Source organism: Rhodococcus sp. PvR099, from assembly GCF_017833315.1.
GTDB lineage: Bacteria > Actinomycetota > Actinomycetes > Mycobacteriales > Mycobacteriaceae > Rhodococcus_G > Rhodococcus_G oryzae.
In genome coordinates this window covers 1,872,049-1,929,230 of the sequence record NZ_JAFIBV010000001.1, presented here as the reverse complement: position 1 = coordinate 1,929,230, position 57,182 = coordinate 1,872,049, and the positions used below count along the sequence as shown (strand labels likewise).

The 57,182-nt window shown below is 69.7% G+C and carries 51 protein-coding genes and 3 tRNA genes (2 of these 54 only partly in view); 27 read left to right on the top strand and 27 right to left on the bottom strand.

Features of this window, described 5'->3' with window-relative positions; all coding sequences use genetic code 11:
• Positions 1-104 carry the 5' portion of a transcriptional regulator gene (locus JOE46_RS08835; protein WP_097211506.1) on the bottom strand. It extends 292 nt beyond the left edge of the window, so the window shows 104 of its 396 coding nt (coding positions 1-104); its start codon is at positions 102-104; the stop codon falls past the left edge of the window.
• Between the two features lie 88 nt (positions 105-192).
• Positions 193-1,449 (bottom strand): MFS transporter, encoded by a 1,257-nt coding sequence (locus JOE46_RS08830; protein WP_097211505.1) that lies wholly within the window; start codon positions 1,447-1,449, stop codon positions 193-195.
• A 160-nt stretch (positions 1,450-1,609) separates the two neighbouring features.
• Here JOE46_RS08830 and JOE46_RS08825 point away from each other — a divergent pair, with 160 nt between their 5' ends.
• The 4 genes from JOE46_RS08825 to JOE46_RS08810 are packed head-to-tail and all read left to right on the top strand — an operon-like array spanning position 1,610 to position 3,333.
• Positions 1,610-1,894: a helix-turn-helix transcriptional regulator gene (locus tag JOE46_RS08825; RefSeq protein WP_257017449.1), complete on the top strand. Its 285-nt coding sequence runs from the start codon at positions 1,610-1,612 to the stop codon at positions 1,892-1,894.
• Entirely contained in the window at positions 1,891-2,283 is a 393-nt protein-coding gene (locus tag JOE46_RS08820) for a VOC family protein (RefSeq protein ID WP_097211503.1), read from the top strand. Before JOE46_RS08825 ends, JOE46_RS08820 begins: the two co-directional genes overlap by 4 nt.
• 14 nt (positions 2,284-2,297) lie before the next feature.
• A complete protein-coding gene (locus JOE46_RS08815) occupies positions 2,298-2,942 on the top strand; it encodes a DNA alkylation repair protein (protein WP_097211560.1) in 645 nt (214 codons plus the stop codon).
• Positions 2,943-2,964: 22 nt separating this feature from the next.
• The gene (locus tag JOE46_RS08810) at positions 2,965-3,333 is read left to right on the top strand and encodes a hypothetical protein (protein ID WP_245220994.1); all 369 of its coding nucleotides are present in this window, start codon (positions 2,965-2,967) and stop codon (positions 3,331-3,333) included.
• A 160-nt stretch (positions 3,334-3,493) separates the two neighbouring features.
• Here JOE46_RS08810 and JOE46_RS08805 read toward each other — a convergent pair whose 3' ends face one another.
• The gene (locus JOE46_RS08805; RefSeq protein WP_209926934.1) at positions 3,494-4,483 is read right to left on the bottom strand and encodes a YafY family protein; all 990 of its coding nucleotides are present in this window, start codon (positions 4,481-4,483) and stop codon (positions 3,494-3,496) included.
• A gap of 63 nt (positions 4,484-4,546) precedes the next feature.
• On the opposite strand from JOE46_RS08805, the gene JOE46_RS08800 reads away from it, so the two are divergent.
• Positions 4,547-5,689: an epoxide hydrolase family protein gene (locus JOE46_RS08800; RefSeq protein WP_209926932.1), complete on the top strand. Its 1,143-nt coding sequence runs from the start codon at positions 4,547-4,549 to the stop codon at positions 5,687-5,689.
• A gap of 31 nt (positions 5,690-5,720) precedes the next feature.
• Here the strand turns inward: JOE46_RS08800 and JOE46_RS08795 are convergent, their stop codons facing one another.
• From JOE46_RS08795 to JOE46_RS08785, 3 genes are all read right to left on the bottom strand, one after another.
• Positions 5,721-6,068 carry a VOC family protein gene (locus JOE46_RS08795; protein WP_097211501.1) on the bottom strand — a complete coding sequence of 116 codons (348 nt, stop codon included), beginning with the start codon at positions 6,066-6,068 and terminating at the stop codon, positions 5,721-5,723.
• Positions 6,069-6,161: 93 nt separating this feature from the next.
• Positions 6,162-6,246: transfer RNA gene (locus tag JOE46_RS08790), tRNA-Leu, on the bottom strand.
• 13 nt (positions 6,247-6,259) lie between these two features.
• Positions 6,260-6,886, bottom strand: coding sequence for a TetR/AcrR family transcriptional regulator (locus JOE46_RS08785; protein ID WP_097211500.1), 627 nt, complete (start codon positions 6,884-6,886; stop codon positions 6,260-6,262).
• A 141-nt stretch (positions 6,887-7,027) separates the two neighbouring features.
• Between JOE46_RS08785 and JOE46_RS08780 the strand changes: the two genes are divergently transcribed.
• The 6 genes from JOE46_RS08780 to JOE46_RS08755 all read left to right on the top strand — a co-directional run bounded on the left by JOE46_RS08780 (position 7,028) and on the right by JOE46_RS08755 (position 20,382).
• Positions 7,028-8,527 carry an MFS transporter gene (locus tag JOE46_RS08780; protein ID WP_245220992.1) on the top strand — a complete coding sequence of 500 codons (1,500 nt, stop codon included), beginning with the start codon at positions 7,028-7,030 and terminating at the stop codon, positions 8,525-8,527.
• A 168-nt stretch (positions 8,528-8,695) separates the two neighbouring features.
• Positions 8,696-8,953: a hypothetical protein gene (locus JOE46_RS08775; protein ID WP_245220991.1), complete on the top strand. Its 258-nt coding sequence runs from the start codon at positions 8,696-8,698 to the stop codon at positions 8,951-8,953.
• 354 nt (positions 8,954-9,307) lie between these two features.
• A complete protein-coding gene (locus JOE46_RS08770; protein ID WP_307861261.1) occupies positions 9,308-18,610 on the top strand; it encodes a polyketide synthase in 9,303 nt (3,100 codons plus the stop codon).
• Positions 18,610-19,026 (top strand): holo-ACP synthase, encoded by a 417-nt coding sequence (locus JOE46_RS08765; RefSeq protein ID WP_077042191.1) that lies wholly within the window; start codon positions 18,610-18,612, stop codon positions 19,024-19,026. The genes JOE46_RS08770 and JOE46_RS08765 overlap by 1 nt, the downstream gene beginning before the upstream one ends.
• Before the next feature lie 110 nt (positions 19,027-19,136).
• On the top strand, positions 19,137-19,628 hold the full coding sequence (locus JOE46_RS08760) for a DUF6194 family protein (RefSeq protein WP_209926914.1): 492 nt from the start codon (positions 19,137-19,139) through the stop codon (positions 19,626-19,628).
• 7 nt (positions 19,629-19,635) lie between these two features.
• Positions 19,636-20,382, top strand: coding sequence for a MerR family transcriptional regulator (locus JOE46_RS08755; protein ID WP_209926911.1), 747 nt, complete (start codon positions 19,636-19,638; stop codon positions 20,380-20,382).
• 8 nt (positions 20,383-20,390) lie between these two features.
• Here the strand turns inward: JOE46_RS08755 and JOE46_RS08750 are convergent, their stop codons facing one another.
• From JOE46_RS08750 to JOE46_RS08740, 3 genes are all read right to left on the bottom strand, one after another.
• Positions 20,391-21,080 carry a TetR/AcrR family transcriptional regulator gene (locus JOE46_RS08750; RefSeq protein ID WP_245220990.1) on the bottom strand — a complete coding sequence of 230 codons (690 nt, stop codon included), beginning with the start codon at positions 21,078-21,080 and terminating at the stop codon, positions 20,391-20,393.
• 93 nt (positions 21,081-21,173) lie between these two features.
• A complete protein-coding gene (locus JOE46_RS08745) occupies positions 21,174-21,953 on the bottom strand; it encodes an ABC transporter permease (protein WP_209926909.1) in 780 nt (259 codons plus the stop codon).
• The gene (locus tag JOE46_RS08740; protein ID WP_209926906.1) at positions 21,950-22,921 is read right to left on the bottom strand and encodes an ATP-binding cassette domain-containing protein; all 972 of its coding nucleotides are present in this window, start codon (positions 22,919-22,921) and stop codon (positions 21,950-21,952) included. The genes JOE46_RS08745 and JOE46_RS08740 overlap by 4 nt, the downstream gene beginning before the upstream one ends.
• Before the next feature lie 66 nt (positions 22,922-22,987).
• On the opposite strand from JOE46_RS08740, the gene JOE46_RS08735 reads away from it, so the two are divergent.
• The 4 genes from JOE46_RS08735 to JOE46_RS08720 all read left to right on the top strand — a co-directional run bounded on the left by JOE46_RS08735 (position 22,988) and on the right by JOE46_RS08720 (position 27,312).
• On the top strand, positions 22,988-23,794 hold the full coding sequence (locus JOE46_RS08735; RefSeq protein WP_306455727.1) for a TetR/AcrR family transcriptional regulator: 807 nt from the start codon (positions 22,988-22,990) through the stop codon (positions 23,792-23,794).
• Between the two features lie 171 nt (positions 23,795-23,965).
• Positions 23,966-25,435, top strand: coding sequence for an APC family permease (locus tag JOE46_RS08730; protein ID WP_097211493.1), 1,470 nt, complete (start codon positions 23,966-23,968; stop codon positions 25,433-25,435).
• Positions 25,435-25,932: a hypothetical protein gene (locus JOE46_RS08725; RefSeq protein ID WP_097211492.1), complete on the top strand. Its 498-nt coding sequence runs from the start codon at positions 25,435-25,437 to the stop codon at positions 25,930-25,932. Before JOE46_RS08730 ends, JOE46_RS08725 begins: the two co-directional genes overlap by 1 nt.
• 33 nt (positions 25,933-25,965) lie before the next feature.
• The gene (locus JOE46_RS08720) at positions 25,966-27,312 is read left to right on the top strand and encodes a dipeptidase (protein ID WP_209926904.1); all 1,347 of its coding nucleotides are present in this window, start codon (positions 25,966-25,968) and stop codon (positions 27,310-27,312) included.
• Positions 27,313-27,327: 15 nt separating this feature from the next.
• Here JOE46_RS08720 and bcp read toward each other — a convergent pair whose 3' ends face one another.
• Positions 27,328-27,801, bottom strand: a complete 474-nt coding sequence (gene bcp, locus JOE46_RS08715) for a thioredoxin-dependent thiol peroxidase (RefSeq protein ID WP_097211554.1) — start codon at positions 27,799-27,801, stop codon at positions 27,328-27,330.
• 127 nt (positions 27,802-27,928) lie between these two features.
• On the opposite strand from bcp, the gene JOE46_RS08710 reads away from it, so the two are divergent.
• Together JOE46_RS08710 and JOE46_RS08705 are read left to right on the top strand one after the other, a co-directional pair.
• Positions 27,929-28,150, top strand: a complete 222-nt coding sequence (locus JOE46_RS08710; RefSeq protein ID WP_077042185.1) for a DUF3618 domain-containing protein — start codon at positions 27,929-27,931, stop codon at positions 28,148-28,150.
• Positions 28,151-28,158: 8 nt separating this feature from the next.
• Entirely contained in the window at positions 28,159-28,644 is a 486-nt protein-coding gene (locus tag JOE46_RS08705; protein ID WP_209926902.1) for a hypothetical protein, read from the top strand.
• 93 nt (positions 28,645-28,737) lie between these two features.
• Here JOE46_RS08705 and JOE46_RS08700 read toward each other — a convergent pair.
• Positions 28,738-28,810: transfer RNA gene (locus tag JOE46_RS08700), tRNA-Lys, on the bottom strand.
• A 366-nt stretch (positions 28,811-29,176) separates the two neighbouring features.
• Here JOE46_RS08700 and JOE46_RS08695 point away from each other — a divergent pair.
• A complete protein-coding gene (locus JOE46_RS08695) occupies positions 29,177-30,322 on the top strand; it encodes an Ig-like domain-containing protein (RefSeq protein WP_373560250.1) in 1,146 nt (381 codons plus the stop codon).
• A 146-nt stretch (positions 30,323-30,468) separates the two neighbouring features.
• Here JOE46_RS08695 and JOE46_RS08690 read toward each other — a convergent pair.
• Together JOE46_RS08690 and orn are read right to left on the bottom strand one after the other, a co-directional pair.
• Positions 30,469-30,541 (bottom strand) — tRNA-His (locus JOE46_RS08690).
• Positions 30,542-30,630: 89 nt separating this feature from the next.
• On the bottom strand, positions 30,631-31,230 hold the full coding sequence (gene orn / locus JOE46_RS08685; RefSeq protein WP_209926901.1) for an oligoribonuclease: 600 nt from the start codon (positions 31,228-31,230) through the stop codon (positions 30,631-30,633).
• 117 nt (positions 31,231-31,347) lie between these two features.
• Here orn and JOE46_RS08680 point away from each other — a divergent pair, with 117 nt between their 5' ends.
• Entirely contained in the window at positions 31,348-33,192 is a 1,845-nt protein-coding gene (locus JOE46_RS08680) for a helicase HerA-like domain-containing protein (RefSeq protein WP_209926898.1), read from the top strand.
• Positions 33,193-33,253: 61 nt separating this feature from the next.
• Here JOE46_RS08680 and JOE46_RS08675 read toward each other — a convergent pair whose 3' ends face one another.
• A complete protein-coding gene (locus JOE46_RS08675; RefSeq protein WP_209926896.1) occupies positions 33,254-34,888 on the bottom strand; it encodes an AMP-binding protein in 1,635 nt (544 codons plus the stop codon).
• 166 nt (positions 34,889-35,054) lie between these two features.
• On the opposite strand from JOE46_RS08675, the gene sigJ reads away from it, so the two are divergent.
• Both sigJ and JOE46_RS08665 read left to right on the top strand, forming a co-directional pair.
• Positions 35,055-35,996, top strand: coding sequence for an RNA polymerase sigma factor SigJ (gene sigJ, locus JOE46_RS08670; RefSeq protein ID WP_209926893.1), 942 nt, complete (start codon positions 35,055-35,057; stop codon positions 35,994-35,996).
• 80 nt (positions 35,997-36,076) lie between these two features.
• A complete protein-coding gene (locus JOE46_RS08665) occupies positions 36,077-37,267 on the top strand; it encodes an NAD(P)/FAD-dependent oxidoreductase (protein WP_209926886.1) in 1,191 nt (396 codons plus the stop codon).
• On the opposite strand, the gene lysA is transcribed toward JOE46_RS08665, so the two are convergent.
• From lysA to JOE46_RS08635, 6 genes are all read right to left on the bottom strand, one after another.
• Positions 37,264-38,607, bottom strand: a complete 1,344-nt coding sequence (gene lysA, locus JOE46_RS08660) for a diaminopimelate decarboxylase (RefSeq protein ID WP_209926884.1) — start codon at positions 38,605-38,607, stop codon at positions 37,264-37,266. The genes JOE46_RS08665 and lysA overlap by 4 nt on opposite strands.
• Before the next feature lie 104 nt (positions 38,608-38,711).
• The gene (locus tag JOE46_RS08655) at positions 38,712-39,734 is read right to left on the bottom strand and encodes a beta-ketoacyl-ACP synthase III (protein ID WP_097211485.1); all 1,023 of its coding nucleotides are present in this window, start codon (positions 39,732-39,734) and stop codon (positions 38,712-38,714) included.
• Between the two features lie 166 nt (positions 39,735-39,900).
• Positions 39,901-40,764 carry a hypothetical protein gene (locus JOE46_RS08650; RefSeq protein WP_097211484.1) on the bottom strand — a complete coding sequence of 288 codons (864 nt, stop codon included), beginning with the start codon at positions 40,762-40,764 and terminating at the stop codon, positions 39,901-39,903.
• Entirely contained in the window at positions 40,757-41,764 is a 1,008-nt protein-coding gene (locus JOE46_RS08645; protein WP_146179115.1) for a hypothetical protein, read from the bottom strand. The genes JOE46_RS08650 and JOE46_RS08645 overlap by 8 nt, the downstream gene beginning before the upstream one ends.
• Positions 41,764-42,333, bottom strand: a complete 570-nt coding sequence (locus tag JOE46_RS08640; protein ID WP_097211482.1) for a DUF4274 domain-containing protein — start codon at positions 42,331-42,333, stop codon at positions 41,764-41,766. Before JOE46_RS08640 ends, JOE46_RS08645 begins: the two co-directional genes overlap by 1 nt.
• Positions 42,323-43,501, bottom strand: a complete 1,179-nt coding sequence (locus JOE46_RS08635) for an ankyrin repeat domain-containing protein (protein WP_245220987.1) — start codon at positions 43,499-43,501, stop codon at positions 42,323-42,325. Before JOE46_RS08635 ends, JOE46_RS08640 begins: the two co-directional genes overlap by 11 nt.
• 62 nt (positions 43,502-43,563) lie before the next feature.
• Between JOE46_RS08635 and JOE46_RS08630 the strand changes: the two genes are divergently transcribed.
• Positions 43,564-43,791, top strand: coding sequence for an RGCVC family protein (locus tag JOE46_RS08630; protein ID WP_245220986.1), 228 nt, complete (start codon positions 43,564-43,566; stop codon positions 43,789-43,791).
• Between the two features lie 263 nt (positions 43,792-44,054).
• Here the strand turns inward: JOE46_RS08630 and cmrA are convergent, their stop codons facing one another.
• From cmrA to JOE46_RS08610, 4 genes are all read right to left on the bottom strand, one after another.
• A complete protein-coding gene (gene cmrA, locus JOE46_RS08625; RefSeq protein WP_097211480.1) occupies positions 44,055-44,858 on the bottom strand; it encodes a mycolate reductase in 804 nt (267 codons plus the stop codon).
• Positions 44,859-44,875: 17 nt separating this feature from the next.
• Entirely contained in the window at positions 44,876-46,906 is a 2,031-nt protein-coding gene (locus JOE46_RS08620) for an NADPH-dependent 2,4-dienoyl-CoA reductase (RefSeq protein ID WP_209926880.1), read from the bottom strand.
• Between the two features lie 120 nt (positions 46,907-47,026).
• On the bottom strand, positions 47,027-47,554 hold the full coding sequence (locus JOE46_RS08615; RefSeq protein WP_077042177.1) for a PadR family transcriptional regulator: 528 nt from the start codon (positions 47,552-47,554) through the stop codon (positions 47,027-47,029).
• Positions 47,555-47,644: 90 nt separating this feature from the next.
• A complete protein-coding gene (locus tag JOE46_RS08610) occupies positions 47,645-49,018 on the bottom strand; it encodes a glutamine synthetase family protein (RefSeq protein ID WP_097211478.1) in 1,374 nt (457 codons plus the stop codon).
• 62 nt (positions 49,019-49,080) lie between these two features.
• Here JOE46_RS08610 and JOE46_RS08605 point away from each other — a divergent pair, with 62 nt between their 5' ends.
• A complete protein-coding gene (locus tag JOE46_RS08605; RefSeq protein WP_209926879.1) occupies positions 49,081-50,289 on the top strand; it encodes an amidohydrolase family protein in 1,209 nt (402 codons plus the stop codon).
• A 10-nt stretch (positions 50,290-50,299) separates the two neighbouring features.
• Positions 50,300-51,634 (top strand): MFS transporter, encoded by a 1,335-nt coding sequence (locus tag JOE46_RS08600; RefSeq protein WP_209926878.1) that lies wholly within the window; start codon positions 50,300-50,302, stop codon positions 51,632-51,634.
• Here the strand turns inward: JOE46_RS08600 and JOE46_RS08595 are convergent.
• Positions 51,607-52,188, bottom strand: coding sequence for a DUF4203 domain-containing protein (locus tag JOE46_RS08595; protein WP_097211476.1), 582 nt, complete (start codon positions 52,186-52,188; stop codon positions 51,607-51,609). The genes JOE46_RS08600 and JOE46_RS08595 overlap by 28 nt on opposite strands.
• Complete coding sequence (locus JOE46_RS08590; protein WP_374102886.1) at positions 52,185-53,030, bottom strand: alpha/beta fold hydrolase; 846 nt, start codon at positions 53,028-53,030, stop codon at positions 52,185-52,187. Before JOE46_RS08590 ends, JOE46_RS08595 begins: the two co-directional genes overlap by 4 nt.
• A gap of 248 nt (positions 53,031-53,278) precedes the next feature.
• Between JOE46_RS08590 and JOE46_RS26930 the strand changes: the two genes are divergently transcribed.
• Both JOE46_RS26930 and JOE46_RS08580 read left to right on the top strand, forming a co-directional pair.
• The gene (locus JOE46_RS26930) at positions 53,279-54,520 is read left to right on the top strand and encodes a CdaR family transcriptional regulator (protein WP_209926876.1); all 1,242 of its coding nucleotides are present in this window, start codon (positions 53,279-53,281) and stop codon (positions 54,518-54,520) included.
• A gap of 490 nt (positions 54,521-55,010) precedes the next feature.
• Positions 55,011-55,583, top strand: a complete 573-nt coding sequence (locus JOE46_RS08580; RefSeq protein WP_209926874.1) for an endonuclease/exonuclease/phosphatase family protein — start codon at positions 55,011-55,013, stop codon at positions 55,581-55,583.
• On the opposite strand, the gene JOE46_RS08575 is transcribed toward JOE46_RS08580, so the two are convergent.
• Positions 55,565-56,359 (bottom strand): TetR/AcrR family transcriptional regulator, encoded by a 795-nt coding sequence (locus tag JOE46_RS08575; protein WP_097211473.1) that lies wholly within the window; start codon positions 56,357-56,359, stop codon positions 55,565-55,567. The genes JOE46_RS08580 and JOE46_RS08575 overlap by 19 nt on opposite strands.
• 194 nt (positions 56,360-56,553) lie before the next feature.
• On the opposite strand from JOE46_RS08575, the gene JOE46_RS08570 reads away from it, so the two are divergent.
• Positions 56,554-57,182, top strand: partial view of a Na+/H+ antiporter gene (locus tag JOE46_RS08570; protein WP_209926870.1) — the 5' portion only. It continues 916 nt past the right edge of the window; only the first 629 of its 1,545 coding nucleotides appear in the window; it begins with the start codon at positions 56,554-56,556; the stop codon falls past the right edge of the window.

The window sequence follows — 57,182 nt, the reverse complement described above, 5'->3', positions numbered from 1 at the left end:
TCGAAGCGAGTCCACTGCCACCAGCCGAGCGCGAGACACCCGGCCGCAGCGATGACGACGAAGAGAATCAGCGCTGGTCTGCGACGGGAGGGTGAACTGGCCACACAACGACGGTACCCGAGCCGTCGGAGCCGCAGGTACGGAGCCGGGGAGGCGTGGATCACCCTCCCACGGGCCCCGCGATGACCGTGGTCAGGACACTGCCTTGATCCGGGTGACCAGCAGGGCCCCGATCAGCGCGCTGATCGCGGCGAAGGTGAAGAGCAGCGGATAGTTCTTGTCGGGCCCCACGGCCAGGATCAGCGGCGCGATGGCGGGCGCCAGCGACTGCGGCAGCGTGTTCGCGATGTTGATGACACCGAGGTCCTTCGCCGCGGTCTTCGGATCGGGCAGCACCTCGGTGACCAGCGCCATGTCCACCGCGAAGAACAACCCGGTGCCGATCCCCAGCAGGAGCTCGGCGACCATCACCATCGCGAAGCTGTCCGCGATGGCCAGGACCGCCAGTCCCGCCGACAGCATGAGCGCCGACCCGATCACGAAGGCCTTGCGGCGTGCCGCCCGGTCCGAGATGTAGCCGCCGACGGCAGCGGCGATCGCCGTGCAGGTGTAGCTGACGCCGACCAGGGTCGCGAGTGCGGTGGCGGCCTCATCGGTGGAGAGGTCGAGCCGATCCTGCAGGAAGAACAACAGGAACGTCATCGGCATCGAGACGCCGAGCATGACCAGGAACCTGGTGAGCCAGGCGTATCCGAAGTCCGGGTGGAGCCGCGGATTGACCCAGAAGCTGCCCGCGAACATCCGCAGGGAGAACCGATCGCGGGGGGCGGGCACCTGCGGATCGGGGAGGGTGACCGCGAAGGCGGTGATCAGGATCAGGCCGACCACGGCGGGCACCAGGATCTTCGCGGTGCCCGGCACCACGGTGACCAGCGCGACGCCGACGATGAGCGCCAGCATCTGACTGAATCCCATTGCGCCCGAGGCCAATCCTCGTTGGGCGGGGGGAACGTGATCGGGGATGGTCGCCGTCAGTGCGGCCATCACCCCGTTGAAGGCCAGCTGCGCCAGGCACCATCCGACCAGCAGCACCGGGATCGACGGTGCGAACGCCACGATCGTCAGGCCCGCCGTGCCCACCACGGCGCCGCCGATCAGCCACGGCCTGCGCCGACCGAAACGTGAGGACGTCCGATCGGAGAGGCGACCGGCGAGCGGGTTCCCGATCAGGGCGAGAAAGGCGCCGACCCCGAGTACCAGGCCGAGGGTGTTCTCCTTCTGTGCCGGATCGAGGTGCTCGACGCGAAGCTGGAGCGTGACGACCACCGGCGTGAGCACGGAGAGGAAGAGTCCCAGGTTCGCCATCGCCAGCCTGGCGGGAAACGCCCGCGGTGACCCATCCAGATCCGATTGACTGTCTTCGAGCCCTTCGGCACCAACGGCTGTCATTCGGCATCTCCCGCTTTGATTCGGCGGTGTCGCGCTCGACACCGCAACGGAGTATGGCGAATGAGCCGAGTGTGCGGTAGGTAACGTTATGGAACTGTTACTTATTGGGTCGAGCGCCGAACGATTGATATGCAAGCGGCAACTTGCCTATGGTGGGGTCGTGGTCAACGTCTATCGCGCTCTCGACGACGAGACGAGGCGTGTCATCCTCGACGAACTGGCGACGAGCGACGGCCAGACGCTGTTCGAGATCTGTTCCCTGCTCTTGGTGCGGCATGGTCTCGGCCTCACACGTCAGGCGATCTCCCAGCACCTCGGCGTGCTCGAGTCGGCGGGGCTGGTCGTGACGGAGCGGCGTGGACGATCCAAATTTCATTACTTCGATTCCGAGCCACTCGCCGAGATCAGCAGACGATGGCCTGTCCGAGAGAGTGACGATCAATGAGAATCAACCTGACGAGTTTGTTCGTCGACGACCAGCGAGCGGCACTCGCCTTCTACACCGATGTGCTCGGCTTCGCGAAGCACCACGACATTCCCCTCGGCGACGACTCGTGGCTCACGGTCGTGTCGCCCGAATCGCCCGACGGCCCGCAACTGCTGCTGGAGCCGGCGCGGCACCCGGCGGTGAAGCCGTACCGGGATGCACTCGCCGAGGACGGTATTCCGCTCGCGCAGTTCGCCGTCGACGACGTCGAGGCCGAACATGCCCGGCTGACCGGAAGGGGCGTGGTGTTCACGCAACCGCCGACCGACATCGGGACCGCGGTCGTGGCCGTCTTCGACGACACGTGCGGCAACCTCATCCAGATCATCACGGAGAAGTCGACGTGACCCTGGCAGAGGTGATGGCCGAACTCGCCGCGCTCGAGGACCCGAAGGCGCGCGCGGTCAACGAGAAGCACGGTGACGATCACGGTGTGAACCTCGGCAAACTGCGCGCGATCGCGAAGCGGCTGAAGACGCAGCAGGAACTCTCGGGCCAGCTCTGGGCGACGGGGGACACCGCGGCGAGACTGCTGGCGCTCCTGATCTGCCGCCCCAAGGCGTTCGACCGCGACGAGTTGGATGCCATGATGCGCGACGCGCGCACCCCCAAGGTGCACGACTGGCTCGTGAACTATGTGGTGAAGAAGAACCCGCACTCCGAGGAGCTGCGCCTCGCCTGGTTCGCCGATCCGGATCCCGTTGTCGCGAGTGCCGGCTGGGCCCTGACCACCGAACGCGTGGCGAAGAAGCCCGAGGGCCTCGACCTCGCGGGCCTGCTCGACGTCATCGAGGCGGAGATGGCAGACGCCCCGGACCGTCTGCAGTGGGCGATGAACCACTGCCTGGCTCAGATCGGGATCGAGCACCCCGAGCTCCGTTCCCGGGCAATCGATATCGGGGAGCGCCTGGAGGTGCTCAAGGACTACCCGACGCCGCCGAACTGCACGTCTCCGTTCGCGCCCACCTGGATCAACGAGATGGTGCGCCGGCAACAGGTCCGGTGATTTCCGTCAGTACGAAGGAAGGATGGCCCGGGTGCCTGAAGTAGCTCGCAAGCGCCGCACCCAGCCGCCACCGCCCCATGTCCTCTACGAAGCGCTGACCGATCCCGATCGCGACCCGACACGCCCGTGGCTACTTCTCCAGGAGGACGAACAACGCCCCACGATCGCCGAATCCGTCGAGCCGAACCTCGTCGTGTGGACCTCGCTGTGGCCACTTCGCCCAGACGCCAACATCCGATTCGACATCGAGGGGCCGTCACGCGGCAGTGCAACGTTGACCTGGACGTTGATCCTCGACGATCCGGTCCCCGACGCCGCGACGATCATTCGTATGCGCAAGCGGCTGAACGTACTCATCAACGCCAACTTGCGCTTCACCTTCGGTCAATAGGCGCGCGCCGGAGGTGTCAGTCCGAGTCAGCGCGAACGCGCCGGTAGTGCTCGTAGATCACGCGCGAGCCGAACGTCATGGTCTCGATCAGGTCGCGCGGGACGTCTTCGGTGACCGGCGGCAGGAACGGCGTGCCGCCCCCTATGGCGGTGGGGTCGGATCATGATGTGTGTTCAGCCGAACCGGGCGCATCGTCCGGGGGCGCGATGGCCGCGGTGACGCGGTGCGCCAGTGCGCGCAGGTGGTCGATGAGTTCGGGTGGTTCGTGCACTCGGAAGCCGAACCCGAAAAGTCCGGTGTAGACGGCTATTTCGTCGAGTGAGTTCGAGCCGGTGTGCAGCAGGCAGTGCCCCTCGTCGATCGCCTCGATGACGCCGACGGTCGGCGGGATGCGATCCACAGCCACGGCCGCCGATACCTCGAGGGTGATGCGCGCCTGATAGCGATAGGGGGCGGTGCTGACCCCGCGCGACACCCAGCCGGTCAGGTCCACCTCGGGGGCCTCGCGCGGGGTGAATCGCGGTCCGTTGGGGATGCGCGGACGCAGGCGGTCGACACGGTACGTGCGCCAATCGTTCTTCTCGACATCCCAGCCGACCAGGTACCAGTGCCGCCCGGTGTGCACGAGCCGATGCGGTTCGGCCGCCCGCCGGATCTCGGTGCCGTCGTGCGTGCGGTAGTCGAAGCGGAGATGTTCGTGGTCGCGGATCACGGCGGCGATCGTGGTGAGCACGTCCGGGTCCACAGCCGGGGTTCCGGCCGGCATGCTGACGGTCGCGGCCTGTAGCGCCGAGACGCGGTGGCGCAGTCGCGGCGGGAGGATCTGCTCCAACTTCGTCAGCGCCCGCAGCGAACTCTCCTCGATGCCGGTGATGGTTCCGCCCGCGGCGGTGCGCAGCCCGAGGACGACGGCGACCGCCTCGTCGTCGTTCAGCAGCAGCGGGGGCAACTTGGTTCCCGCGCCCAGTCGGTAGCCGGCCGCTCCGGCGACCGCATGCACGGGGTAGCCGAGGTTGCGCAGCTTGTCGATGTCGCGGCGGATGGTCCGCGCATCGACCCCCAGGCGCTCGGCCAGGTCGGCGCCGGTCCACACGCGGGGCGTCTGCAGGAGCGACAGGAGTTCGAGGAGTCGAGCCGAGGTTTCCAACACACCGCGCATTCTCCAGCAAACCTAGGGCGAAAGTTGTCCTAGCCGCTCCGTACGGTGATTCTCATGAGCGCAGAGATCACTCCCTTCCGTATCGATGTCCCCCAAGCCCAGCTCGACGACTTGCATCGGCGACTGGACGAGACCCGCTGGCCGGATGGCGTCACCGGAGTCGGCTGGGCGCAGGGCATTCCGCTCGACTACACCCAGGAGCTGGCGCGGTACTGGCGCACCACCTACGACTGGCGAGAGCAGGAGACGCGGCTCAACGCGTTCCCGCAGTTCCGCACCGAGATCGACGGCCACGACGTGCATTTCATCCATGTCCGGTCGGCCGAACCCGGTGCCATGCCTCTGATCCTCACCCACGGTTGGCCCGGATCGATCGTCGAGTTCCTCGACGTGATCGGTCCGCTGACCGACCCGGTCGCGCACGGCGGGCGGGCCGAGGACGCGTTCCATGTCGTCGTGCCGACGATCCCTGGATTCGGGTTGTCCGGGCCTGCTGTCGGCTGGTCGACCACCCGGGCCGCGCACGCCTGGGTGCAGCTGATGCACAGGCTCGGCTACGACCGCTACGCCGCGCATGGCGAAGACACCGGCGCGGCCATCTCCCGAGAGCTGGCGGTGATCGATCCCGAGCACGTCGTGGCACTGCACGTGACGATGATCGCCTCGGCCACCGTCACCCCCGAGACGGCCGACCTCGACAATCCCGCCGAGAAGCGCGCCCTGCAGCTGGCGCAACGCGCCCAGTACGAGCTCGGCGCCTACGCGATGCTGCAGGCCACCCGCCCGCAGACCCTGTCCTATGCGCTCGCCGACTCGCCGGTGGGTCAACTGGCATGGATCGTCGAACGCTTCAAGGACTGGACCGACTCGACAGACGTGCCAGAGGACGCCGTCGACCGCGACACGATGCTGACCAACGTCATGATCTATTGGCTCAACGGCACGGCGGGCTCGTCGGCGCGCTACTACTACGAAGGCGCCGCGACCTGGGGTGGACCCGAACCCGAGACCGATGTGCCGGTCGCGGTCGCCGTTTTGCCGCAAGACCTGGGAATCCCCGTCCGCCGCATCGCAGAGCAGAACCACAACATCGTGCGCTGGACCGAATTCGACCGGGGCGGCCACTTCGCGGCTATGGAAGAACCCGACCTGATCATCGACGACTTGCGCGCCGCGTTCCGCGACTACCGCCAATAGACACGAAATCGCGGTGGTCAAGCAGTGGTCTCTACGGGTTCAGCGGCGAGGGATGTGTGGGTTCATACACACCGAGTGCTCCGCCACCGGGCAGCGTGAGGTGGGTGATCAATCCCCACCGTTCGCGCCGCAGGTCCGAGCATGCAACACCATGTTCAGCCATCTGCTCAACGAACGCCTCGACGTCGTCACACATCAGAAACAGCTCGTGCACGCCATCGGCGTCGGCTGGATGTATGGCCAGCTCGGCCGGCGGAAGGGCGAAGATCAACCAGCCCTGCCCGGCATCGACGGACGGATAGTCGAGCACGTCGCGGAAGAACGCCCGGTCTGCCTCGGCGTCGGTGCTGTAGAGGACAACATGCGCTCCACGAATCATGTTCTGACCCTAGTTCGCGGCACAAGACGGAAACGAGGTCACGGACTCTTCCGAGTTCGTGACCTCGTCGTGTGCAGTTCGTGGAACTGCTGGTGGTGCGCGAGGGGGGACTTGAACCCCCACGTCCTGAGACACCAGGACCTAAACCTGGCGCGTCTGCCAATTCCGCCACTCGCGCGTGCCGAAACAGACTACTTCACGGCGTCCTCGGTCGGCGCGAGCAGCGTCATGAGCAGGTCCAGCTGCTGCTCGCGTGAGGCGACGCCGAGCGTGTGACCGACCATCCGCTCCTGTGAGGCGCGCATGAAACAGCCGCTGACAAGCGTGTAGGCGACCGTCTCCGGATCGACGTCGGCGCGCACGACGCCGAGGCGCTGCTGCTGCTCGAGGTAGGCGCCCAACATCGTGATCCCGCGATGCGGGCCGAGGTCGTTGTCCCGCATGTGTGTGCCGAGCGCCTCGCGCAGGTCGGCGTCCGACTGCGCCGCGGTGAGCACATCCACGGCCGGGTCCAGGAACGCCTCGACCGCAGCCATGAACCCGGCCAGGGTGCCGCGCAGGTCGGGCCCGGCGAACCCCCGCTGATTGAGGTCGGCCAGCGGGCGCAGGCCCCGCTCGAACACCGCCAGCAGCAGGCCGAAGCGGTCCGTGAAGTGGTAGTAGATGCTGCCCTCGGACACCCCGGCCCGTCTCGCGACCTCGCGGGTGGTCAGCTTCGCGACGCCGCGTTCGCGCAGTACAGCAAGGGTCGCGGACAGGATCTCCTCGCGGCCGCCGGAGGGTGGCCTGCCGCGGCGCGGGGCGGGTGCGGTGGTCATGGTGAGCCGAGCCTACCGGGCGCGAAAAGATTATTGAGCCAACACTCAGAAATGATGTTATTTTTGAGTGCACACTCAGGAAAGGGGTGGGTCATGGCTCGGAAATGGTGGACCCTGATTGCCGTATGCACAGGGGTGTTCATGCTCTTGCTCGACGTGACGATCGTGAACGTCGCGCTGCCCGACATTCAGCGCGAGTTCGGCGCCTCGCTCACCGATCTGCAGTGGGTGATCGACGCGTACGCGCTCACCCTCGCGGCCTTCCTGCTCACCGCGGGAACGATCGCGGACAAGTACGGCAGGCGGCTGGTCTTCGCCGTCGGCCTCGTCGTGTTCACCGTCGGTTCGCTGCTGTGCGGGGTGGCCAACTCGCTGGTGCTGCTGTCCGTCTCGCGGGCGGTTCAGGGCGTGGGCGGCGCGATCATGTTCGCGACGTCCCTCGCGTTGCTGGCGGGCGCGTTCGCGCCGCGCGAGCGGGGCGTCGCCTTCGGCGTGTTCGGCGCCGTCACCGGTGTGGCGGTGGCGGTGGGCCCGGTGCTCGGCGGAGCTCTCACGAGCGGGCTGTCGTGGCGGTGGATCTTCTTCGTCAACCTCCCGATCGGGATCGCCGCGCTGGCGGTGACGCTGCTGCGGGTCGACGAGTCGCGGGCGCCGACAGCGCACCGGGTGGACTGGGCGGGCTGCGTGACGTTCAGCGCCGCGCTGGGCGCGCTGGTGTTCGGGCTGATCCGCAGCCACGTCGACGGCTGGGGGTCGGTCACGGTGGCCGGTTCGCTGGTGGCGTCCGTGGTCCTCCTCGTGGCCTTCGTCGTCGTCGAAAAGACCTCGGCCGCTCCGATGTTGGACCTCAGCCTGCTGCGGGTGCCGACCTTCGGCGGCGGCTTGATCGCCGCGTGGGCCATCTCCGCCTCGTTGTTCTCGCTGCTGACCTACCTGGTCATCTTCCTGCAGGGCATCCAGGGCTACTCGGCCGTCGAGACCGGGCTGCGGTTCCTGCCGTTGACCCTTGCGATCTTCGTGACCGCGGGAGTGGCAGGCCGGCTCAGCGACGTGGTCCCGGTGCGCTGGTTGATCGGCCCCGGGTTCGTCTTGGTCGCGGCCGGGCTCTGGCTGATGCGCGATGTCGACCCGGCGGCCAGTTGGACCCAGTTCGTCCCGGGCTTCCTCGTCGCCGGGGCGGGCGCCGGGCTCATCAACCCGCCGCTCGCCTCGACCGCGGTCGGGGTCGTCGAGCAGGACCGCGCGGGCATGGCCTCGGGCATCAACTCGACCTTCCGGCAGGTCGGCATCGCGACCGGCGTCGCCGCCCTCGGCAGCCTGCTGGCCTCGCGGATGGACGACTCGGTACGAGCGGCCCTGTCGGAGGGTCCGCTCGCGGGCCGGGCAGGGGAGTTCGCGGACGCGGTCAGCAGCGGCAGTACCGCGTCGGCGATCGGTTCGCTGCCGCCCGAACTCCGTGGGCTCGCGGCGCAGGCCGCGGGTACCGGATATGCGGAGGCGCTCGACAGCATCCTGCTGATCGGTTCGGTTACCGCGGCGCTGGCGGCGATCGCGACGCTGCTGCTCATCCGGTCCCGCGACTTCGTCGAGGCGTCGGGGGAGCTGGAGTCGAGCGAGCAGGAGGCCGCAATTCCGGTCTGAGGGCTGCTGTCACGTGGTGTGGTTCCGGCGGTGTCGCGCGTCGGGGCCACGCCCCGTTTGGTAGAGCTGACGGCATGCGAACTCTCAAGGTCACCGACAACGCGCTTCACCTGACTCTTTCGACGCTGGAGAAGAATCGGTGCGCTCCACGGCGACGTCGAGGTCCCGTTGAGTTCGATCCTCGCCGTCGACGTGTGTCCGGACGGGCTGTCGGCACCGCGCGGGATGCGTGCGCCGGGGTTGGGGGTGCCAGGATGGCGCAAACTCGGCACCTGGCGATCGCGGGGGCGCCGCGAGTTCGTCGATGTGCGCAGGGGGCAGCCGGCGGTGCGGGTCGAACTCGCGGGTCAGTCGTTCGCCGCGCTCTTGGTCGGAGTCGACGATCCGCAGGCTCTCGCGCGGCGACTCGGCGGGCTGTCGGGGTAGTCGGAACCGTGCGCGCTTTTCACCCCCACCGGGGTGCAACTCGCGCACGGGCGGCGGAGCCGCTGATAACGAGTTGGTAACGATCAATATGAGGGGTTCCTCAGGTTTCGCGTCGGGTCGTTTTCGGTCCGGCCAGCGCGTTCTCTCCTTACCCGCGAGTCACTTGTGAAGCCGATTTGTGACCTGCGTCACGCCTACTACCTGGTAGAACGCTTGTCCAGGTCGCAAACGTGAGGAAATCCTCACCATTCTGTGCGAGCCTGATCGCGTCCCCGAAGATCCGTCCGTGGCCTGCCGATGGCCGCGTGTGGCCCGAGATCTCGGTGGGCATCGACCAGGAGAGGACAGTCAATCGTGACGATCGACGAGAGCACGCCGGTGGGTAAGGGAAGCGGCACCGGAGGGTCGCGGATTTCTGCGCGCGCCGGGTCTCCGAAGTCCGCGCTGCGCGATCGGCTCGTGGCCGGTGAGCCGTACGCGCTCGCGTTCGGCGGCCAGGGCGCGGCATGGCTGGCCCCGCTCGAGGAGTTGATCCGCGACAACGGCCTCGAACCCGACATGACCGACCTCGTCAACGAGGCGGCGGCCCTCCTCGCGCCCGTCGCGCAGGACCTGCTCGTGGTCCGGCCCGCTGGCTTCGACCCCATCGGCTGGATCCTCGAGCAGGACGTCGTGGATGAGGATGTCACCCCGGCCGGTCCCTCCGCCGCGGCGCTCACCTCCGCCTCGGTGTCTCTGCCCGGCGTCTTCCTCGCGCAGCTCGCCGCTCTGCGGTCGCTGCGCCTGCAGGGCCTCGACCCCGCCCAGCACGCGCCGGTCGCCGTGATCGGCCACTCGCAGGGCATGCTCGGCGTGCAGGCCGTTGCCGACGGCGGCGCCACCGACGGCTCCCTCCTGGCCATCGCGCAGCTGATCGGCGCGGCCGCGGTCCTGGTCGGCCGCCGTCGCGGCGTCATCGGCGGCGCCGAGCGCGCCCCCATGCTCGCCATCTCCGATGTGGACCCGGATCGCATCCAGGCCATCGTGGACGAGGTCGCCGCGGGCGTCGACGCCGAGCGCGCCGCAGTGATGGCCATCCGCAACGGCCGTCGCCGCGTCGTGGTCTCCGGCACCCCAGCGCAGCTGGCCCGCGTCCAGCGGCGAGCCGAGCAGATCGCCGAGGACGAGGCGCGCGAGCGCGACGCCAAGAAGCGCGGCGGCGCCGTGTTCTCGCCGGTCTTCGAGCCGCTCGCGGTGGAGATCGGCTTCCACCACCCGGCGCTCGCGGATGCCGTTGACACGGTCGGTGCCTGGGCCGTCCGTTGCGGACTCGACCCCGAGCTCGCCAGCAAGCTGGCCGGCCTCTGCCTCGTCGACCCCGTCGACTGGGTCGCGGCCGTGGACTCGGTGGTGGACGCGGGCGCGGCCTGGGTCCTCGACCTCGGCCCTGGCGACCTGCTCACCCGCATGACGGCCGGTTCGCTGCGCGGGCACGGCGTCGGCATCGTCGCGGCTTCCACGCGCGTGGGCCAGCGCCACCTCATCACCCCGGGCGCGGCGCCCGAGGTGGCGAAGGCCTGGAGCGAGTTCAAGCCGACCCTGGTGTCGCTGCCCGACGGCAAGGTCGGCGTCGAGACCGCGTTCACCCGGCTGACCGGGCGCTCACCGATCCTGCTCGCAGGCATGACCCCGACCACCGTCGACGCGAAGATCGTCGCCGCGGCGGCCAACGCCGGCCACTGGGCCGAGCTGGCCGGCGGCGGCCAGGTCACCGAGAAGATCTTCACCGACCGGGTCGCCGAGCTGCAGACCCTGCTCGAGCCGGGCCGCGCGGTCCAGTTCAACTCGCTGTTCCTGGACCCGTACCTGTGGAAGCTCCAGCTCGGCGGCAAGCGGCTGGTGCAGCGGGCGCGCTCCGCGGGCGCCCCGATCGACGGCGTCATCGTCACGGCAGGCATCCCCGAGCTGGACGAGGCCGTCGCACTGATCGAGGAGCTGTCCGAGGTCGGCATCGGCCACGTCGCGTTCAAGCCCGGCACGGTCGCCCAGATCCGCTCGGTCATCCGGATCGCCAACGAGGTCCCCGACTTCCCGGTGATCGTGCACATCGAGGGCGGCAAGGCAGGCGGACACCACTCCTGGGAGGACCTCGACGACCTGCTCGTCACCACCTACGCCGAGCTGCGTGCCCGGCCGAACCTGGTGATCTGCGTCGGCGGCGGCATCGGCACCCCGGAGCGGGCCGCCGACTACCTGACCGGACGCTGGTCCACCGAGGCCGGCTACCCGGCGATGCCGGTCGACGGCATCCTCGTGGGCACCGCCGCCATGGCGACGCTCGAGGCCACCACCGCCCCCGACGTGAAGCAGCTGCTGGTGGACACCCCCGGCACCCCCGACTGGGTCGGGGCGGGCACCGCGACCGGCGGCATGGCCTCCGGCCGCAGCCAGCTCGGCGCCGACATCCACGAGATCGACAACGCCGCCTCGCGCACCGGCCGCCTGCTCGACGAGGTCGCCGGTGACGCCGACGCCGTCGCCCAGCGCCGCGACGAGATCATCGCCGCGCTCGACATCACGGCCAAGCCGTACTTCGGCGACGTCGCCACCATGACCTACGAGCGCTGGCTGCGCCGCTACCTGGAGCTGGCCGTCGGGATCGACTCGGCCAAGACGTTCGACTGCGGCACCGACTGGGCGGAGGCGTACGCCGACGCGACCGAGTCGGTCTGGCTCGACGGCACCTGGCGCGACCGCTTCGCCGAGATGCTGCGCCGCGCCGAGGCCCGGCTGCACCGCAACGACCGCGGCCCGATCCGGACCCTGTTCAACGACGAGCTGGTCCTCGAGCGCCCCGAGGCCGCGCTGTGCGCCCTCAAGGCCGCCTACCCGGACGCGGGATCGGTCGTGCTGCACCCGGCCGACGTGCCGTTCTTCACCGCCCTGTGCAAGACCCCGGGCAAGCCGGTCAACTTCGTGCCGGTCATCGACAAGGACGTCCGCCGCTGGTGGCGTTCGGATTCCCTGTGGCAGGCACACGACCCGCGCTACACCGCCGACCAGGTGTGCATCATCCCGGGCACCGTTGCCGTCGCCGGTATCACCGAGGTGGACGAGCCCGTCGGCGACCTGCTCGACCGCTTCGAGCGGGCCACCACCGATGAGCTGCTGGCCGCGGGTGCCGCGCCGACCGCCGTCGCGAGCCGCAGGCACGCGGCCACGGCCCGCGGTCTGCTCGGTGTCGTGCTGTCCGCGCCCGACGTTCTGTGGGCCTCGCGCCTGACCCGCAACCCCGTGCACCGTCTCGGCGACCTCGCCGACTGGACGGTCGACGGCGACAGCGCCACCCACGCCCGGACCGGCGCCATCCTGAACGCGGTGGACGCCGAGCACGCCGAGCTGACCGTTCCGCTGCTCGCCGACCGCGCCGTGCGGATCCGGATCACCGTGCCCGCCTCGACCCGTGACGGCGGCGCCCCGGTGGTGACCGCGGCGGACGCCGAGGCCGCCATGTCGGCGCTGCTCGGGGTCGCGGCAGGCCAGGACCTGCCCGCCGTCAAGAACGGTGCGGCGCGCGTCAACCTCGCCTGGGTGCCCGACCGGGTCGCCGACCACGCGGGCGTCACCGGCGCCGGGTTGCCCGAGTCGCTCGCCATCGGCACCAGCGCGGTGCCGGACGTCGTCGTCGGTGCCTGCTGGCCCGCCGTGTTCGCGGTGCTCGGCGCCGCCACCACGGCAGAGGGCGCGCACGTCATCGAGGGCATGCTCGACCTGGTCCACCTCGACCACGCCGTTGACCTCGTCGGGGCGATCCCGACCGAGACCAGCGTGCTCACCGTGAAGGCCGAGTCCGTCGCCGTCGTCGACACCGACATGGGTCGCGTCGTCGAGGTGCACGTCGAGGTGGGGGCCATGCGCGAGCACGGCACCGCCGCGCCGACCTTCGCAAAGCTGGTGGAGCGCTTCGCGATCCGCGGCCGCACCGGTGCCGGCGAGCTGGCCGACCCGGCCAGGGCAGGCGGCTCGCTGACCGATGCGGTCACCGACACCCCGCGCCGTCGTCGCCGCCAGGCCACGATCGTCGCGCCGCGGCACATGGGCGCCTTCGCGGGCGTCTCGGGCGATCACAACCCGATCCACACCTCCGACGCGGCCGCGCTGCTCGCCGGGCTCGGCAGCCCGATCGTGCACGGCATGTGGCTCTCCGCCGCCGCCCAGCAGGTCGTCACCGCCATCGATCCGTCGGCGGTCGTGCCGCCGCGCAGGCTGACCGCGTGGACCGCCCGCTTCCTCGGCATGGTCCGACCCGGCGCCGAGATCGACGTCCGCGTCGACCGCATCGCCTACGACGGCGGCGCCGAGGTCATCGAGGTCGGCTGCCGGGTGGACGGCGACCTGGTGATGGTCGCCTCCGGCCGCACCGCCGCGCCGAAGACCGTGTACGCCTTCCCCGGCCAGGGCATCCAGCGCCCCGGCATGGGCCTCGACGCCCGCGCCCGGTCCAAGGCCGCGCGGGAGATCTGGGACCGCGCCGACAAGCACACCCGCGAGGCGCTCGGCTTCTCGATCCTGGCCGTGGTCCGCGACAACCCGACCGTCCTCAAGGCGCGCGGGGTCACCCACAAGCACCCCGACGGCGTGCTGCACCTGACCCAGTTCACCCAGGTCGCGATGGCCGTGCTGGGCGTCGCCCAGGTGGCGGAGCTGCGCGAGTCCGGCGCCTTCGTGGAGGACTCGCTGCTGGCCGGCCACTCCGTCGGCGAGTACAACGCGCTCGCGGCGGTCGCAGGCGTGCTGCCGCTCGAGGCAGTGCTCGAGGTCGTGTTCCAGCGCGGGTCCGCGATGCACGCCCTTGTGCCCCGCGACGAGGCGGGCCGCTCGAACTACCGCCTGGCCGCGATCCGGCCGTCGCAGATCGGCGTCGCCGACGAGGACCTCGCGGAGTTCGTGGCCGGCGTCGCCTCGGAGACCGGTGAGTTCCTCGAGATCGTGAACCTGAACCTGCGTGGCTCGCAGTACGCGATCGCGGGCACCGTTGCCGGTCTGGACGCGCTCGAGGTCGAGATCGACACCCGCCGTGAGGCTTTCGGTGGCAAGCGGGCCTACATCCAGATCCCCGGCATCGACGTGCCGTTCCACTCCACCGTGCTGCGCGGCGGCGTGGACGACTTCCGCGAACGGCTGCTCGCGCTGCTGCCGCAGGAGATCGATCCCGCGATCCTGATCGGGCGGTACATCCCGAACCTGGTGCCGAAGCCCTTCTCGCTCGAGCGTGAGTTCGTGCAGGAGATCGCCGACCTGGTGCCCTCGGAGCAGCTGGCCGCGGTGCTCGCCGACTTCGACGCGCACGCCGCCGACCCGTCCGCACTGACCCGCGTGGTGCTCGCCGAGCTGCTGGCCTGGCAGTTCGCCAGCCCGGTCCGGTGGATCGAGACGCAGGACCTGCTCTTCGGCGACGAGGCCGACGGCGGCCTCGGGGTCGAGCGCTTCGTCGAGATCGGTCTCGGCGCGGTGCCCACCGTGGCGAACCTGGCCTCGCAGACCCTCAAGCTGCCCGGTCGTTTCGGCAACCCGGTCGAGGTGCTCAACATCGAGCGCGAGGCGGGCATCGTCTTCTCGACCGACACCGACCCGGCGCCCGTCGAGGACGACGAGCCCGAGGCCCCCGTGGCCGAGACCGCAGCGCCCGCAGCCGCGGCCGCGCCCGCACCCGTCGCCGCCCCGGCGGCGGCCACCGGCGGCCCGCGCCCCGACGACATCGCGTTCTCGGCCTCGGACGCCACCGCCGTGCTCATCGGGCTGTGGACCAAGCTGCGTCCCGACCAGATCGGCCCCGTCGACACCATCGAGGCGCTCTGCGACGGTGTGTCCTCGCGCCGCAACCAGCTGCTCGTCGACCTCGGCGCGGAGCTGTCCCTCGGCGCCATCGACGGCGCGGCGGATGCCGACATGGGCTCGCTCGCGGTCACCGTCAACAAGCTGGCGCGCACCTACAAGCCGTTCGGCCCGGTGCTCACCGACTCGGTGAACGACCACCTGCGCAAGGTGTTCGGGCCCTCGGGCCGTCGCCCCGCCGCCATCGCGGAGCGGGTCGCGAAGGTGTGGGAGCTCGGATCCGGCTGGGCCAGCCACGTCACCGCCGAGGTGGCGCTCGGCACCCGTGACGGGTCGAGCGTTCGAGGCGGGGCGCTCGGCGGCCTGCACGAGGGCGCCCTCGCCGACGGCGCCGCGGTGGACGCGGTGATCGACGCCGCCGTCCAGTCCGTCGCCTCCCGTCGGGGCGTCGCCGTGTCGCTGCCCGCCACCGGTGGCGGGGCAGGCGGCACCGTGGACGCCGCCGCGCTCGGCGAGTTCACCGAGCACATCACCGGCCGCAACGGCGTGCTGGCCTCCGCGGCCCGGCTGGTGCTCGAGCAGCTCGGACTGTCCGACGAGGTCACCTCCGGCCCCGCCGACACCGACTCCGCGCTGGTGGACCTGGTGTCCACCGAGCTGGGCTCGGACTGGCCGCGTCTGGTCGCGCCGGCCTTCGACGCACGCAAGGCCGTCCTGATCGACGACCGGTGGGCGACCGCCCGCGAGGACCTGGCCCGGCTGTGGATCGGCGACCACGCGACCGTGGTCTCCGTGACCGAGGCGGACTTCACCGGCGCGGGCAGTGCCGTGGCCGCGCATGCGGACTGGTGGCGTCAGCGGGCCGAGGCCGAGGGCCGTGAGGAACTCGTCCAGGTCTACGCCGACATCGCCGCGGCGGCCGCCGTCACCGACGACGAGCCCGGCGTCTGGTCCGATCAGGTTGCCGTCGTGACAGGAGCAAGCAAGGGCTCCATCGCTGCCTCGGTCGCGGGTGGCCTGCTGCGCGGCGGCGCGACGGTCTTCGTGACCACCTCGCGCCTGGACTCCGAGCGGCTCGGCTTCTACCGGAAGCTGTACCGCGCCAACGCCCGTGCCGGCGCAGCCCTCTGGGTGGTGCCCGCCAACATGGCGTCCTACGCGGACGTCGACGCGCTGATCTCCTGGATCGGCGAGGAGCAGACGGAGACCGCAGGCGGAGCCAAGAAGCTGGTCAAGGAGGCCGTCACCCCGACGATGCTCTTCCCGTTCGCCGCGCCCCGGGTCGGCGGCGAGCTCTCCGACGCGGGGGCCCGCGCCGAGATGGAGATGCGGGTCCTGCTGTGGTCGGTCGAGCGGCTGATCGGCGGGCTGTCGAAGATCGGCTACGACCGCGACGTCGACACCCACCTGCACGTGGTGCTGCCGGGCTCCCCGAACCGGGGCCTGTTCGGTGGCGACGGTGCCTACGGCGAGTCGAAGGCCGCGCTCGACGCGGTGGTCATGCGGTGGAACGCGGAGCGGACCTGGGCCGAGCGGGTCACCCTCGTGCACGCGCTGATCGGCTGGGTGCGCGGCACCGGGCTGATGGGCGGCAACGACCCGATGGTCGAGGCCGTCGAGGCCAAGGGCGTGCGCACCTGGTCCACCGACGAGATGGCCGAGCAGTTGCTGGCGGCCTGCACGCAGGAGACCGTCACCGCGGCCGTCACCGCGCCGGTCCAGCTGGACCTGACCGGCGGCCTGGCGGAGGTCGACCTCGACCTGGTGGCCCTCGCCCGCGAGGCGGCCGACGCCGAGAAGGCGGCGGCCGACGAGCCCGAGGAGGACACGGCCGACACCGTCGACGCGCTGCCCGCGCCGCCGCGGATCGGGGACGCCCCGGCCGCGCCGTCGTGGCCCGAGTTGGACGTCGCCCCGTCCGACCTGGTGGTGATCGTCGGTGCCGGTGAGCTCGGACCCTACGGCTCGTCCCGCACCCGCTTCGAGATGGAGGTCGACGAGCAGCTCTCGGCGGCAGGCGTTCTCGAGCTGGCATGGAACACCGGTCTGGTCACCTGGGAGAGCGACCCGGTCGCGGGCTGGTACGACACCGAGACCGGTGAACTCGTGCCCGAGGCGGAGATCGCGGACCGTTACCACGACACCGTCGTCGAGCGGTGCGGCATCCGCACCTACGGGGACGAGGGCGCCATGGTCGACAACACGGCCCCGCTGCTCACCTCCGTGTTCCTCGACAAGGACCTCACGTTCGTGGTCGGCAGCGAGGCGGAGGCCAGGGCCTTCGTCGACTCCGATCCGGAGCACACGGTCGCGGCGGCCGTGCCGGACAGCGGCGACTGGCAGGTCACCCGCAGGGCCGGCACCGAGATCCGGGTGCCCCGCAAGGCGAAGTTGACCCGCACCGTCGGCGGCCAGATCCCCACCGGTTTCGACGTCACCAAGTGGGGCATCCCCGCGGACATGGCCGGATCGGTGGACCGGGTGGGCCTGTGGAACCTGGTCACCACGGTGGACGCGTTCCTCACCGGCGGCTTCACCCCCTCGGAGCTGCTGCGCTGGGTGCACCCCTCCGCGGTGGCGAACACCCAGGGCACCGGCATGGGCGGCATGACGTCCATGCGCTCGCTCTACATCGACACCCTGCTGGGCGAGTCCCGCGCGAACGACATCCTGCAGGAGGCCCTGCCGAACGTCATCGCGGCGCACGTGGTCCAGTCCTATGTCGGCGGCTACGGCGCGATGGTGCACCCGGTCGCGGCGTGCGCCACGGCGGCGGTCTCGGTCGAGGAGGGCGTCGACAAGATCCGCCTCGGCAAGGCGCAGCTGGTGGTCGCAGGCGGCTTCGACGACCTCGGCATCGAGGGCATCGTCGGCTTCGGCGACATGTCCGCGACGGCGAAGTCCGAGGACATGCTGGCCAAGGGGATCGACGAGCGTCGGTTCTCCCGCGCCAACGATCGTCGTCGCGGCGGCTTCGTCGAGTCCGCGGGCGGCGGCACCATCCTGCTGGCCAGGGGAGACCTGGCGCTGGAGATGGGACTGCCGGTGCTCGGTGTGGTGGCGTGGGCGGGCTCGTTCGCCGACGGCGTGCACACCTCGATCCCGGCCCCCGGAATCGGCGCGCTCGGTGCCGGACGCGGCGGCCAGGACTCGCAGCTGGCGCTCTCGCTCAACGCGCTCGGTGTCACCGCCGACGACATCTCCGTGGTGTCCAAGCACGACACCTCCACGGCCGCAAACGATCCGAATGAGGCCGAGCTGCACGAGCGGCTCGGGGCGGCGCTGGGTCGCAGCGCGGGGGCCCCGCTGTTCGTGGTCTCGCAGAAGAGCCTGACCGGGCACGCGAAGGGCGGCGCCGCGGCGTTCCAGCTGATCGGCCTGTGCCAGGTGCTCGCCAAGGGCGTCATCCCGCCGAACCGCAGCCTGGACTGCGTGGACGAGAAGATGACCGAGTTCTCGCACCTGGTCTGGCCGCGTGAACCGCTTCGCTTCGGCGAGCGGCTCCCGCTCCGGGCGGGCCTGCTGACCAGCCTCGGCTTCGGTCACGTGTCCGGCCTGATCGCGGTGGTGCACCCGCAGGCGTTCGTCGAGTCGATCCCGGCGGCCGCGCGTGCGGACTACCTGGCGAAGGCTCAGGAGCGCACGATCGCCGGGCAGCGTCGACTCGCGTCGGCGATGTGCGGGGGAGCGGACCTGTACGAGCGGCCCGCGGACCGTCGCTTCGGCGGGGATGCAGTGCCCGCGAAGGCGGCTCGTCAGCTCGAGGCGGACATGCTGCTGCACGAGCAGGCCCGGCTCGGCGCCGACGACGTCTACCGATCCGGATTGCCGGGGTGCCAGTGATGGCCATTCTGGGAATCGGATACGACCTGGTCACCGTCACCGAGTTCGCGGAGCAGATGAACCGTCCGGGAACGGCCATGCTGTCCAGCTTCCGGCCGGGGGAGCGCCGCTACGCGGAGTCCAAGAGCCCCGACCCGGCCCGCCACTACGCGGTGCGCTGGGCGGCGAAGGAGGCGGTGATCAAGGCATGGGCGTCGTCCCGGTTCGCCCGGCCGCCGTCAGTGGGTGACAACGCCTACGCGCAGATCGAGGTGGTCAACGACGCGTGGGGCAGGCCGAGCATCAAGCTGCACGACGAGGCCGCGGAGTTCCTGCCCGGCGCGATCATCCACCTGTCGCTGACCCACGACGGCGACATGGCGGGCGCCATGGTCGTCATCGAGGAGCCCGACCTGGTGGTGCCGGTCGCCGACTAGCGAACGGACGACGGATTGACGAGGCCGGCCCGCGGAGCGATCCGCGGGCCGGCCTCGTCCCCGTTCGGCGGCCTTGCACCTGACGCGACGTGAGGTCCTAGCGTGGCGGCATGACTGCAGACGAGAACGACGGGATGTTGACGGAGCAGGACGTGATCGACGCGGCGACGCGGTTGCCGGGGGTGGTCGTGGTGACCGCCGACGAGGCGAGCGGGGCGCCCGAAGCCTCCCGGGGTGACTCGTTCGTCCACCTCGACCCGGACCGGAAGTTCCCGTTCGCGACGATCGTGACCCAGGACGTGCCCGGTTGGGACACCTACTCGGCGCTGGATCGTGACGGTGCGTTCCGCGTGAACTTCGGCGTCGGTCGGGCCGGGTTCGAGGAGCTGTTCGGCTACCCGCCTGCCGCACACGCCGCGCACGCGGACTGGATCGACTTCACCGTCGGCGACCGGCTGCTGCCGCACCCGACGTACGCTGCGCAGTCCTGGGTGTCGATCGCGTGTCCCACGCGGGCGAGCCTCCCGCTGGTGCAGGACCTGTTCGACCGGGCCCGCGCGCACGCCGCGCGCCGTCGCCGGACGGGTGACGGTGGGCGATGATCGGAGTATGGACGACGGGTACACGGTCGGGGAGCTCGCGCGGCTGTCCGGCGTCTCGGTGCGGACCCTGCACCACTACGACGCCATCGGGCTGCTGACGCCGCACGCGCGCAGCACCGCCAACCACCGGCGGTACACGGGCGCCGATGTCGCGCGGCTGCGTCAGATCCTGTTCTACCGGGAGCTCGAGTTCGGCCTCGAGGAGATCGCGGAGATCCTGGCCGATCCCGCGGTGCACCCTGACGCGCATCTGCGCAGGCAGCACCGGCTGCTGCGCGAGCGCCGGGCCCGCATCGACGGCCTGCTCGACGCCGTCGAACACGAACTGCGGGCGAGCGGCTCGGGCATCGCGCTGACCGCCGCCGAGCAGCTCGAGATATTCGACACCGACCGCTTCGGTTCCGCGCTCGCGGAGGTCGAGGAGCAGTGGGGGGTCGACGCCCACACGGCGGCCTATACGAAGGAGGACTGGGCGGCGATCAAGGCGGAGGCCGATTCCGACATCGTGTCCTTCGCGGCCGCATTGGCCGCGGGCGAGCCCGCCGACGGCGAGGTCGCGATGCGGGCCGCCGAGGATCACCGGACGCACCTGGCGCGCTGGTTCTTCCCCTGCAGCCATCGGCAGCACCGAAAGGTGGCCGCGCACTACCTGTCCGACCCGGCGACCGTCGCGCAGTGGGACGAGATCGCACCGGGGTTCGCGTGGTACGTGCACGACGCGATCGTGGCGAACGCCGATCGCGCCGGTTCGTGACCGCCCGCTCAGGTGGAGCGCGATTCCTTCTCGGCGACGAGGAGGTACGCGGCCATCAGCCGCTTCAGCTCGTCGACGGCGTCCGCGTGGCTCTGCCCGTCCTGGACCGAGAAGTTGAGCATCGAGTACACGACGTGGACGAGGACCTCGGCCATCATCGTGCGGCGGTCGCGTTCGGTGCGCGGGGTCAGTGGCGCGAGCATCCGGGAGATCTGCTCGGCGAGCTGGCGCTCCTGGATCTTTCCGGTGGCCCGCGTCGACGGGGTGGACTGCATCGCCAGCCACACCTCGCGCCGCGACGGGTCCGAGGTCCACAGCTTCGCCAGGTGATCGACGAAGTTGTTCAGGAACCGCAGCCAGTCGAGTGAGGGCACCTCGCCGTTGAACTGCTCGAGTTCGTCGCGCACCGAGGTGAAGTCCTGCCGGTTCAGTTCGCACACGATCACGTACTTGTTGGCGAAGAACTGGTAGAGCGTGCCGATGGGGACATCGGCCCGAGACGCCACCTCCTCGCAGGTGAACGACTCGAACCCGACATCGGTGAGCAGGTCCCGCGACGAGGCGAGCAGGGCGTCGAACTTTCGTCGGCTGCGCTCCTGGGTCGGCCTCTTGCGGGGGAGCAGTTCCTCCAGCGCGGCTGGGTCGGCACCAGCCTCCAGGGCCGGGTCCGCGCGGCGCGAGGTTCGGCTGCTGGTCATGGACTCCACCTGTCCAGGTTATCCGTCTTTGTCGCCGGATCCGATGAACCCCGGGTTCTGGGTGTTTCCCGGGGTATCGGATACCCGGGGGAGCTACCGGGTGACGCGGTTGCGGTACAGGACGTTCGCCCAGACGAACCCGACCGCCGCGATCACCGCGCACCAGGCCACCGCGAGCCAGGCACTGTTGCCGATCGGGGTGCCCATCAGCAGGCCGCGGACCGTCTCGATGATCGGGGTGATCGGCTGGTTCTCTGCGAACCACCGCAGCCAGGTCGGCATCGTCTCGGCAGGCACGAAGGCGCTGCTGACGTACGGCAGGAACATGATGACGAAGGTGAACCCGCCCGCCGCCTCCGGGTTCTTCGCCAGCAGGCCGAGGGCCGTCGACAGGTACGACAGGGCGAAGACGAAGGCCGCGATCATCCCGATCACGCCGAGCCACTTCATCGGGTCGCTGGTCGGGCGGAAGCCCATCAGCAGGGCGACCGCGAAGACGATCGCAGTGGTGAGCAGGTTGCGGACCACGCTGGCGAGCACGTGCCCGGTCAGGAACGAGGACTGGGCGATGGGTAGCGTCCGGAACCGGTCGATGATGCCCTCGGTCATGTCGGACGAGACGCCGACCGCGGTCGTCGAGGCGCCGAAGGCGGCGCACAGCAGGATGATTCCGGGCACCACGTAGTTGATGTATGCGGTGCCGGTGTCGATCGCGCCACCGAAGACGTACACGAACAGCAGCATCAGCATGATCGGCAGCGCGACCGCCATGATCATCGAGTCCGGGCTGCGCAGCAGGTGTTTGAGGCTTCGGCGCAGCATTGCCAGCGAGTCGGCGGCGACGGCGGTGCGGGGCAGGGTCTGGGTGCTCATCGGGCTGCTGCTTTCGTGGTCGGGGCGTCGGCGTCGCGGGGCGAGCCGGTGAGGGCGAAGAAGACGTCGTCGAGGTCGGGCGTGTGCAGGGCGAACTTCTCGACCGAGATGTCGTCGTCGATGCGGTCGAGCAGGGCGCGCAGGGACGCGATGCTGCCGTCGGTTGGCACCTCGACGGTGAGGGTCTCGGGGCGCGTGACGGACCCGGGCAACGCGCCCGCGGCCCGGTCCAGCTGGGCGGGATCGGTGAGTTGCAGCTCCATGTGGCCGCCATGGACGAGCCGCTTGAGCTCGTCGGCGGTGCCCTCGGCCACGATCCGGCCCCCGTCGATGACGGCGATCCGGTCGGCGAGCTCGTCGGCCTCGTCGAGGTACTGGGTGGTGAGGAAGATGGTCACGCCGCTCGCGACCAGCTCACGGATGACGATCCACATGTCGCGGCGGCTGCGCGGGTCCAGACCGGTCGTCGGCTCGTCGAGGAACACCACCTTCGGGTTCGCCACCAGGCTCATCGCCAGGTCGAGGCGCCGCCGCATGCCGCCCGAGTAGGTCTCGGACCGCCGGTCCGCCGCGTCCGAGAGGGAGAAGCGGTCCAGGAGTTCGGCTGCGCGGCGCCGCGATTCGCGCCTGCCGAGGTGATGGAGCTCGCCCATGAGCGCGAGGTTCTCCCGGGCGGTGAGCAGCTTGTCGACCGCCGCGTACTGACCGGTGACGCTGATGCTGCGGCGCACCTCCTGGGCCGATCGGGGCAGGTCGTGCCCTGCCACGCTGACGGTGCCGGAGTCGAAGGGCATCAGGGTGGACAGGATCCGGACGGTGGTGGTCTTGCCCGCGCCGTTGGCGCCGAGCAGTGCGAACACCCCGCCCTCGGGCACGAACAGGTCGAGTCCGTCGAGCACGGTGTGGTTGCCGTAGGACTTGGTGAGCCCGGCGACGGAGATCGCGCCGGTGGATTCGGGTCTTGTCATGGGATAGTCCCTTTCACGAAACTGTGTATGTCATACACTTTGGTTTATAAGGTACACAGTTTTACGATGAGCGCAAGAGGTGACGACGGGAGCGGTACGGATATGGATACGAGTGGTGCGGACAACGCGGGGGCCGGGGATCTGCCACGGGCCGTCAAGCTCGCCTGGGGGCTGGCCGAACCGGGCAGTCGGGGTCCGCGCCGCGGACTGAGCATCGAGAAGATCCTCGACACCGCAATCGAAGTCGCGGATGCGGAGGGTGCCGCAGCGCTGTCGATGGCCCGCCTGGCCAAGGAACTGGGCTTCACGACCATGTCGCTCTATCGGTACGTCAAGAGCAAGGACGAGCTGATCGAGCTGATCACCGACCGGGTGGTGGGGCCCGCGCCGCACATCGAGCCGGGTACGCCGTGGCGGGAGGCGTTGGCGCAGTGGGCGACCTCCGAGTACGAGGCCTTGATGCGGCACCGGTGGTGGCTGCAGCTGTCCCTCGGGGGGGTGCCACCGACCGGACCCAACAACATGGCGTGGCTGGAGGTCGGACTCGGCTGCCTGGCCGACACGCCGCTGCCGAAGCCGCTGCGTTTCCAGATCGTCCTCAACACCTCGCTCTACGTGATCGGGCGCGCCCGTTTCGCAGCGGACTTCGCGGCTGCCTCCGCCACCGTGTCGCCCGAGTACGCCGCCGCACTGGACTATCCGGTGCTGCTGCCGCGCCTGCTCTCCCCGGCGGAGTTCCCCCACCTGACCGGGGCGCTCGCGGACGGCATTTTCGACGCCGACCCCGAGGTCGACTGGGAGGACGCGGACTTCGCCTTTGCGCTCGGCCTGATGCTCGACGGCATCGAGAAGTTGGTCGACGCGCACCGCTGACGGGCCGGTCCTCAGCCGTTGTTGCGGGCGCGCACCCCTCATCCGAACCGGGTGAATTCGCGCGCTGGACGTGCATGATCCGCTGCAAATCCGTTGCGCCGGGGGAATAGTGCAAGGGGGAAGCCCGCGGTCGCGTCGGTGACCCGGTACGACGTCGATTGGTGGGAACCGATGAGCGTTGACACAGAGGGTCCGGCGGACAGCGCCGCGACGCCGAGGCGACTCCCCGTCGCGCCCCGGCAGCAATACATCACCTGGATCGCGCTGGCGATGATGACCACGAGCTCGGTTGCCAGCCTGCGCTCCGCGCCGTCGATGGCGATATACGGCCTCGCGTGCGTGTTCCTCTACATCGTTCCGGCGATCGTGTTCCTGCTGCCGACCTCGCTGGTGGCGGCCGAGCTCGCCTCGGGCTGGTCCGGCGGGGTCTACCGCTGGGTGGGCGAGGGCATCTCCGACAAGGCGGGTTTCCTCGCCGTCTGGTGCCAGTTCGCGATGACGATCTTCTACTACCCGACGCTGCTGGCCTACGTGGCCAGCACCTTCGCCTACGTGATCAATCCGGCGTTGGCCTCGAACGGGCTCTACACCGCGATCATCATCGTCACCCTGTTCTGGACCGGGGTCTTCGTCTCCTCGCGAGGGATGAAGGCCGTGGCCGGACTCTCGAGCGCCGGACTCGTTCTCGGCACCCTGATCCCGGGCGTGCTGCTGATCGTCATGGGCGTGGTGTTCCTCGGGCAGGGCAACCCCTCCGCCGCGCCGATGGAGTTCAGCGCGCTGCTCCCCGCGTGGACCGGCATCGCGAGCCTGGTGCTCATCGTCAACAACTTCCTGTCGTACTCGGGAATGGAGATGAACGCCGTCCACGTCTCCAGCCTGCGCAAGCCGGCCAAGGAGTTCCCGCGCGCGATGTTCGTCGCGATGGGCCTGGTGCTCGCCATCTTCATCCTGCCCGCCATCGCGATCAGCTGGGTGGTGCCTGCCGAGAAGCTCTCGCTCACCGCGGGCGTGATGCAGGCGTTCGACATCTTCTTCGCGCACTTCGGATTCGGATGGGCGACACCGATTCTGGCGTTGATGCTGATCGCAGCATCGCTGGGCGGGATGCTGACCTGGTTGGCCGGGCCCTCCAAGGGGCTGCTCATGATCGGGAGGCAGGACGGGTTCCTGCCACCGATCCTGCAGCGGTTGAACAAGCACGGGGTCCAGCAGAACATCCTGGTCGCACAGGGTGCGGTGACCACCCTCATCGCGTTGCTGTACGCCTTCATCCCGGAGGTCTCCAGCGCCTACTGGATCCTGTCGGTGATCACCACCCAGGTCTACCTCGTGGTGTATCTGCTGATGTTCGTGGCCGCGATGCGGCTGCGCAAGAACCGGCCGGAGCAGCCGCGTGGCTACCGCGCGCCCGCGCTCTTCCTGCTCTGCTGGGTCGGCATCGTCTCGAGCCTCGCGGCATTCTGCATCGGGTTCGTGCCGCCCTCTCAGTTCGGCGGCGGCAGCGTCTTCGTCTACATCCTCATCGTCGGTGGCGGGTTCGGGATCGTCGGGATCGGGGTCCCGCTCCTGATCCTGGCCCTGCGCAAACCGTCATGGAAACAGGAAGTCTCGGCAGACCCGTTGGAGAAGGAGGCGTGATGACCACACCAGAGGACGGCGACACACGGCCAGAGGTCGGCGAGGTGAGCGTCGCCCCCGTCGACGATCTGCACAAGCGGCCGGAGAACAGACACTGGATCCTCTACCTGGCGGCCTTCGCGGTGTTCGTCGGGCTGGCGGCCTGGGGTCTGGTCACCTTCAACGAGAACAAGCGCACCGACGAGGCGGACGCCAAGGCCACCGAGCTCGCGGCGCAGTTCGAGGCGGCGGGCCTGGGCGCTCTCGACGTCGAGGCGACAGCGCGGGTGCTCGGATCGGACGGCGGTGCCGCGTGCACCGATCCCGGCAGCGCACTCAAGGCCGGTGTGCTCAATCAGCAACTGGTCAGCGGTGCCGCCGGACCCGGCCAGCGTCCCATTCTCGCGACCCACGACGCGGTGGCGGGGGCACGGTTGGTGATCGAGGTCTACTGCCCGGAGCAGTCGGCCGAGTTCGAGGAATCCCTGAACGATCTGAAACTTGTCGACGGCAATTAGCGGGAGCCGTCGGTGACAGCCCAGGAGGTGGCAATGCCGGACGAGATTCGCTCCAAGGTAAGGGACTTGATGCCCACGGCGCGCACGGAGCTCGCGACGCTGGTGGGCTTCAAGTCGGTGGCCGATCCCCGTCAGTTCCCGCCGCAGGGGTGCACGGACGCGGCGAACTGGGTGCGGGACGCGTTCGTCGCGGCCGGGATCGGGCAGGTCGAACTGATCGAGACCCCGGACGGCTCGAACGCTGTCGTCGGGCACCAGCCGGGGCCCGAGGGCGCTCCGACGGTTCTCCTCTACTGCCACTACGACGTTCAGCCACCGGGCAACGAGCAGCTGTGGCACACCCCGCCGTTCGAGCTCACCGAACGCGACGGCCGCTGGTACGGGCGTGGTGCGGCGGACTGCAAGGGCAACATCGTGATGCACCTGCTCGCATTGCGCGCGCTGGGCACGCCGTTCCCCGTCGGCATCCGGGTGGTGGCCGAGGGTTCCGAGGAGATGGGCACCGGTGGCCTCGAGGAGCTGGTGCAACAGCGCCCCGAACTGTTCGAGGCCGACATGATCCTGGTGGTGGACACCGGCAACGCCGAGGTCGGCGAGCCGACGGCGACGATCACCCTGCGGGGGATGGCGAATGTCGTCGTGCACGTCGAGACGATGGCGGGGGAGGTGCACTCCGGGATGTTCGGCGGGCCCGCGCCCGACGCCCTCGCCGCGCTGGTACAGATGCTGGCCACGCTCCGCGACGAGGACGGCAACACCGTGGTCGAGGGCCTGGACTCCGGGCAGCGGTGGGACGGCGCCGAATACGCCGAGGCGCAGTTCCGCACCGACGCCGGGGTGCTCGACGGGGTCGGCCTGCCCGGATCGGGTTCGGTCGCGGATTCGGTGTGGGCCAGGCCCGCGCTGACGATCCTCGGGATGGACTGCCCGCCGGTCGTGGGGTCTGCCGCCGCGATCCAGCCGAGGGCGTCGGCGCGACTGAATCTGCGGGTACCGCCCGGGATGGATCCGCAGAAGGCGCAGGACGCGCTGATCGCACACCTGGAGGCCGCCGCGCCGTGGGGTGCGCGGGTGACGGTCGAACCGGAGCAGATCGGATCGCCGTTCCGCGCCAGTACGGACGGGTCCGGCTACGCGGCCCTGGCCGACGCCATGGCCGAGGCTTTCGGGAAGCCGCTCGGCACGGTGGGGCAGGGCGGCTCGATCCCGCTCTGCAACGTCTTCGCGACCATGATCCCCGGTGCGGAGATCGTGATGCTCGGGGTCGAGGAGCCGCGCTGCCTCATCCATGCACCCAACGAGAGCGTCGACCCGTCCGAGATCGAGAACCTCGCGGTCGCGGAGGCGCTGTTCCTCGGACGGTTCGCCGCCACCCGTTGATCTACGCGGCCGGGCTCAGACGGACAGGTCGCGGCGCAGCTTGGCGACGTGACCGGTGGCCCGGACGTTGTACTGGGCCACCTCGATCTTGCCCTGCTCGTCGACCAGGAAGGTGGAGCGGATCACGCCCTGCACGGTCTTGCCGTACATGGTCTTCTCGCCGAACGCGCCCCAGGCCTTGAGCGTCTCGCGCTCCGGATCCGACAGCAACGGGAAGGTGAGCTCCTCGTTGTCGCGGAACTTGGCCAGCTTCGCCGGCTTGTCGGGGGAGATGCCGATGACGTCGAGGCCCGCGCCGTTCAGCTCGGCCAGGTTGTCGCGGAAGTCGCAGGCCTGCTTGGTGCAGCCGGGGGTGCTGGCCGCCGGGTAGAAGTACACGATCACCTTGCGTCCGCGGTAGTCGGCGAGCGAGACCTCCTTGCCGTCGGCGTCGGGCAGGGTGAATCCGGGCGCGGTGTCCCCGGCGGCGAGTCTGATGTTCTCGGTCACGCCGACCAGGTTACTGGCAGCCCCGGCCGTGACACCGGACGTCGGCGGTTCCTCCCTGCGCACACGCGCGCCGCACCGGTACGGTCATGACCAAGCAAGATCGACGATGAGAGAAAGTGGGATCCACGTGCCCAGGGACACCGAGAGCATCGAGCGCGACATCGAGCAGGCGCGCAACCAGCTCGCCAGCACGCTCGACGAACTGAGCGTCCGCACCAACCCGAAGCGACTGGTCGAGAACGCCAAGGCGGGCCTGGTCGCCAAGATCAACGAACCGCCGGTCAAGTTCGCCCTGATCGGCGCGGGCGCCTTGGTCGCGGTACTGGTGCTGCGCAAGATCTTCCGCTGATCGACGCGGTGTCCACCCGATTCCGCACCTTCGAGCGGACCTCGGTCGTCGAGGCGCCGTGCGAGGCCGTCTGGGCGCGGATCGTCACCCCGCAGGGCATCAACGACGAGATGATGCCGCTGCTGCGGATGGCGATGCCCAGGGGCGCTCGGGGGCTGACGGTGGACACCGTAGAGGTCGGCCGCAAGGTCGGACGATGCCGGCTGTACCTGTTCGGCATCGTCCCGTTCGACCATGACGACCTGATGCTCGCCGAATTGGAGCTGGGCCACCGGTTCCTCGAGCGCTCGACGATGGCCTCGATGCGGACATGGGAACATGAGCGGACCCTGACCGCCGAGGGCGCGCGAGCGACCCTCGTGCACGACCGCGTGCGTTTCGAGCCGCGCGGTCCGATCGCCGCGGTCCCCGGGCTGCCCGGGCTGCTGGAGCGGGTGATCGGCGGGTTCTTCGCGCACCGGCACCGAAAGCTGCGACGGCACTTCGCGAACTGAGCACCGAACCCCGGTCTGCCCTTCCCTCAACGATGCCGGCCCTCAACCGACAACAAAGAAGGCCCCGACCGTGATGGTCGGGGCCTTCTCGTGTGCGCCCACAGGGACTCGAACCCCGGACCCAGTGATTAAGAGTCACTTGCTCTACCAACTGAGCTATAGGCGCATTGTCACTCGCTCGGGACTCGCGCCCCGCTCTCTGCGACGTGGAGAACATTAGACGAGCGATCCGAGCGAATGCAAATCAGCCCCCCGTCGGCACTCGACGGGCTGGTCAGGGGCCTGTACGGGGTAACACTCGCGGCCCGGGCGGCGATTGGAATGTGAACGTTATTGGGTCGGCCGGGACGCTGTTGGCTGGCATGGCGCCGAGCCTGGCATCATGGCAGTTCACAGCTCTGCGCGTCCGGTGTGCGCCCTGTGGCGGCCGGTTGTGGATGGTGTGTTTAGTGGCTTCGAGTACATGAGGGTGGGGATCAGGGTGGCGACCATACGGGGAACGCTGAGTGCGGTGGCTCTCGCAGCGGCAGCGATGCTCGTGGCGACGGGGTGCACGGTGCAGTTCGGTGAGGATGCCGAGGCGGCGCCCGCGCAGGCGGCCATCGACCTGAACCCGGTGTTCGAGCTGATCAAGCCAAAGGTGACCTCCGCCGTCGCGGACGGCGCGGTCGGGTACTCGCCTGGCGACCCCGTCGCGGTCCGGGTGGCGGACGGCAAGCTGTCGAAGGTGACGCTCCTCGACGAGTCCGGCGACCCGGTGGCAGGCGCCATCGCCCCGGACGGTCAATCCTGGGTGAACACGCAGCCGCTCAAGTACAACGGCGAATACCGTCTTCAGGCCGACGCTTTCGGGCTGGGCGGCGCGAGCACAACGGTGTCGAGCTTCACCACGAGTTCGCCGGGCAACATCACCAAGCCGTACGTGATGCCGGGGGACGGGGACGTCGTCGGCATCGGTCAGCCCGTCGCGGTGCAGTTCGACGAGTCGATCCCCGACCGCAAGGCCGCGCAGGAAGCCATCACGGTCGTCACCAACCCGCCGGTGCCGGGCGCCTTCTACTGGGTCAACGACCGCGAGGTGCGCTGGCGCCCCGAGAACTACTGGGCCCCTGGCACCGCGGTGACCGTGGACGTCAACGTCTTCGGCCGTAACCTCGGCGGCACCCTGTTCGGTCAGGCGAACGAGCACCGCGAGTTCCGGATCGGCGACTCGATGATCGCGTACGCCGACGACAACACCAAGCAGGTCACCTTCGAGCGCAACGGCCAGGTGGTCATGACGATGCCGACGTCCATGGGCAAGGACAGCTCGCCGACCGACAACGGTGTGTACATCATCGGCGACCGTTTCGAGCACCTGATCATGGACTCGTCCACGTACGGCGTCCCGGTGAACTCCCCACAGGGATACAAGACTCCCGTCGACTACGCGACCCGAATGTCGTACAGCGGCATCTTCTTCCACTCCGCGCCGTGGTCGGTGGGGGAGCAGGGTTCCACCAACACGAGCCACGGTTGCCTGAACCTGAGTCCGGCCAACGCCCGATGGGTGTTCGAGAACACCAAGCGCGGCGACCTGGCGATCGTGAAGAACACCGTCGGCGGCACGCTGCCCGGCACCGACGGCCTCGGCGACTGGAACATCCCGTGGGCGACCTGGAAGGCCGGCAACGCCTGATCTCGCGGCCGTAGCGAGGGCCCCGCACCCACAACAGGGTGCGGGGCCCTTCGCGTTGTACGGACCGGTGCGCCGGGTCTCAGGGTCCGTGCATGCCCCGGAAACGGAGAACGCCCCCCGACCGGAGTCGGGGGGCGTTCTCTTCGGGTGACTGACGGGACTCGAACCCGCGACAGCCAGGATCACAACCTGGTGCTCTACCAACTGAACTACAGTCACCATTGCCGGCGCGGTTTCACCCTCGCGGGCTGCTCCGTATCGGCGTGCACGATATTAGCCTGACTCGTCGCCGGAATGCCAATCGATATCTATTCGGCGACCAGATCCTCGACGACCGCGGCGATGTCGTCGGTGGTGGGACCGGGCTCCGCGACGAACGCGGTCCGTCGGTAGTACTTGAGTTCGCGGATGGATTCCTGGATGTCCGCCAGCGCTCGGTGTGCGAGCCCCTTCTCCGGCTGACCGAAGTAGATCCGGGGATACCAGCGGCGGCACAGCTCCTTGATCGAGCTGACGTCGATCATCCGGTAGTGCAGGTACTCGTCCAGTGCGGGCATGTCCCTGGCGAGGAATCCGCGGTCGGTGGCGATCGAGTTGCCGGCCAGGGGAGCGGTGCCCGCGGCGGGGATGTGCTCGCGGATGTAGGCGAGCACCTGCTGTTCGGCCTCCTCGAGCGTCACCGTCGACCGGCGCACCTCCTCGGTCAGTCCGGAGCGCTCGTGCATCTCCTTGACGACGTCGGGCATGTCGGCCAGCGCGGCGTCGTCGGCGTGGATGACGATGTCCACACCTTCTCCGAGCACGTTCAGATCGCTGTCGGTGACCAGCGCGGCCACCTCGATCAGCTTGTCCGTGCCGAGCCGCAGTCCGGTCATTTCGCAATCGATCCACACAAGTTTGTCCTGCACCATGAACACAGTAGTCAGCCGATGGCCGGGTTAAGGTCAACTGGTCGCTTCGCGGGCCCGGTCGGCTGGGCGGCGGCGGACACATTCGACGACGTTGTCGCTCCGAGGAGGGCATGAATGACGGTGGATCCAACCTCATCCGGTGAATCCGCTCCACAGGTGGACTCGGTATCGCTCGAGGAGAAGGCCAAGGCCGCCAAGGCCGCTGCCGAGGAGGCCGCCCGCGTGGCGGCGGAGGCGCTGGCGGCGGCAGAGGCCGCGGAGCAGGCCGCCGCAGAAGCAGCGCGGGTCCAGGCGGCGAAGACCCCGGCCAAGCCGGCGCCGGTCGAAACCGCTCCCGCCGACGGTCCGGCGGTCGAAGCCACGCCCGCCGCAGCGGCCCCCGCCCCGGTCGAGACCGCCGCCGCCCCGAGCCCTGCCGCGCAGGAGATCGCCGCGGGCTACGCGTTCGAGGGCGCGGCGCTGGAGCTGGGCACGGTGATCGTCGACGGCGTCGTGGATCCCGCTGCGCGCGTCCGGATTCCGCTCGCCACGATCAACCGGCACGGACTGGTCGCGGGCGCGACCGGCACAGGCAAGACGAAGACCTTGCAGGGCATCTGCGAGCAGCTCTCGGCCGCGGGCGTGCCCGTGGTGATGGCCGACGTCAAGGGCGACGTGTCCGGGCTCTCCGCGCCAGGCGAGTCGAGCGAGAAGATGGTCGCGCGGGCCGTCTCGACCGGCATCACCGACTGGGTGCCGACCGGGTTCCCGGTCGAGTTCCTCTCGCTCGGCACCGAGGGCATCGGCATCCCGGTGCGTGCGAGCATCACCAGCTTCGGGCCGATCCTGCTGAGCAAGGTGTTGGGGCTCAACGAAACCCAGGAGTCCACGCTCGGGTTGATCTTCCACTGGGCGGACACCCAGGGCCTCGCGCTGCTCGACCTCAAGGACCTGCGCTCGGTCATCGCGCACCTGACCTCCGACGAGGGCAAGGCCGACCTCAAGGGCATCGGCGGTGTCTCCTCGGCCACCGCGGGCGTGATCCTGCGCGCGCTGGTCAACCTGGAGGCGGACGGCGGCGACACCTTCTTCGGCGAGCCGGAGCTGGAGACCGAGGATCTGCTGCGGGTCGGGCCGGACGGCAAGGGCATCATCACGCTCTTCGAGCTGGGCGCGCAGGCGGCCCGCCCGGTGATGTTCTCCACCTTCCTGATGTGGGTGCTCGCCGACCTGTTCCAGACGCTGCCCGAGGTCGGCGACGTGGACAAGCCCAAGCTGGTCTTCATCTTCGACGAGGCGCACCTGCTGTTCACGGACGCGTCGAAGGCGTTCCTGCAGCAGGTGGAGCAGACCGTCAAACTGATCCGCTCGAAGGGCGTCGGTGTGTTCTTCTGCACCCAGCTGCCCACGGACGTTCCCAACAACGTGCTCTCGCAGCTCGGCGCCCGGATCCAGCACGCCCTGCGCGCGTTCACCCCGGACGATCAGAAGGCGCTGAACAAGACGGTTCGCACCTACCCGAAGACGGAGCACTACGACCTGGAGAAGGCACTGACCTCGCTCGGCATCGGTGAGGCGGTGGTGACCGTGCTGTCCGAGAAGGGCGCGCCGACGCCGGTGGCGTGGGCGAAGATCCCGCCGCCGCGGTCGCTGATGGACACCATCGGTGAGCCGGCGATCAGGGCGGCGGCCGCGGCGAGCCCGCTGCACGCGAAGTACGGCCAGACCATCGACCGGGAATCGGCCTACGAGAAGCTGACGGCGAGTGTGTCCGGCGCGCCGAACGTAGACGGCCTCGACCTGCCGCCCGCCCTGCCGGATCTGCCGGACCTGCCGCCCCCGCCGCCGGACGAGCCGAGCGCGGTGGAGAAGATCATGGAGAACGCGGCGGTCAAGAGCTTCCTGCGGTCGGCGGCCACCGTCGCCGGACGCGAGATCTCGCGCTCGATCTTCGGCACCGGCCGCCGCCGCAAGCGCTGACGCACTGTGCGCGGTTGACGAGTCCATGGACTCGTCAACCGCGCACAGGCGGCGCAGCCGCCTAGCCCTTCGGGAGCAAGCGGGGAACTACCTTGCCCGCCGGATTGCGGGGGAGTTCGTCGAGGAACGCGACCTCGCGCGGGACGCAGTGCCGGGCGAGGTGCGCCTTCACGTGCGACTTGATCCCGTCTTCCGTCAGGCCCGCGCCGTCGGGGTCGTCGGTGCGCACCACGTAGGCGGCCAGCCGCGCGCCGAACTCCGGATCGTCGATGCCGACGACCGCGTTCTCCAGCACCCCGGGCAGCTCGCTGAGCAGGTTCTCGACCTCGCGCGGGTAGACGTTCTCGCCGCCCGAGACGATCATGTCGTCGCTGCGTCCGTCGAGGAACAGCAGACCGGTCGGGTCGAAGTGCCCCAGGTCGCCGGTGGACATCAGCCCGCCGCTGATCTCCTTCTCGCTCCCGCTGCGGGTGTAGCCCTCGAACAGCATTCCGTTGCCGACGAAGACACGGCCGACGGTGCCGTGCGGCACCTCGTGGCCGCGATCGTCGAGGATCCGCACCACGGTCCCGAGTGGGGGACGGCCGGCGGTGGTGGGGTGCTCACGCAGCTCGTGCGGCTGCGCGATCGACGCCCAGCTCACCTCCGTGGAGCCGTAGAAGTTGTACAGCACGGACCCGAACACCTCGAAGGTCTTGTGCACCACCCCGGTCGGGATCGCCGAGCCGCTGGCCGCGATCACCCGCAGCGTGGAGAGATCGACGTCCCGATCACCGGCAGGCAGGTCGGTGATCCGCTGCAACATCGTCGGAACCACCCACAGCGCGGTGGCCCGGTGTGCGGCGACCTGGGCCACGGTGCCTGCCGGGTCGAATCGGCGGGTGAGCACCATGGTCGAGCGCAGGGCAAGGCCGACCTGAGCGGCGGCCAGGCCCCAGGTGTGGAAGATCGGCGATGCGACGACCGTGGTCTCGGCGCTGCGCAGGGGCAGCCGCGAGAGCAGGGCGGACGCGGGCATCCAGCTGCGCGGTTCCGGCCGGTTTGCGCCCTTGGGCGTGCCCGTCGTGCCTGAGGTGAGGACGACGATCCGGCCGCGCCTCGGACGGCGGGCCAGCGGCGCGGTGCTCCGCCGCCCGTCCACGAGCAAATCCTCGAAGCCCACCAGGTCCGAGGCCTTCGCAGCCTCCACGGGCTCCGCGTCGGCGAACACCGCGACGCTGGGGGCCGTGTCCGTCAGCAGCGGGGTGAACTCGGAATCGACCAGCAGCCAGTCGATCTTCTGTTCCGCAAGCACCTCGGCGAGCTGGGTGGTCGAGGCCCCGGTGTTCAGCAGCACCAGGTCGGTGCCGAGCCGTGCGGACGCGCCCATCGCGATCAGGAAGCCGCGGTGGTTGCGGGCCAGGATGCCGATCCGCCCGCGTTCGCGCAGCCCACGCCCGTGCAGCGCGGCGGCGAGCGCGTGGGCGTCCTCATCGAGCTGCCGGTAGCTGATCGGCCCCCGGTCGTCGATGACGGCGATCCGGTCGCCGTCGCGGCGCGCGGCCACCGCGAGCAGGCCGCCCGCGGTGAAGTCCCACTGGTACCAGGCAGAGACGACGCCGGCGAGCCTGCTCGGGCCCATCGGGCCGACGATGCCCGCCTTGGTGACGGGGACGAGTCCCTTGAGTAGGTCGGTTGCTCCGGTAACGCTCGGCATCTCGGCGGTTCCTCCTCGATCTGGGGTCTTATGGCGACGGCCACAGCCCCCCGGTAACTTACTCGGCGGTAAGGATCGTGCCAATGGGCGTGTGCCCGACTGCTCGTGTGGGTGACCGATGGCCGGCGGGTGGACACCGTCCGCGCGCATGGCCGACCATGGGGCGATGACACTCAGTGCCGACGAGGCCGACCTGTTCGAAGCCTCCCGGGGTCGCCTGGAGGCGATCGCCTACCGGCTGCTCGGGTCGGCCGGTGACGCCGAGGACGCGGTGCAGGAGGCCTACCTGCGCTGGCACGCGGCGGACCGGGACCGGATCGAGACGCCCGAGGCGTGGCTGACGAAGGTGCTCACCAATCTCTGTCTCAATCAGCTCACCTCGGCCAGGGCCCGGCGGGAAACCTATGTGGGACAGTGGCTCCCCGAGCCGGTGCTCGCCGGAGACCGGATGCTCGGTCCGGCCGACACCGCCGAGCAGCGCGAGTCGGTCTCCCTCGCGATGCTCCTGCTCATGGAGCGCCTCTCGCCCAACGAGCGCGTTGTCTACGTGCTGCGCGAGGCGTTCGGCTACTCCCACCGCGAGATCGCCGAGATCCTCGGCCTCAGCGAGTCGAACTGTCAGCAGATCTACCGGCGGGCCAAGCAGCACGTCACCGGGCGTTCCCGCGCCACGGTCGACGAGGCCGCCACTCGGCGGATCGTCGAGGAATTCCTCGCCGCGGTCCTCAGCGGCGACACCGATCCGCTGATCCGGATGCTCGCCGACGACGCGGTCGGCGTGGCCGACGGCGGTGGCCGGATCCCGGCCCGCAAGACGCCGGTCCTCGGTGCGCTCGAGATCGCGCGCTACCTGAGCCACGTCTTCCGTCTGACCGACGCCAAGCGCCGCTATGTCGGTGGCGATCCGGTGTTCTATGCCTGCGTGGTCAACGGTGGTCCCGGTGTGTTGGCGCAGGTCGGTGAGCGGGTCTTCGCCGTCTTCGCCCTCGACGTCACTCCGGACGGCATCGCGGCGGTCCACATCCAGGTCAACCCCGAGAAGCTGGGCCGCATCACGCGCCAGTGGGAGGCGGAGGGTCCGCACAGCCCGCTCGCTGTGACGTGGTGACCCACATCACATAGCGTTCGTGTCAGGGATCGCGCGCCTATCCGGTTCATGAGGTGAGTCCACACCGATAGGAGCGAGCCATGAAGCACCGCATTGTCGTCCTCGGAGCCGGGTACGCCGGAGCCACCGCCGCCGGCCGTCTCGCCAAGCGACTGCACAGCGACGACGCCCTGATCACCCTCGTCAATGCCGACCCCGACTTCGTCGAACGGGTGCGCATGCACCAACTCGCGGCCGGTCAGGATCTGCGCCCCCGCCCGCTGCGCGAGTACTTCGCCGGCACCGGCGTGCAGGTCGTGACCGCGCTGGTCACCGCGGTCGACGTCGATCGCAAGACCGTCGATCTCGACGGCGGCGATTCCCTCGGCTACGACAGCCTCGTCTACGCCCTGGGGAGCGTCGGCGCCGACCACGGCGTCCCCGGTGTTTCGGAGCACGCCCACAGCGTCGCGGGCAAGCAGGCCGCGTTGCGGCTGCGCGCGCGGCTGAACGAATTGTCCCCGGGCGCAACGGTCGTGGTCGTCGGCGGCGGCCTGACCGGCATCGAGGCCGCCACCGAGATCGCCGAGACCCGCCCGGATCTCGCGATCTCGATCGCCGCTCGCGGAGGCGTCGGCGACTGGCTGAGTGAGAAGGCCCAGCGTCATCTGTGCGGCACGTTCGACCGGCTCGGCATCACGGTCCACGACCACATCGACATCACACGCGTCACCGCCGGCGCCGTGATCGACGGTGCCGCAAGGGAGATCCCGGCCGATATGACCGTGTGGACAACGGGTTTCGCCGCGCATCCGCTCGCGGCTGCCACCGCACTCCAGGTGTCCGGCAACGGACAGATCGTGGTCGACCGCAGCATGCGCTCGGTCTCGCACCCCGATGTCTACGCCGTCGGCGACGCTGTGCTCGCCGAGGGTGCGGGCGGTAAGCCACTGCGGATGTCCTGCGCCTCGGGCGGTCCGACGGCGTGGCAGGCCGCCGATGCCCTCGCCGCACGTTTGACCGGTCGCGAGGTCCCCGAGACCACGATCGGCTACAACTTCCAGTGCATCAGCCTGGGGCGCCGCGACGGAATCATCCAGCCCGTGACTCCCGATGACCAGGCCAAGCCCACCGCGATCACGGGCAGGGCCGCCGCATGCATCAAGGAGCTCGTCTGCTCGGGCGCGGCCTGGGGCATCGGTCATCCGACCCTGCTGATGCCGAGCCGCCGCCGGCACGTTGCGGCAACCGGCGTAGCGGAGTCCGGCCTCGTCACCCCGCGACGCGGCTAGAGCGAGGATTCCCTTCGGAGCAGGTCGTCGATCGTCTCGCGACGGATCAGTTCGCGCGCCGAGCCGTTGCACACCGCGATGATCGGCGGCCTGCCCACCGAGTTGTAGTTGGACGCGAGGCCGTGGTGGTAGGCGCCGGTGCCGGGGATCGCCAGCACATCGCCTGGGCGCACGTCCGCGGCCATGGCGACGTCGACGGCCAGCTCGTCACCGGATTCGCAGTGTCGACCCGCGACCGTGACCGGTATCTGGGCGCCCACCGGATGCCGGTTGGCGAGGGCGACGCTGTACCTGGCCGCATAGAGGCAGACGCGGGGGTTGTCGCTCATGCCGCCGTCGACGCAGACGAAGGTGCGCCCGCCCTCGATGTGCTTGACGGACACGACCCGGTACACCGTCACGCCCGACCTGCCGACGATGGCACGGCCCGGTTCGAGGGTGATCCGCGGCCGCGGGAACCGGTGCCGCGCGCAGGCCTCGTCGAGCGCGTCCTCGATGGTCGCGGCGAGCAGGGTGAGGTCAAGGGGCATGTCGTCGAATCCGTACGAGACCGCGTGGCCGCCACCGAGATTGAGCTCGGTCAGGATCAGTCCGTGATCGTGGTACACCTGAGCCATCTGGGCGATCATCCGGTGCACCGCGGCGCCGAAGTGCTCGGGATCGGTGATCTGCGACCCCAGGTGGCAGTGCAGGCCGATCAGGTTCAGGTGTTGCTGGTCGAGTACCCGCGCGATTGCGGCGTCCGCCTGGCCGTGATCGATGGGGAACCCGAACTTCTGGTCCGCCACACCGGTGCGGACCGCGCGGTGACCGTGCACGTCGATGTCCGGGGTGACCCGGACCAGCACGTCCTGCTTGTGGTCGAGCGCCGAGCCGAGGACCGCGATCTCGGTGTGCGAGTCGATGACGATGCGGCCGACGCCCGCGTCGAGGGCGGCGGTGAGTTCGGCGGGGGTCTTGGCGTTGCCGTGCATGATGATCCGGCGCGCGTCGACGCCCGCCGAGAGGGCGATGGCCAGTTCCCCGGCCGAGCACACGTCCAGGGCCAGCCCCTCCTGGCTCACCCAGGAGGCGAGCGCCCTGGTCATCAGCGCTTTTCCGGCGTACGCGATCTCGGCCTCAGGGAAGATCTCGCGGTAGGTGCGACAGCGGTGCCGGACGTCCAGCTCGTCGATCACGTAGCTCGGCGTTCCGTACTGGTCGGCGATATCCGACAACGCGACGCCGCCGACGGTGATCCGGCCCTGCTCGTCGTGGTGGGTGTTGATCGGCCACACCGCGGGATCGAGCCGCGGGGACATGGCGGAGCGGAGCGACGGGAAGATGTCGAGAAGGGTCACCGGGTTCTCCTAGGGGTGGTGGTTCACCCTCCGGAGTACTCGCGTTCGGGCGCGTGGACGCGGCCCCTGACGCGACCTTGACGCCGACCCGTCACGGCTTGACGTCATCCTGACGAATCGGCGTTCGCAGGCAACCTGACCACCTGCGCGGCGTAGGACAGCCCGGCCCCGAACGCGATCAGCAGGGCCGTGCCGCCCGCGGGGGCCTCGCCGGACCGGAGCAGCGTGTCCATCGCCAGCGGGACCGACGCCGCCGACGTGTTCCCGGATTCGACGATGTCGCGCGCGACCGCGGCATCGGGCGAGAGGCCCAGCCGCTTGGCGATGATGTCGGTGATCCGGAGGTTCGCCTGGTGGGGGACGAAGGCGTCCAGCTGCTCGGGCACGACGCCCGCCCGGTCCAGCGCGGCCCTGGCGACCTTCTCCATCTCGAATGCCGCCCAACGGAACACGGCCATCCCGTCCAGCTTGACGGTCGGCCGCGGGCCGGTGGGATTGTCGCGGTATACGTCCCAGGACGGGGCCTGGCAGATCACGTTCGCCTGCGACCCGTCCGAGCCCCACTCGACCGGTCCGATCCCTGGAGTCTGCGACGGTCCCACCACCACGGCCCCGGCGCCGTCGGAGAAGATGAACGCGGTGGTCCGATCGGTCAGGTCGAGGCACTCGCTCATCCGCTCGACGCCGATGACCAGGACGTGCTCCGCGCTGCCGCCGCGGACCATGTCGGAGGCGACCGCCAGCGAATGACAGAAGCCGGCGCACCCGGCCGAGACGTCGAAGGCGGCCCCGTAGACACCGAGCCGGTGCGCGATCTGCGGGGCGACGGCGGGCGATTGGTACAGGTAGGTCGACGTCGCGACGATCACGCAGCCGATCCGCTCGGGCGCAACCCTCGACGACGCCAGAGCCCGGTGTCCCGCCGCGACGGACATCTCGAGGATCGACTCCTCCGGCCCGGCGAACCGACGCGTCTTGATCCCGGAGCGGGTCTGGATCCACTCGTCGCTGGAATCGATGCTCTGACAGATCTCGGCGTTGTCGACGATGCGGGACGGCCGGTACACCCCGAGGCCGAGGATGGCGCTGTGTGGTGAGCCGGTGGTGGCGGTGATCGGGGCGGCCATCGTTCATCTCCTGATGCGGCGGATGTTGCCTTGCCGCTTCAGCATGGGTCCTGGCCGGGCCAGACGATAGGCACCCTAGGGGGCATCGATCGCACCCTAGAGGGTGTCTCCTAGATGGTGGCCCGTTCCGCGCCAACCGCGAGGTCGTCGAGGGCATCAACGGCCCTCATCGCTCCTCCAAGAGCCCGCGCAGGTACTCGGCGGTGTCCGGGCGCGCGGCATCGACGGCCATGACGATCCGTTCGCGGCGATCGTCAGCGAGCGCGGCGAGCGCACCGATGAACTTCGGGAGTTCGTTCCTCCGACGCATGAGCAGCGCGTTGAGGAAGTCGGGCACCTCCCGCCAGCGCGCGCCGTGGCCGAGCTCCATGATCGCGAACACGCGGTCGAAGTTGCTCGGGAAGTCCTTCTCGTTCGTCCAGGCGCGATCGACCCGACCGCTCTCGCGGAACGCCTCGGCCGCGGATCTCCAGTCCTCGGGCCAGTCGTCCGGGATCGGATCGAGCACCGGCTTCCTGTTCGTGCCGCCGAGTGCCTCGTGGATCGGTTCCCACTGTTCGTCGTCACGGACCCAGCGGCCGACCGTTCGGCGCACGAGCGCTCGCTGCGCATCGCCCCAGGTATCGGTCGCCGTGAGGAACGCGCCGCTCGCGTCCTCGGCACCCGTGACGAACATCGAGCCGGTGCGGATGCTGTGGTGATCCCCGCGCGACTCCAGCCAGTTCGGCAGCACCCGGGCGGTGGCGGCACCAGCCGTTGTCGGATCGGCTTGCGAGAGAACGCCGTAGGCGGCCTCGTAGATGCCGTAGTCGTCGAGCGGGTGCAACGACCACAGGATCGCCTCGATGGTTTCCGGATCGATCGCCCGCCCGTCGAGGGCGTCGAGCATCGCGAGGTACCGGTCGATGCCTGCCTGCTGGACGGCGTCCTCGTCATCGCTGAGCGGCTCCGCCTCGTCCTGATGGATGCTGCCGCCCAGGCGGATCAGCTCGTCCCGCCACGCCTGATCGCGGCCGCCCTCGTCACTCATCTCCGGTCCTTGTCCGATCCCGCTTGATGTACTTCTCGGCCAGTGCAAGTGCGGTGTCGTCGAGCGCGCGACCCGGCACGAAGAACGCCGCCTTCCCCGCCATGTTCCGAAACACGATGGTGCCCTTGATGCGCACCGCGCTGGAGAGCGAATTCCACGGGGCGCGCGATGATCCGAACCCGCCGTCCAACCCCAGCCCGTCCGCGTCGATCCGCACCGTGAGTCGCGATCCGACACCCATGCCGTCTTCGATTGCCTTCGTGGCAACGCGACGAAGGATGACCCCGAAGACGACAAGCAGCAGCATGAGGGCTGCGATCACCCCGAATGCGAACGCTCCGACCGGGCGACCCGACACCGCCGACACGATGCCGACGACCAGCGCGATCGGGAGCGCGATCGCGCCTGCGATCCGCAGGCGACGCGACACCGCCGCAGCGACGAAGGCCCGCCGGACAGCCGCCTTGTCCACAGCATCGATCGTGATGCTGTTCTCCCACACGGCCCGTGGCTCGCTTCCGTGCATCGCCGGCTCGGTGAGCGCCGCACGAATCCGCTCGTACGCCTGCCGAGTCTCGGGCGGCGCCAGGAAGTCATCCAACGGCGCCCCACTCGCCTCGAAGTCCGCCTGCTCGAGCAGCGCGATGCCCAGTGCGGCGATCCGCTCCGGCGATCGTTCCTCCAGATAAGCGGCCCACGCCTCCAGCGCGGTGATCGCGCGCAGGAGATCCGGATCCATGTCGCCATCCGACAGATCGCCCTCGTCGATCTCCCCGATCCATACCCGAAGCTGCTCGGCAGAGGCCGTACCCGCTCCGTCGGCCGCCGCGCTGACGGCGCGTGCCCCGGCCTCCGTCAGCTCGGCGGCCGCCGCCGCAGCCACGCCATCCGCTGTGAGGAGTTCCCGCGTGACCGCGAGCCCGAACTCGGCCTGCGCCTGGGCCGTAGCGTGGGTTGCACACTCACGAACGGCGTTCTCGACTTCCGCATAGCAGGTCATCATTCGTCGTCCTCACCTTCGGCCTGCCATGCAGCTTCAAGTTCTTCGAGCACAGTGGGCGGCATACCCTCGTCCCATCCGTTGGACTCCACGTATCCGCGGATGTCGACGGCGTCTCCGGTGACGGACTCGAACATCACATCCGGGATCAACCATCCCGGATCGTCGTGTGCGCCCAGCGCTTCCGCCGTCCAGTCCTGGCCGGGATGCCTCGGGTTCCCGGTCGGAGTCGAGAGGTCGTTCGCCGGGTCGAACGACGCACCGGCGCCCGCCACCGTGCCGGAGACGACACGGTCCTGCAGCACATGCACATTCGCCCATCCCGCGCGATTGACCGACGGCACATCGGCCTCGCTGCGGAACCTCTGGTAGTAACCCGGCTGGGAGTACCAGTACAAGGCCGCCGCGGTGGCACGATCGAGCTTCGGATGCGCGGCCATCCATGCGATCAGGTCGGACTTGCCGTCGTAGTTCATCGCGAGTGCCGTCACCAACCACTCGGTCGCGGACGCACTCTCCAGGAACTCGCGCATCAGGCGCAGCTCCAGCTCGTCGAAGTCAACGCCCATAGTTCACCTTCCCCAGCGGGACCGGTGTCGGATTCGATGCGACCCACGCGACCGCGAGTTCGCTCAGGCGATACACCTGCGCGTCATCCCCGTCGCCGGATTTCAAGGCCCGCGAGAGGCTTTGGGCCTCCTGCAGTTCGCCGGCCGGGAGCGGGGTGCCGCTCGCGTAGTGCTCGGGCAGCGCGGCGAGCATGTGCCTGAAGTCGCGGCCCCAGTTCGGGCTGCCGTCGTCGAGGATCTCCCGCGCGATCCGTCCGGTGAGGCGGACCACCTCGCCCTGCACGGTCGTCGCAGGGCCGTTCGACGGCACCAGCAACTCCCAGAGCGCCTGATGCTGGTCCTGCCACGCGCCCGTGGGAACCGCGATCGGCGAGACGCCGTCGTGCCGCCGACGCCCGGCAACGGGCGTGACGCCGAACAACCGGTAGAGCTCCGTGAGGCCGGCGTCGGTCTCGTCGAGGAAGTCGGGGTTGAAGCTGTCCCGGTGGAACTCGAACTCGGTGCCGATCCGGGTCGCCGCGGCCCGCATCTCCTCGGTGACGGGATCGCCGGCGTCGAGGAGCAGCTTCGCGACCCGGGCCATGCCAGGGATGACGAAGTTCCGCGTCCGACGAAGACCATGCAGCATCGGGGTCTCGCCCGCGCCGTTCAGAGCGCGGGCATCGGCGCCGTGTTCGAGCAGCACCCGCGTCGCGTCGGGGCGTTGGCCTCCCGCGGCGGCGTGCAGGGGCGACTCGCCATACCGGCTCGGTCGTTGGATGTCCGCCCCGAGCGACAGCAGGAGCGGGATCTGCTCCGCGCGACCCCTCGATGCTCTCGTCCAGAGTGGGGTGTCCTCATAGAGGTCCGCGGCGTCGACATCGAGTCCCTGCTCGACCAGCCAGATGATCAGCTCGTCCGGGCACCCGACGAATCCGATGGCGGTCTGCTTGCTGGATCCGCCGCGAGCATCGAGCATCGACTTGTCGAACACCGCCTTCAGATCGTCAAGCGATTCGGTCTTCAGCTTCTCGTCGAAATCCTTCGGCAGGGTCCTGCGCTTCGCCACGAGGGCCTCCTTGTATCGGGTCCATCTGCCCGGGTAGTTGATCATCGGGCGGAACCCGAGCGGCAGGCGGGGAAGAGTAGCGTCGTGGATGTCGAGGGCAATTCGTATATGCGCGGTCAAGCCATGTCGTCCTCGGCGCTCAACCGGTCCGCAGGCGAAGGGCCGAGAACTGGAGCGCCGCCATGGCGTCGAACCCGACCGATGTGTCGAATTCTCAAGCAGATTCTGCGTCTCCCGACCCTGCTCAGGCGCTGGAATCGTCGCCCTCCTGCCCGGCGTGCCCACACAGCCTGGAGTCCCACGATGCGCTCGGTATCCGGTTCTGCGCCGCGACCACGGACCGTCACCTCGAGCGGAAGTGCATCTGTGCCGGTGAACAGGTGATCGGGCAGCATTACACGCGGTACTGAACGAGAAATCGCCTTCGACCGGATTCGGCTCGCGGGCAGCGAGCCGAATCCGGTCGTGCGTTCACCAGCCGGACCCGGAACCGCCCGATCCGGTGTTGGCGAGGATGGTGCCGATGACCATTTGCGCAATACCGGCGACAGAGCCAACAAATTCCACGGTGTCCTCCGACTTTCCTCATCGCCGATTGTCCGGCGTAGCCAAGAACTTAGCCTAGCTATCTTGTGAAAGCGCTGTGTTTCCACAAGCTCCTGGCCGCAGGCCCCTAGCCGCCCAGCTTCTTGTAGAAAGTGCCGACGATCGGCGCGACCACCGCGCGCGGGCTGTACTGGCCCGCCACCGACATGCCCTTGCTCAGGATGCCCGGCACCACGCGCATCTTGTTCTTCGCGAGGGAGTCCAGCGACAACTTGGCGGTGTACTCGCTGGAGATCCAGAAGAAATCGGGGACCAGCTTGTCGACGATCGAGGCCTCCGCCGGGTCCGGGATCTCCGTACGCACCGGGCCCGGTGCGAGCAGGGTGACGTGCACGCCGGTGCCGGTGAGCTCACCGCGCAGCGACTCGGAGAAGGTGTTCACGAACGCCTTGGTGGCCGCGTAGGTGGCGTTGTTCGGGATCGGCATGTTGCCCGCCGCCGATCCGACCATCAGGATGCCGCCGGAGTCCCGCGCGAGCATTCCGGGCAGCACGGCAAGCGTGAGGTCGTGCACGGCAACGGCATTGAGCTCGACCTGGGCCCGCTCGTAGGCGGGGTCCAGCTCGGACACCGGGCCGAACGTGGCGATCCCGGCGTTGTTGCACAGGATGCTGATCGGGCGTTCGGCTAGCTCGTCGACGAGGCCCCCGCGCTGGTCCCGATCGGACAGGTCGACCGCGCGGACCTCGACCTCGACGCCGTGCGCCGCGGTCAGCTTCGCCGCCAGCGCGTCGAGCAGGTCGCCGCGACGGGCCACCAGGATCAGCGAGTATCCGCGCGCGGCCAGGTCGGTGGCCAGCGCCTCGCCGATGCCGGAGGAGGCGCCGGTCACGACCGCGCGGGAATCAGGGGTGGGGGTAGGCAGGCTCACGGGCTCAGGCTAGCGGGTCAGATCGCCGCCGCGAGGCGGGTGCCCTGCTCGATGGCCCGCTTGGCGTCCAGTTCGGCCGCGACGTCCGCCCCGCCGATCACGTGCGTGGTCACCCCGGCCGAGGCCAGGTCGCCTTCGAGCTCACGCACCGATTCCTGACCCGCGCAGATCACCACGTTGTCGACGGCGAGGACCTGCGCCCGTTCGCGCTTCTCGCCGAAGGTGATGTGCAGCCCCTCGTCGTCGATCCGCTCGTAGTTCACACCCGAGAGCTGGTGCACGCCCTTCTTCTTCATGGCGGCCCGGTGCACCCAGCCGGAGGTCTTGCCGAGTCGTGCGCCGATCTGGCCGGGCTTGCGCTGGAGCAGGTACACCTCCCGCGGCGACGGCTCGGTCGTGGGCGCGGTGAGCGAGCCTGGTGCGGTGTCGGACTCGGTGACGCCCCACTCCCGCTTCCACTCGTCCAGGTCGAGGGTGGGGGAGCTGGCGTGGGTGAGGTACTCGGAGACATCGACGCCGATGCCGCCCGCGCCGATCACCGCGACGCGGTCGCCCACCGGCCTGCCGTCACGGACCAGTTCGGCATACGAGAGCACGCTGGCGTGGTCGATGCCGGGGATGCTCGGAATCCGCGGGGTGACGCCGGTGGCGAGGACCACCTCGTCGTACCCGCCCTCCGCGAGGCGGCCTGCATCGACCCTGGTGCCCAGGTGCACCTTCACGCCGTTCAGTTCCAGCTGCCGGGTGTAGTAGCGGATCGTCTCGGCGAACTCCTCCTTGCCGGGGATCCGCCGGGCGATGCCGAACTGGCCGCCGATCTCGGCGCCGGCCTCGAAGAGTTCGACGGTGTGGCCGCGCTGGGCGAGTCCGACGGCCGCGGCCAGGCCCGCGGGTCCGGCGCCGACGACGGCCACGCTCTTCGCCCGCCTCGTCGGTGCAAGCACCAGCTCGGTCTCGCGGCCTGCGCGGGGGTTGAGCAGGCAGGACACGTTCTTGCGGACGAATGCGTGATCGAGACAGGCCTGGTTACACGCGATGCAGGTGTTGATCTCGTCGCTGCGATCGGTCTCGGCTTTGCGGACCCAGTCGGGATCGGCGAGCATCGGCCGGGCCATCGAGATCAGCTCGGCGTCGCCGCGGGTGAGGATCTCCTCGGCTACCTCCGGCATGTTGATCCGGTTCGACGCGCAGACCGGGATCGACACGGCCGCGGCGACCTTGGCGGTGAACTCGACGAATGCGGCCCGCGGTACGGAGGTGACGATGGTGGGCACCCGAGATTCGTGCCAGCCGATGTCGGTGTTGATGATCGTGGTGCCGGCATCCTCGAGTTCGTTTGCCAGGGCTGAGATCTCGTCCCAGGTCTGGCCCTTCTCCACGAGATCGGCCATGGACAGCCGGAAGACGATGATGAAGTTCGGCCCCACCGCCGCGCGGGTGCGCCGCACGATCTCGACCGCCAAGCGACGCCGGTTCTCGGCGCTGCCGCCCCACTTGTCCGTGCGCTTGTTGGTGCGGGCCGCGAGGAACTGGTTGATGAAGTACCCCTCGCCGCCCATGATCTCGACGCCGTCGTAGCCGGCGGACTGGGCGAGCTCCGCGCAGCGCACGTAGTCGTCGATGGTGCTCTCGACGCCGCGGCCGGTCAGCGCCCGGGGCCGGAAGGGGTTGATGGGGGCCTTGATCGAGGAGGCCGACACGCTCAGCGGCTGGTAGGAGTACCGGCCCGCGTGCAGGATCTGCAGGGCGATCTTGCCGCCCTCGGCGTGCACGGCGTCGGTGACCTCGCGGTGCAGCTTCGCGGCCTTGCGGGTGGTGAGTTTGGCCCCGAGGGGCAGCAGCCAGCCGGTGCGGTTCGGTGCGTAGCCGCCGGTGATGATGAGGCCGACGCCGCCGCGGGCCCGCTCGGCGAAATACGCGGCGAGCTTCGGGATGTCGCGAGTCCGGTCCTCGAGCCCGGTGTGCATCGAGCCCATCACCACGCGATTGCGGAGCGTGGTGAAGCCCAGGTCCAACGGGGACAACAGGTTCGGGTACGGGTTGCTCACGTGGGCGGCCTTTCGGGTCGGACTCGGGCTGGAGTGGTGGGGTCGGGGTCAGGGGCGCGGGAGCGGAGCCCGCGGAGCGACCAGGGGGCGCGGGAGCGGAGCCCGCGGAGCGACCAGGGGTCACAGCGCATCGAGCACCTCCTGGCACCAGGCGGTGAAGCCCTCCTCGACGCGGATGCCGCCACGCAGGACCAGGTACTGGTGCAGGTCGGTGCCGGACAGCCGGTCGGGTGCGGGGAAGTCGCGCTTCTCGATCAGTCGGTAGACCTCGAGCCGCCGGGCGTGGTCGTCGCGGTGCCTGCCGACCTCGGCGCGCACGTCGTCGAGGTCGCCGAAGGATGCGGCGCGGATCTTCACCGCCAGCTCGTTGCGCAGGTTCCCGGCCTCGGTCGGTTCCGCGATCCACCGCCGCAGCTCGGCGCGGCCGGCGTCGCTGACGCGGTAGACCCTCTTGTCCGGGCGGCCGTCCTGGCCGACGGTCTCGCCGTCCACCCAGCCGGCCTCGTCCATCCGCTTGAGCACGCGGTAGATCTGCTGGTGGCTGGCGTTCCAGAAGTAGCCGATGGACTTGTCGAATCGACGCGCGAGCTCGTATCCCGACCCGGAATGTTCGGAGAGCGAGACCAACAGCGCATGTTCGAGTGCCACGGGATCGAGTATCTATGCAACGAGGAGACTATGCAACTGAGTTCATATCCACGCAGTTGATTCCTGCCGGCGAACGCCGGCCCGAGACGGTCAGAAGACCCAGCGGAGCGCGGCCACGATCTCCCGGGGGCTCGAGTCGGCGAAGCGTGCCACCTCGGCGCGTCGGAGGTCGGCGACGGTGGCCGCGAGCTCCGGCCCGAGCGCCGCCCCCAGCACGGCGTCGGCCTCGAACGCGTCGGTGGCCTCGGTGAGCGTGCCCGGTAGCGCGCGGATTCCGAGCCGGGCCCGCTCGTCCTCGCTCAGCCCGGCCGGGTCGACGTCCACCAGCCCGGGCAGGTGTGAGCGCTCGGCGAGCCCGGCCAGGCCGGCGAAGATCAGCGCGGCGATGCACAGGTACGGGTTGGCCGACTGGTCGAGGACCTTGACCTCCAGGTTGGCCGCGCGGCTCTCCTCGCCGCGGCTGCCCGTGATCAGGCGCAGCGCGGTCTCGCGGTTCTCGTGGCCGCACGCCTGGAACGGGGCCGCCCAGTGGCCGGGAACGAGCCGCAGGTAGCTCGCGACCGAGGGTGCGCCGACGGCGAGCAGGGCGGGCAGCCGGTGCAGGATGCCCGCCGCGAAGGACTCCGCGGCGTCCGTCATGCCGCAGGGCCCGTCGCCGCCGTCGTGCAGGTTCACCCCGCCGCGCCAGATGGACAGGTGCACGTGGCCGCCGTTCCCGACGCCGTCGGCGACCACCTTCGGGGAGAAGGAGGCGCGCAGGCCCCGGTCGGCGCTCAGCGCCCGGATCGTCTCGCGTACCAGCACGAAGGTGTCGGCGGCGCCGAGCGGATCCTCGGCGGCCACGGACAGCTCGTACTGCCCGGCCGCGTACTCGGGGTGGATCTGCTCCACCGCGACGCCCTGTTCGCGCAGCGCGGTGAGCAGGTCGGCCAGGTAGTCCGAGTGTTCGACGAGACGGGTGAACCCGTAGGCGGGCCCACGGGTGGCGGGCACGAAGTCGTCCTGGTCGAGCCCGAGGGTCCATTCCACCTCGATCGCGGACTTCGCGGTCAGGCCGGCGTCGGCCAGTGCCGTGACCGCGCGACGGGTGACGTCCCTGGCATCCTGCGGGTGCGGAGTACCGTCCTGCGTGTAGCGGTCGGCGGGCGCCCACGCCCAGCCGGGCTGCGCGGCGAGTGCGACGGTCCGGTTCAGGTCCGGCAGCAGCCGCAGGTCGCCAACGGGCCCACCCGCGCAGCGGCCCGCGATGATCGAATCGTCGGTCGCGAACGCGTCGAACACCGGCGACGCGCCGACGCCCCAGGCCGCGGCGTTCGCCAGCCGATCGACCGGGACCGCCTTCGTCCGGGTGATCCCGCTGTTGTCGACCCACGTGAGCGCCACCCCGACCACGCCCTGATCGGCCAGCCGCGCCGCCACCGGGCCGGCCTCCGCGGCCCGCCGCTCACGCTCGTCCCGGTCCATTGCGGCTCCTTCGCGCGGTCTCTGATCAGCGGCGATTGCCGTTCAGCGGCAGAATGGCGGTCATGGCACGATCCTCAGACGATACGTCGGCGCGGCCATCGAGACCGGGCGAACGGCGCCTGGAGGAGCTCGTCGGACAGATCGCGCTCGTCGACCACCACTGCCACGGGATCGTGCGGGGCCCACTCGACCGGGCCGGGTTCGAATCGCTGCTCTGTGAGGCCGATGCGCCCGGTCGCTGGCACGGGACGCTGTTCGACACCCAGGTCGGGCTCGCGGTCCGGCGCCTGTGCGGCCCCGTGCTCGACCTGCCGCCGCACGCGCCCGCCGACGACTACCTCGCGCGCCGCGCCGAGCTCGGCCCCGTCGAGGTGGCCCGGCGGCTGTTTCGGGGCGCGGGGATCTCCGAGTTCTTCGTGGACACCGGCTTTCGGCCCGACGGACTGACCTCGCCGGACGAGCTGGCCGCCTGTGCCGGGGCCTCGGCGCGGGAGATCGTCCGGCTCGAATCGGTCGCGGAGCGGGTGATCGCCGTCCATGGCGCTGGCGATTTCGTCGAGGCCTGCCGGGACCGTCTGGCGGCCGCGGCGGCGACCTCGATCGGCTTCAAGTCGATCGCCGCGTATCGGGTCGGTCTGGATCTGGCCCCGGAGCGTCCGCCCACGAACCAGGTGGCCGCCGCGGCTGCACGGTGGGCTGCCGGGATCGAGCGGGGCGCGCCGATCCGGATGGCCGACGAGACCCTGATCAGGTTCCTGATCTGGACCGCCGTCGATCTCGGCCGGCCGATCCAGTTCCACACCGGATTCGGCGATGCCGATGCGGATCTCGGCCGCTGCGATCCGCTGCTGCTGGCGCCGCTGCTGCGGGCAACGGCCGGTCGCGGGGTACCGATCATGCTGCTGCACACCTACCCCTTTCATCGGAACGCGGGCTGCCTGGCGCAGGTGTTCGACCATGTCTTTGTCGATGTCGGCCTCGCGGTGCAGAACGTCGGGAGCCGGGCCGGACAGGTGGTGGCCGAACTGCTCGAACTCGCGCCCTTCGGTTCGGTGCTGTTCTCCTCCGACGGCTACGGGCTGCCGGAGCTGTTCCACGTCAGCGCCATGCTGTTCCGCCGCGCGCTGTCGGACTTCCTGGCGGCGGGAGTCGATGGCGATGCCTGGTCCGAGCGGGACGCCGAGCGGATCGCGTACCTGATCGCCGCGGAGAACGCCCGCCGCGCATACGGTCTCGACGACGGGGGAGCCGGACGCGGTTCGCTCGCCTAGGCTCGCGGTCATGGGCCCCGAGGCGATCGGTACCGGCGTCACCCGCAAGCAGGTCTTCGCGTGGGGGCTGTGGGACTGGGGCTCGGCCGCGTTCAACGCCGTGATCGTGACGTTCGTCTTCTCCGTCTACCTCACCGACGCGGTCGGCGACGACCTGCCGGGCTCGATCTCGGCGAGCACGTGGCTCGGCTGGTCGCTCGGCGCTTCCGGCCTGCTGATCGCGGTCCTGGCGCCGGTCGCCGGGCAGCGCTCGGACGCGACCGGGCACCGGCGACGCTCGCTCGCGTTCCTCACGGCGGCGGTGGTGGTCGTGATGGCGGCGATGTTCCTGATCGAGGACCGGTACCAGTACCTGTGGGCCGGGCTGGCCCTGCTCGGCATCGGGTCGGTCCTGTTCACGCTCGCCGAGGTGCCCTACAGTGCGATGCTGCGCCAGGTGTCCACCCCGGCGAATGTGGGCAGGGTGTCCGGGTTCGGCTGGGCGATGGGCTATTTCGGCGGCATCGTATTGCTGCTGGTCTGCTACTTCGGGTTCATCGTCGGCGACGGCGACACCCGCGGACTGCTGGGCCTGAGCACCGACGGGGGATTCAACATCCGGATGGTGGCTCTGGTGGCGGCACTGTGGTTCGCGGCGTTCGCGATTCCCGTATTGGTCGCGGTACCGGAGCTGCCCCGCACGGAGGCTGATCCAGGAGCGGCCCAGGCGGGGTTCTTCGCGTCCTACGGTGTGCTGTGGCAAGACCTCAAGGAGCTGTGGACGGCGGATCGCCGCACCGTCGGGTTCCTGTTTGCCAGCGCGCTCTTCCGTGACGGCCTGGCCGGGGTGTTCACCTTCGGGGCGGTCCTCGCGGTCAATGTCTACGGCATCGCGTCCTCCGACGTGCTTCTCTTCGGCGTGGCCGCGAACGTGGTCTCCGGGGTCGCGGCGCTGGCGGCCGGGCGGTTCGACGACACCCTCGGGCCGAAGACGGTCATCGTCGCCTCGCTCGTCGCGATGCTGGTGGCCGGCGGGATCCTGCTGGTGGTCTCGGGTCCGGTGGCGTTCTGGGTGTTCGGGCTGCTGCTGTGCGTGTTCGTCGGCCCCGCGCAGTCGGCGTCGCGGACCTTCCTCGTGCGGATCACCCCGACCGGGCGGGAGGGGCAGATGTTCGGCATGTACGCGACCACGGGCCGGGCGGTCTCGTTCCTGGCGCCGACCCTGTTCGGGGTGTTCGCGTGGCTCTTCGCCAGCGATCGGGCCGGCATCGTCGGTCTGCTCGTGGTGCTGGCGCTCGGGCTGGCGGCGGTGCTGCCGGTGCGGGCGCCCGAGCGCGACTACCGCCGCGAACCCTCGTCGGTCTGAACCTTGAGCTTGTCGGCGAACAGTCGTCGCTGCACGATCCAGCCGGCCGCGGCGAGCGCGATCCAGAGCAGGGTCGAGGTGACCTGCTCCCAACCGGCTTCCGGTTCGTGCAGGAAGGAGAGGGTGTCGCTGGTTCGTCCCAGACCGGCCAGGATCATGCTCGCGCCGCCGATCGAGGTGAGCCACAGCAGCGCCCTGGCCCGGTACTTGTCGGCGAGGAACGCGGACGCCACCGCGACCGCGAGGATCACGATCCCGCTGAGCGCCCAGTTGTTGTCCCCGGGCTGCAGGACGTCCGCGAGCTTCGCGCCCGCCATCGCGCCGGTCAGGCCGCCGATGAAGTAGGCGGAGAACTTGAAGATCAGCGTGGTGACCACCCACGAGGCGACGGCGCCGATGAGCGCGAACAGGATCAGCGTCGTCAGCGAGGCGTTGAACAGGTCCGCGATCAGCCAGCCGAGCCCGAAGCCGGCGGCGAGCACGGCGACGTGCAGCGAGCCGATGCCCCAGAAGCAGAGGACGACACCGACCAGGAGTACCGCGATCCCGCTCATTTTTCGTTCCCTTCGATTCGCGCGAGGACCGCTTCGGCCAGCGCGTCGGGTGCTTGTTCCGGTATCCAGTGGCTGACGCCGTCGAGCTCGACGAAACGGTAAGGGGCGTCGACGAATTCGCCGCAGCGCTCCGCGCCGGCGCGGCCGAGCGCCTCGTCGGCGGAGCCCCAGACGTAGGTGGTGGGCACCCGGACCGGGGGAATGCCGCCGAAGTCGGCGCGCATGGCGCGGTACCAGGACAGCGCGGCCGTCAGCGCGCCCGGCTCGGTGAGGGCCCGCACGTGCTCGGCGACCTGATCGGGATCGAGGTCGCCGTACGCCGCGCGCAGGCGCTTGGCGTCGTCGTCGAGCAGCAACTTCTCCGCCACCTGGCCATCCCGGAAGACGCTGATGTAGCGCGACCGCTTCTGCTGGTCCGCGTCCTCGCGCAGCGCCCAGCCGAACGCCGACGGGTGCGGAACGGACACCGCGGTCAGGCTCTCGACGCGTTCGGGGTGGTGTGCGGCGAGCCACCAGGCGACCACCGCACCCCAGTCGTGCCCGACCACGTGTGCCGACGCGATGCCGGTGGCGTCCATCAGGGCCACCACATCGGCGCCGAGCAGTTCGATCGAATAGTGCTCGACACCGACCGGTCGGGCGCCGGGGGAGTAGCCGCGCTGCGACGGCGCGATCACCCGGTGTCCGGCCGCGGTCAGCAGCGGGGTCAGCGGGCGCCAGCAGGCCGAGGTCTCCGGGAAGCCGTGCAGCAGCACGATCGGGGGGCCGTCGGCGGGACCGGAGTCCTCGACGTCGAAGGTGAGTCCGCCGGCGGTCACTGCGGTGTGAGTACGATCGTCCACGGAATCCATTTGTCCCTCAACGCTCGTCGTTGCATACCCGGTATGGGCTGAGATTACCGCTCGGGCCTCGAAAAGGGCGACATTCGTGGGCGGCCCCGATCGTGCCCACTTCGGCCGTGTGCCCGGGGTTTGTGACGATGAGGTGAGCGCATCGGCCGATCCGGTTCGTCCGGTTCCGGAAGCATGCTAAGTATCTCTTGGTACCAGGTGACCCGGCGTGGTACTTGAGGGGTTTTCGGGAGTGAACTGTGACGATTGCCAATGGTGGGGTCCGCGATGACGAGCCCCTGCGAATCGCCGGACGGTCGGTGGCGAACTGGCTGGACGCCGCAGCGACCGACCTGACCGCCGCGGTGATCGAGCGCCTCGTCGACGACCTGCCGATCTACAAGGAGCTGCCGCAGGAGGTGGTGCAGGGCGAGATCGCGGACATCGTGCACCACAACATGGAACTGTTCGCGACGCTCGTCCGTGAGCGTCGGCCCGGGCGCAAGGCAGAGTTCGTCGAACAGCGGAACTCCTCGGCCAGACGCGCGGAGGAGGGCGTCCCACTCGATGCCGTGCTGCACGCGTACCACGTCGGCATCGGGATGGCGGCCGAGGAACTCTTCGCCGACGCGGAACCCGGCGACATCGGCGACGTGCAGACGATCATGGTGATGGTGCTCGATTTCCTGCGCCAGTTGACCCTCGAGGTGAGTTCGTCGTACCTCGAGGAGCGTCAGATCATGGACAGTCAGGAGAACTCCGGCCGCCGCTCACTGATGGCCGCGCTGGTCGCCGGGGAGCCGCTGGATGCCATCGCGCAGCGAACCGGGCTCCGACTCGCCCCGCACTATCTCGCGATGAGTCTGTCGATCGGGGAGCACGTCGACGAGCGCGGCGACGGCGTCAGCGGGACGGTCGCGGGCAGGCGAAAACTGCGCAGGCTGCAGGCCGAGTTGGACCGGATCACCGGGGAGCCCGCGCTCACCGTCATCGACAGCAGTGGGGGGACGGCCCTGATCCCGTGTCCGGGGAACCCGCCGGAATGGGACGTGCTGAAACGGATGGTCGATCGCGCGCAGGCGGTGGTGGGCACCGAGATCCGGGCGGCGGCGCTGGTTGCTGCGCCCGCCGAGGTGCCCGCGGCGGTGGAGCAGACGGCCGAGATCATCGCGCTCATCTCGCGATCGGGCCGCCCACCGGGGCTGTACCGGCTGCGCGACGTGCTGCTCGAGTATCAGCTGAGCAGGCCTAGCCCCGCACACCCCGAACTGGCAGGCCTGCTCGAGCCACTGGTCGCGAGGCCGGAGCTGATGCAGACTCTCGAGGCCTATGTGGCGAGCGGACTGAACCGCCGCGCGACGGCGTCCGCGCTCCAGGTACACGCCAATACCGTCGACTACCGCATGCGGCGCGTCGCGGAGCTGACGGGGCTGAACCCGGCGGACCCCGCCGACCTCCCGCACGTGGGGGCGGCGCTGGCGGCCCGCAGGGCGCTCGCCTGAGCGGAGGGCCCCGCGGACCGTCTCGGGCATAGTGGAGGGCTCGCGGCGATCCGGCGCCGCGACCACGAGGGGGATTCGATGCGGTTGGTTCGATGGACGGTGACGACCCTCGGGTGGGCGGCGGTGCTGGCGGCCGCGGTGGGTGTCCTCGCGCACTACCTGGACTCGACGGTCACCGTGCTCGTCGTGCTCGCGTCGTTCGCGCCGTTCCTGATGGCGTGCGGCGTGGTCGGCCTTGCGGCGCTGGCTTGTACTCGCCAATGGGTCGGGACGGTGGTCGCGGCGGTGGTGGTGGCGGCCGCGGCGTGGACGCAGCTGCCGCTCTACCTGGGCGACCGTGCCTCCGACGGTGACCCGGAGCTGACGGTGATGCAGGCGAACATCCTTTTCGGGAAGGGCGACCCGGAAGCCCTTGTCGCGCAGGTCCGCTCGCGTGGCGTCGAGGTGTTGACGGTCAATGAGTTGACCGACGGCGCGATCCCGCAGCTCGGTGCCGCCGGTCTGGACGCAGAGCTGCCGTACCGGTACCTGCGACCGATGGAGTGGGGCGGGGGCGGGACCGGGGATCTGGAGCCGACACCCGATCAGCGAGGAGACCGAGCACATGGGTTTCGTGCTGAACATGGTCTCCGTGCGGGTGCACAAACCGGATCAGCGGCCCTTCACGGTGGTCGCGGCACACCCGCTGCCACCCTGGCCCCGACCGCAGACGACGACGTGGTCCCAGGAGATGGGCCAGGTGCGCGACATCCTGCAGGGCCTCCGCGGGCGCGGCGAGCCGGTGATCATGGGCGCCGATCTCAACGCGACCTACGATCACGCGCAGTTCCGGGCTCTGATCGGCGAAGGGTACAACGACGCGGCGGAGCAGTCCGGTGCCGGTGTGCTGCGCACCTATCCGGCCGACCGCTGGTGGCCCCCGGTGCTGGGGATCGATCACATCCTGGTCTCCGGGGCGGCTGCGGTGAACGCGGAGGCGGTGGACCTGCCGGGTTCGGATCACCGCGGCGTGGTCGCGGAGATCGACCTGAACGCCCCCGACGACTACTCCGGTTCCGACTGACCCTGGTCCGACGGCGTCCGTTCGTTGATCAGGACCGCGACGCCGTCGAGGATGCGGTCGAGCCCGAATCGGAGCGCGTGTACCGGGTCGCCGGTGGACTCGAACTCGGTCCCTGCCGCCTCGCCCACCCGCCCGGACACCGGGAATTCGGCGGGATCCATCAGTCGTTCTAGGGTCGGCGAGACGAGGTCCCACCACTGCGCGTCGGTCAGCCCGGATTTCTCGGCGGTCGCGCCGACGCTGACGAGCAGGCGGGCGGTCCCGACCACATGGGTCAACACCAGCGTCAGGACCGAGTCCATCTCGACGTCGGAGAGACCGATTCCGTCCAGCGGTCGCAGTTCGGCCTCGTATTTGCGAACGGTGTTCGGGCCGAGGACGGGACGCATCCCGACGAGCTGGAGCATCCAGGGGTGGCGCTGGTAGAGGTCCCAGTTGCGGGCGGCGATGAACGCGAGGCCGCCGCGCCAGCCGCCCGGTGCCTGGGCGGGTTCGTCGAGATCCGCGTAGAGGCCGCCGAGCACGCTGTCGTGCATCAGGTCGACCAGGTCGTCCTTGCCAGGGACGTGCGTGTACAGCGACATGGCACCGGAACCGAGCCGGTCGGCGACGCGCCTCATCGAGACACCGTCCAGGCCCTCGGCGTCCGCGAGTTCGATGCCCGCGGCCACGATCGCCTCGACCGTCAGGCCCTTGCGCCCGGCCTTCCCATGCAGCCCCCACAGCAGTCCGAGGGTGCGGGCCGGATCGGAGGGGACCTCCCTTTTTGACGTCACGGGGACATTCTCCTCCCGCCCGTCATGGAACCCCTCGAGCCATACGGCGCCACGGTTGAGCGCGATCGATGTCCTTGCCCGTCAAGGCTCCGATAAAATCAACCTTGGTGTGCCGGGAAGCCTGGTCGGCGCGGGTGCTGGACTGCAGCGATCGGCGGCAGGGACCCCGTCTCTCGTGATCAGGGGCATCGCAAATGCGCGAAGTGGCAACCGTCCTGTTCCTGGTGGTACTGGCCACGGCAGTGGCCACCTTCGCTCGGCGCTGGCGTATCCCCGCCCCGTCGTTGCTGGTGCTCGCCGGTCTCGCGGTGGCCCTGATACCGGGGGCGCCCGCGCTGCGGATCCCGCCGCAGATCATCGCGCTGGTGGTGCTTCCACCGCTGCTGTACGCGGCCGCCGAGGAACTGTCGCTGCGGGATCTGCGGACGGTGTGGCGGCCGGTGACAATCCTCGCCTTCGGCCTCGTCCTGGCCTCGGCGGCGGCGGTGGGCTATGCCGCGGTGGCGGTGACGGGCCTGTCTCCGGCGATGGCGTTCGTACTGGGTTCGGTCTTGGCGAGTACCGATCCGGTGGCGGTCACCGCGCTCGGTCGGCGCCTGGCCCTGCCAGGGCGCGTGCAAGTCCTCGTGCAGGCGGAGAGCCTGTTCAACGACGCCACCTCGCTCGTGCTGTTCAAGGTGGCCGTCGGCATCGCGGTGGCGGCGGGCGCGGTGAGCTGGCCGGCGGCCGGCTGGGAGTTCGTGGTGCTCGCGGGCGGCGGCAGCCTCATCGGCACCGCCGTCGCGGGGGTGGTCGCCCTGATCCACAGGCGTACCACGGACCC

Coding starts and splice junctions, on each gene's coding strand:
- JOE46_RS08655 (WP_097211485.1), bottom strand. CDS start 39,734: ATGGCCGCCCCGATCACCGCCACCACCGGCTCACCACACAGCGCCATC.
- JOE46_RS08750 (WP_245220990.1), bottom strand. CDS start 21,080: ATGACCAGCAGCCGAACCTCGCGCCGCGCGGACCCGGCCCTGGAGGCT.
- JOE46_RS08760 (WP_209926914.1), top strand. CDS start 19,137: ATGACTGCAGACGAGAACGACGGGATGTTGACGGAGCAGGACGTGATC.
- JOE46_RS08780 (WP_245220992.1), top strand. CDS start 7,028: ATGCTCTTGCTCGACGTGACGATCGTGAACGTCGCGCTGCCCGACATT.
- JOE46_RS08745 (WP_209926909.1), bottom strand. CDS start 21,953: ATGAGCACCCAGACCCTGCCCCGCACCGCCGTCGCCGCCGACTCGCTG.
- JOE46_RS08800 (WP_209926932.1), top strand. CDS start 4,547: ATGAGCGCAGAGATCACTCCCTTCCGTATCGATGTCCCCCAAGCCCAG.
- JOE46_RS08795 (WP_097211501.1), bottom strand. CDS start 6,068: ATGATTCGTGGAGCGCATGTTGTCCTCTACAGCACCGACGCCGAGGCA.
- sigJ (WP_209926893.1), top strand. CDS start 35,055: ATGACACTCAGTGCCGACGAGGCCGACCTGTTCGAAGCCTCCCGGGGT.
- JOE46_RS08830 (WP_097211505.1), bottom strand. CDS start 1,449: ATGACAGCCGTTGGTGCCGAAGGGCTCGAAGACAGTCAATCGGATCTG.
- JOE46_RS08740 (WP_209926906.1), bottom strand. CDS start 22,921: ATGACAAGACCCGAATCCACCGGCGCGATCTCCGTCGCCGGGCTCACC.
- JOE46_RS08730 (WP_097211493.1), top strand. CDS start 23,966: ATGAGCGTTGACACAGAGGGTCCGGCGGACAGCGCCGCGACGCCGAGG.
- JOE46_RS08680 (WP_209926898.1), top strand. CDS start 31,348: ATGACGGTGGATCCAACCTCATCCGGTGAATCCGCTCCACAGGTGGAC.
- JOE46_RS08645 (WP_146179115.1), bottom strand. CDS start 41,764: ATGACCTGCTATGCGGAAGTCGAGAACGCCGTTCGTGAGTGTGCAACC.
- JOE46_RS08610 (WP_097211478.1), bottom strand. CDS start 49,018: ATGGACCGGGACGAGCGTGAGCGGCGGGCCGCGGAGGCCGGCCCGGTG.
- JOE46_RS08675 (WP_209926896.1), bottom strand. CDS start 34,888: ATGCCGAGCGTTACCGGAGCAACCGACCTACTCAAGGGACTCGTCCCC.
- JOE46_RS08650 (WP_097211484.1), bottom strand. CDS start 40,764: ATGAGTGACGAGGGCGGCCGCGATCAGGCGTGGCGGGACGAGCTGATC.
- JOE46_RS08820 (WP_097211503.1), top strand. CDS start 1,891: ATGAGAATCAACCTGACGAGTTTGTTCGTCGACGACCAGCGAGCGGCA.
- JOE46_RS08720 (WP_209926904.1), top strand. CDS start 25,966: ATGCCGGACGAGATTCGCTCCAAGGTAAGGGACTTGATGCCCACGGCG.
- JOE46_RS08725 (WP_097211492.1), top strand. CDS start 25,435: ATGACCACACCAGAGGACGGCGACACACGGCCAGAGGTCGGCGAGGTG.
- JOE46_RS08600 (WP_209926878.1), top strand. CDS start 50,300: ATGGGCCCCGAGGCGATCGGTACCGGCGTCACCCGCAAGCAGGTCTTC.
- JOE46_RS08815 (WP_097211560.1), top strand. CDS start 2,298: ATGGCCGAACTCGCCGCGCTCGAGGACCCGAAGGCGCGCGCGGTCAAC.
- JOE46_RS08665 (WP_209926886.1), top strand. CDS start 36,077: ATGAAGCACCGCATTGTCGTCCTCGGAGCCGGGTACGCCGGAGCCACC.
- JOE46_RS08735 (WP_306455727.1), top strand. CDS start 22,988: ATGAGCGCAAGAGGTGACGACGGGAGCGGTACGGATATGGATACGAGT.
- JOE46_RS08695 (WP_373560250.1), top strand. CDS start 29,177: ATGCTCGTGGCGACGGGGTGCACGGTGCAGTTCGGTGAGGATGCCGAG.
- JOE46_RS08765 (WP_077042191.1), top strand. CDS start 18,610: ATGGCCATTCTGGGAATCGGATACGACCTGGTCACCGTCACCGAGTTC.
- JOE46_RS08785 (WP_097211500.1), bottom strand. CDS start 6,886: ATGACCACCGCACCCGCCCCGCGCCGCGGCAGGCCACCCTCCGGCGGC.
- JOE46_RS08755 (WP_209926911.1), top strand. CDS start 19,636: ATGGACGACGGGTACACGGTCGGGGAGCTCGCGCGGCTGTCCGGCGTC.
- JOE46_RS08595 (WP_097211476.1), bottom strand. CDS start 52,188: ATGAGCGGGATCGCGGTACTCCTGGTCGGTGTCGTCCTCTGCTTCTGG.
- JOE46_RS08810 (WP_245220994.1), top strand. CDS start 2,965: ATGGCCCGGGTGCCTGAAGTAGCTCGCAAGCGCCGCACCCAGCCGCCA.
- JOE46_RS08630 (WP_245220986.1), top strand. CDS start 43,564: ATGGCGTCGAACCCGACCGATGTGTCGAATTCTCAAGCAGATTCTGCG.
- JOE46_RS08640 (WP_097211482.1), bottom strand. CDS start 42,333: ATGGGCGTTGACTTCGACGAGCTGGAGCTGCGCCTGATGCGCGAGTTC.
- JOE46_RS08605 (WP_209926879.1), top strand. CDS start 49,081: ATGGCACGATCCTCAGACGATACGTCGGCGCGGCCATCGAGACCGGGC.